The 55,616-nt window shown below is 71.7% G+C and carries 50 protein-coding genes, 1 other RNA gene and 3 pseudogenes (2 of these 54 only partly in view); 33 read left to right on the top strand and 21 right to left on the bottom strand.

The features are described 5' to 3' along the window. From repSA to ABZ267_RS14585, 3 genes and pseudogenes are all read left to right on the top strand, one after another. On the top strand, positions 1-109 hold the 3' portion of the coding sequence (repSA, locus tag ABZ267_RS14595) for a replication initiator protein RepSA (protein ID WP_356755172.1). It extends 1,301 nt beyond the left edge of the window; 109 of the gene's 1,410 nt are visible here — the last part of the coding sequence; the start codon falls outside the window, past its left edge; its stop codon occupies positions 107-109. Beyond that, a complete protein-coding gene (locus ABZ267_RS14590; RefSeq protein ID WP_356755170.1) occupies positions 106-300 on the top strand; it encodes a helix-turn-helix domain-containing protein in 195 nt (64 codons plus the stop codon). The genes repSA and ABZ267_RS14590 overlap by 4 nt, the downstream gene beginning before the upstream one ends. Further along, positions 300-1,551 (top strand): annotated as a pseudogene (locus ABZ267_RS14585) (site-specific integrase). The gene ABZ267_RS14590 and the pseudogene ABZ267_RS14585 overlap by 1 nt, the downstream one beginning before the upstream one ends. Positions 1,552-1,643: 92 nt before the next feature. On the opposite strand, the gene glnA reads toward ABZ267_RS14585, so the two are convergent. Next, complete coding sequence (gene glnA / locus ABZ267_RS14580) at positions 1,644-3,005, bottom strand: type I glutamate--ammonia ligase (protein WP_003969536.1); 1,362 nt, start codon at positions 3,003-3,005, stop codon at positions 1,644-1,646. Positions 3,006-3,247: 242 nt separating this feature from the next. Between glnA and ABZ267_RS14575 the strand changes: the two genes are divergently transcribed. The 6 genes from ABZ267_RS14575 to ABZ267_RS14550 all read left to right on the top strand — a co-directional run bounded on the left by ABZ267_RS14575 (position 3,248) and on the right by ABZ267_RS14550 (position 9,216). Next, complete coding sequence (locus tag ABZ267_RS14575) at positions 3,248-3,952, top strand: DUF3105 domain-containing protein (RefSeq protein WP_356755168.1); 705 nt, start codon at positions 3,248-3,250, stop codon at positions 3,950-3,952. After that, on the top strand, positions 3,949-4,638 hold the full coding sequence (locus tag ABZ267_RS14570; RefSeq protein WP_356363623.1) for a DUF305 domain-containing protein: 690 nt from the start codon (positions 3,949-3,951) through the stop codon (positions 4,636-4,638). The genes ABZ267_RS14575 and ABZ267_RS14570 overlap by 4 nt, the downstream gene beginning before the upstream one ends. 151 nt (positions 4,639-4,789) lie before the next feature. Then, positions 4,790-5,215 carry a CBS domain-containing protein gene (locus tag ABZ267_RS14565; RefSeq protein ID WP_018511825.1) on the top strand — a complete coding sequence of 142 codons (426 nt, stop codon included), beginning with the start codon at positions 4,790-4,792 and terminating at the stop codon, positions 5,213-5,215. A gap of 89 nt (positions 5,216-5,304) precedes the next feature. Continuing rightward, entirely contained in the window at positions 5,305-5,724 is a 420-nt protein-coding gene (locus tag ABZ267_RS14560; protein ID WP_356755165.1) for a hypothetical protein, read from the top strand. A 61-nt stretch (positions 5,725-5,785) separates the two neighbouring features. After that, on the top strand, positions 5,786-7,381 hold the full coding sequence (locus ABZ267_RS14555; protein ID WP_356755163.1) for a multicopper oxidase family protein: 1,596 nt from the start codon (positions 5,786-5,788) through the stop codon (positions 7,379-7,381). Positions 7,382-7,461: 80 nt separating this feature from the next. Continuing rightward, positions 7,462-9,216 (top strand): NAD+ synthase, encoded by a 1,755-nt coding sequence (locus ABZ267_RS14550; RefSeq protein WP_356755161.1) that lies wholly within the window; start codon positions 7,462-7,464, stop codon positions 9,214-9,216. Between the two features lie 87 nt (positions 9,217-9,303). On the opposite strand, the gene ABZ267_RS14545 is transcribed toward ABZ267_RS14550, so the two are convergent. The 4 genes from ABZ267_RS14545 to ABZ267_RS14530 all read right to left on the bottom strand — a co-directional run bounded on the left by ABZ267_RS14545 (position 9,304) and on the right by ABZ267_RS14530 (position 14,405). Then, complete coding sequence (locus tag ABZ267_RS14545) at positions 9,304-10,557, bottom strand: MFS transporter (protein WP_356755159.1); 1,254 nt, start codon at positions 10,555-10,557, stop codon at positions 9,304-9,306. Between the two features lie 183 nt (positions 10,558-10,740). Then, positions 10,741-11,766 carry an endonuclease/exonuclease/phosphatase family protein gene (locus ABZ267_RS14540; protein ID WP_356755157.1) on the bottom strand — a complete coding sequence of 342 codons (1,026 nt, stop codon included), beginning with the start codon at positions 11,764-11,766 and terminating at the stop codon, positions 10,741-10,743. A 181-nt stretch (positions 11,767-11,947) separates the two neighbouring features. Beyond that, positions 11,948-12,652, bottom strand: a complete 705-nt coding sequence (locus ABZ267_RS14535) for a TetR/AcrR family transcriptional regulator (RefSeq protein WP_356755155.1) — start codon at positions 12,650-12,652, stop codon at positions 11,948-11,950. Between the two features lie 112 nt (positions 12,653-12,764). Next, positions 12,765-14,405, bottom strand: a complete 1,641-nt coding sequence (locus ABZ267_RS14530) for an MFS transporter (RefSeq protein WP_356755153.1) — start codon at positions 14,403-14,405, stop codon at positions 12,765-12,767. Positions 14,406-14,586: 181 nt separating this feature from the next. Between ABZ267_RS14530 and panB the strand changes: the two genes are divergently transcribed. The 3 genes from panB (at position 14,587) to ABZ267_RS14515 (ending at position 17,531) form a co-directional block, all read left to right on the top strand. After that, entirely contained in the window at positions 14,587-15,483 is an 897-nt protein-coding gene (gene panB, locus ABZ267_RS14525; RefSeq protein ID WP_356755151.1) for a 3-methyl-2-oxobutanoate hydroxymethyltransferase, read from the top strand. A 162-nt stretch (positions 15,484-15,645) separates the two neighbouring features. Then, positions 15,646-16,668 carry an ATP-binding cassette domain-containing protein gene (locus ABZ267_RS14520; protein WP_356755149.1) on the top strand — a complete coding sequence of 341 codons (1,023 nt, stop codon included), beginning with the start codon at positions 15,646-15,648 and terminating at the stop codon, positions 16,666-16,668. Further along, on the top strand, positions 16,665-17,531 hold the full coding sequence (locus ABZ267_RS14515; protein WP_356755147.1) for an ABC transporter permease: 867 nt from the start codon (positions 16,665-16,667) through the stop codon (positions 17,529-17,531). The genes ABZ267_RS14520 and ABZ267_RS14515 overlap by 4 nt, the downstream gene beginning before the upstream one ends. A gap of 21 nt (positions 17,532-17,552) precedes the next feature. Here the strand turns inward: ABZ267_RS14515 and ABZ267_RS14510 are convergent, their stop codons facing one another. After that, entirely contained in the window at positions 17,553-20,930 is a 3,378-nt protein-coding gene (locus tag ABZ267_RS14510) for a BTAD domain-containing putative transcriptional regulator (RefSeq protein ID WP_356755145.1), read from the bottom strand. A 178-nt stretch (positions 20,931-21,108) separates the two neighbouring features. On the opposite strand from ABZ267_RS14510, the gene ABZ267_RS14505 reads away from it, so the two are divergent. Continuing rightward, positions 21,109-21,918: a site-2 protease family protein gene (locus ABZ267_RS14505; protein ID WP_356755144.1), complete on the top strand. Its 810-nt coding sequence runs from the start codon at positions 21,109-21,111 to the stop codon at positions 21,916-21,918. A gap of 12 nt (positions 21,919-21,930) precedes the next feature. On the opposite strand, the gene ABZ267_RS14500 is transcribed toward ABZ267_RS14505, so the two are convergent. From ABZ267_RS14500 to npdG, 3 genes are all read right to left on the bottom strand, one after another. Further along, the gene (locus tag ABZ267_RS14500; protein ID WP_356755142.1) at positions 21,931-23,031 is read right to left on the bottom strand and encodes an ABC transporter permease; all 1,101 of its coding nucleotides are present in this window, start codon (positions 23,029-23,031) and stop codon (positions 21,931-21,933) included. A 145-nt stretch (positions 23,032-23,176) separates the two neighbouring features. Then, complete coding sequence (locus tag ABZ267_RS14495; RefSeq protein ID WP_015608174.1) at positions 23,177-23,359, bottom strand: hypothetical protein; 183 nt, start codon at positions 23,357-23,359, stop codon at positions 23,177-23,179. A gap of 113 nt (positions 23,360-23,472) precedes the next feature. Further along, positions 23,473-24,183: an NADPH-dependent F420 reductase gene (npdG, locus tag ABZ267_RS14490; protein ID WP_356755140.1), complete on the bottom strand. Its 711-nt coding sequence runs from the start codon at positions 24,181-24,183 to the stop codon at positions 23,473-23,475. A 123-nt stretch (positions 24,184-24,306) separates the two neighbouring features. Between npdG and ABZ267_RS14485 the strand changes: the two genes are divergently transcribed. Further along, a complete protein-coding gene (locus ABZ267_RS14485) occupies positions 24,307-25,605 on the top strand; it encodes an MFS transporter (protein WP_356755138.1) in 1,299 nt (432 codons plus the stop codon). Positions 25,606-25,691: 86 nt separating this feature from the next. Here ABZ267_RS14485 and ABZ267_RS14480 read toward each other — a convergent pair whose 3' ends face one another. Next, the gene (locus ABZ267_RS14480) at positions 25,692-25,928 is read right to left on the bottom strand and encodes a hypothetical protein (protein WP_093688982.1); all 237 of its coding nucleotides are present in this window, start codon (positions 25,926-25,928) and stop codon (positions 25,692-25,694) included. Positions 25,929-25,987: 59 nt separating this feature from the next. Here ABZ267_RS14480 and map point away from each other — a divergent pair, with 59 nt between their 5' ends. Then, positions 25,988-26,845: a type I methionyl aminopeptidase gene (gene map, locus ABZ267_RS14475; protein WP_356755136.1), complete on the top strand. Its 858-nt coding sequence runs from the start codon at positions 25,988-25,990 to the stop codon at positions 26,843-26,845. 206 nt (positions 26,846-27,051) lie between these two features. Beyond that, positions 27,052-27,717, top strand: coding sequence for a biliverdin-producing heme oxygenase (locus ABZ267_RS14470; RefSeq protein WP_356755134.1), 666 nt, complete (start codon positions 27,052-27,054; stop codon positions 27,715-27,717). 32 nt (positions 27,718-27,749) lie between these two features. Here the strand turns inward: ABZ267_RS14470 and ABZ267_RS14465 are convergent, their stop codons facing one another. From ABZ267_RS14465 to ABZ267_RS14455, 3 genes are all read right to left on the bottom strand, one after another. Continuing rightward, on the bottom strand, positions 27,750-28,421 hold the full coding sequence (locus tag ABZ267_RS14465) for a PhzF family phenazine biosynthesis protein (protein WP_356755132.1): 672 nt from the start codon (positions 28,419-28,421) through the stop codon (positions 27,750-27,752). Positions 28,422-28,500: 79 nt separating this feature from the next. After that, positions 28,501-30,219 (bottom strand): HtaA domain-containing protein, encoded by a 1,719-nt coding sequence (locus tag ABZ267_RS14460; protein ID WP_356755130.1) that lies wholly within the window; start codon positions 30,217-30,219, stop codon positions 28,501-28,503. An 84-nt stretch (positions 30,220-30,303) separates the two neighbouring features. Next, positions 30,304-31,767: an HtaA domain-containing protein gene (locus tag ABZ267_RS14455; RefSeq protein WP_356755128.1), complete on the bottom strand. Its 1,464-nt coding sequence runs from the start codon at positions 31,765-31,767 to the stop codon at positions 30,304-30,306. Positions 31,768-31,919: 152 nt separating this feature from the next. Between ABZ267_RS14455 and ABZ267_RS14450 the strand changes: the two genes are divergently transcribed. The 4 genes from ABZ267_RS14450 to ABZ267_RS14435 all read left to right on the top strand — a co-directional run bounded on the left by ABZ267_RS14450 (position 31,920) and on the right by ABZ267_RS14435 (position 36,078). Beyond that, on the top strand, positions 31,920-32,996 hold the full coding sequence (locus ABZ267_RS14450) for an ABC transporter substrate-binding protein (RefSeq protein ID WP_356755126.1): 1,077 nt from the start codon (positions 31,920-31,922) through the stop codon (positions 32,994-32,996). Beyond that, positions 32,993-34,111 carry an iron ABC transporter permease gene (locus ABZ267_RS14445; protein ID WP_356755124.1) on the top strand — a complete coding sequence of 373 codons (1,119 nt, stop codon included), beginning with the start codon at positions 32,993-32,995 and terminating at the stop codon, positions 34,109-34,111. The genes ABZ267_RS14450 and ABZ267_RS14445 overlap by 4 nt, the downstream gene beginning before the upstream one ends. After that, on the top strand, positions 34,108-34,950 hold the full coding sequence (locus ABZ267_RS14440; RefSeq protein ID WP_356755122.1) for a heme ABC transporter ATP-binding protein: 843 nt from the start codon (positions 34,108-34,110) through the stop codon (positions 34,948-34,950). Before ABZ267_RS14445 ends, ABZ267_RS14440 begins: the two co-directional genes overlap by 4 nt. A gap of 129 nt (positions 34,951-35,079) precedes the next feature. Then, the gene (locus tag ABZ267_RS14435) at positions 35,080-36,078 is read left to right on the top strand and encodes a hypothetical protein (RefSeq protein ID WP_356755120.1); all 999 of its coding nucleotides are present in this window, start codon (positions 35,080-35,082) and stop codon (positions 36,076-36,078) included. A gap of 83 nt (positions 36,079-36,161) precedes the next feature. Here ABZ267_RS14435 and ABZ267_RS14430 read toward each other — a convergent pair whose 3' ends face one another. Both ABZ267_RS14430 and ABZ267_RS14425 read right to left on the bottom strand, forming a co-directional pair. Beyond that, entirely contained in the window at positions 36,162-36,908 is a 747-nt protein-coding gene (locus ABZ267_RS14430; RefSeq protein WP_356755118.1) for a bifunctional DNA primase/polymerase, read from the bottom strand. 152 nt (positions 36,909-37,060) lie between these two features. Next, positions 37,061-37,690, bottom strand: a complete 630-nt coding sequence (locus tag ABZ267_RS14425; protein ID WP_356755116.1) for a TetR/AcrR family transcriptional regulator — start codon at positions 37,688-37,690, stop codon at positions 37,061-37,063. A gap of 140 nt (positions 37,691-37,830) precedes the next feature. Here ABZ267_RS14425 and ddaH point away from each other — a divergent pair, with 140 nt between their 5' ends. Together ddaH and ABZ267_RS14415 are read left to right on the top strand one after the other, a co-directional pair. Continuing rightward, a complete protein-coding gene (gene ddaH, locus ABZ267_RS14420) occupies positions 37,831-38,718 on the top strand; it encodes a dimethylargininase (RefSeq protein ID WP_356755115.1) in 888 nt (295 codons plus the stop codon). A gap of 162 nt (positions 38,719-38,880) precedes the next feature. Next, complete coding sequence (locus tag ABZ267_RS14415) at positions 38,881-39,465, top strand: hypothetical protein (protein WP_356755113.1); 585 nt, start codon at positions 38,881-38,883, stop codon at positions 39,463-39,465. Between the two features lie 71 nt (positions 39,466-39,536). On the opposite strand, the gene ABZ267_RS14410 is transcribed toward ABZ267_RS14415, so the two are convergent. Beyond that, complete coding sequence (locus ABZ267_RS14410) at positions 39,537-40,532, bottom strand: small ribosomal subunit Rsm22 family protein (protein WP_356755111.1); 996 nt, start codon at positions 40,530-40,532, stop codon at positions 39,537-39,539. A 239-nt stretch (positions 40,533-40,771) separates the two neighbouring features. Here ABZ267_RS14410 and ABZ267_RS14405 point away from each other — a divergent pair, with 239 nt between their 5' ends. After that, complete coding sequence (locus ABZ267_RS14405) at positions 40,772-42,085, top strand: hypothetical protein (protein WP_356755109.1); 1,314 nt, start codon at positions 40,772-40,774, stop codon at positions 42,083-42,085. A 16-nt stretch (positions 42,086-42,101) separates the two neighbouring features. Here ABZ267_RS14405 and ABZ267_RS14400 read toward each other — a convergent pair whose 3' ends face one another. Next, positions 42,102-43,517: a Bcr/CflA family efflux MFS transporter gene (locus ABZ267_RS14400; RefSeq protein ID WP_356755107.1), complete on the bottom strand. Its 1,416-nt coding sequence runs from the start codon at positions 43,515-43,517 to the stop codon at positions 42,102-42,104. 88 nt (positions 43,518-43,605) lie between these two features. Between ABZ267_RS14400 and ABZ267_RS14395 the strand changes: the two genes are divergently transcribed. Continuing rightward, on the top strand, positions 43,606-44,601 hold the full coding sequence (locus ABZ267_RS14395; protein ID WP_356755105.1) for a Gfo/Idh/MocA family oxidoreductase: 996 nt from the start codon (positions 43,606-43,608) through the stop codon (positions 44,599-44,601). Between the two features lie 7 nt (positions 44,602-44,608). On the opposite strand, the gene ABZ267_RS14390 is transcribed toward ABZ267_RS14395, so the two are convergent. Beyond that, positions 44,609-46,285, bottom strand: coding sequence for an alkaline phosphatase D family protein (locus tag ABZ267_RS14390; RefSeq protein WP_356755103.1), 1,677 nt, complete (start codon positions 46,283-46,285; stop codon positions 44,609-44,611). A gap of 153 nt (positions 46,286-46,438) precedes the next feature. Between ABZ267_RS14390 and ABZ267_RS14385 the strand changes: the two genes are divergently transcribed. The 3 genes from ABZ267_RS14385 to ABZ267_RS14375 all read left to right on the top strand — a co-directional run bounded on the left by ABZ267_RS14385 (position 46,439) and on the right by ABZ267_RS14375 (position 48,797). Continuing rightward, entirely contained in the window at positions 46,439-47,194 is a 756-nt protein-coding gene (locus ABZ267_RS14385; RefSeq protein ID WP_356755101.1) for an SDR family oxidoreductase, read from the top strand. Positions 47,195-47,356: 162 nt separating this feature from the next. Further along, positions 47,357-47,836 carry a lamin tail domain-containing protein gene (locus ABZ267_RS14380; RefSeq protein WP_356755099.1) on the top strand — a complete coding sequence of 160 codons (480 nt, stop codon included), beginning with the start codon at positions 47,357-47,359 and terminating at the stop codon, positions 47,834-47,836. 106 nt (positions 47,837-47,942) lie between these two features. Further along, positions 47,943-48,797, top strand: coding sequence for a PhzF family phenazine biosynthesis isomerase (locus ABZ267_RS14375; protein WP_356755097.1), 855 nt, complete (start codon positions 47,943-47,945; stop codon positions 48,795-48,797). Positions 48,798-48,818: 21 nt separating this feature from the next. Here ABZ267_RS14375 and ABZ267_RS14370 read toward each other — a convergent pair whose 3' ends face one another. After that, positions 48,819-50,018, bottom strand: coding sequence for a hypothetical protein (locus ABZ267_RS14370; protein ID WP_356755095.1), 1,200 nt, complete (start codon positions 50,016-50,018; stop codon positions 48,819-48,821). Positions 50,019-50,115: 97 nt separating this feature from the next. On the opposite strand from ABZ267_RS14370, the gene ABZ267_RS14365 reads away from it, so the two are divergent. The 3 genes and pseudogenes from ABZ267_RS14365 to ABZ267_RS14355 form a co-directional block, all read left to right on the top strand. Further along, positions 50,116-50,817 (top strand): GNAT family protein, encoded by a 702-nt coding sequence (locus ABZ267_RS14365; RefSeq protein WP_356755093.1) that lies wholly within the window; start codon positions 50,116-50,118, stop codon positions 50,815-50,817. Positions 50,818-50,893: 76 nt separating this feature from the next. After that, positions 50,894-51,796: a glycosyltransferase gene (locus ABZ267_RS14360; RefSeq protein ID WP_356755091.1), complete on the top strand. Its 903-nt coding sequence runs from the start codon at positions 50,894-50,896 to the stop codon at positions 51,794-51,796. A 57-nt stretch (positions 51,797-51,853) separates the two neighbouring features. Beyond that, a pseudogene (locus ABZ267_RS14355) lies at positions 51,854-52,090 on the top strand (hypothetical protein); the annotation flags it as partial. A gap of 33 nt (positions 52,091-52,123) precedes the next feature. On the opposite strand, the gene rnpB reads toward ABZ267_RS14355, so the two are convergent. Further along, positions 52,124-52,531, bottom strand: an RNA gene (rnpB, locus tag ABZ267_RS14350) — RNase P RNA component class A. Between the two features lie 39 nt (positions 52,532-52,570). Beyond that, positions 52,571-52,942, bottom strand: a pseudogene (locus ABZ267_RS14345) (Uma2 family endonuclease); the annotation flags it as partial. Positions 52,943-53,125: 183 nt separating this feature from the next. Here ABZ267_RS14345 and ABZ267_RS14340 point away from each other — a divergent pair. From ABZ267_RS14340 to yaaA, 3 genes are all read left to right on the top strand, one after another. Further along, positions 53,126-53,881 (top strand): MerR family transcriptional regulator, encoded by a 756-nt coding sequence (locus tag ABZ267_RS14340; protein WP_356755089.1) that lies wholly within the window; start codon positions 53,126-53,128, stop codon positions 53,879-53,881. Beyond that, on the top strand, positions 53,878-54,759 hold the full coding sequence (locus tag ABZ267_RS14335; RefSeq protein WP_356755087.1) for a hypothetical protein: 882 nt from the start codon (positions 53,878-53,880) through the stop codon (positions 54,757-54,759). Before ABZ267_RS14340 ends, ABZ267_RS14335 begins: the two co-directional genes overlap by 4 nt. A gap of 450 nt (positions 54,760-55,209) precedes the next feature. Further along, on the top strand, positions 55,210-55,616 hold the 5' portion of the coding sequence (gene yaaA / locus ABZ267_RS14330; RefSeq protein WP_356755085.1) for a peroxide stress protein YaaA. The gene runs 394 nt beyond the window's last position; 407 of the gene's 801 nt are visible here — the first part of the coding sequence; the start codon lies at positions 55,210-55,212; its stop codon lies off the right edge, out of view.

Raw genomic sequence — 55,616 nt, 5'->3', positions numbered from 1 at the left:
ATCCTGGCTCGCCGCCAACATCCACCGCGACATCCAACACAACCGCGACCACTCCCGCGAACACCGCGCCGAACTCGAAGCCCTCGACGGACCGGAGGTGTGGGCATGAAGCTGCCTCTCCCCGACCGCTACCTGACCCCGGTCGATCTGGCCGACCTCCTCGGCGTCCCGGTCGAAACGGTCTACCAGTGGCGCCGCAAGGACACCGGCCCCCGCGGCTTCCGCGTCGGCCGACACCTCCGCTACGACCCCGAAGACGTACGCGCCTGGGTCGCCTCCCTGATGGAAGGGGCCGCCTGATGGCCGAACACATCCAAGACCGCTGGTACAAGACCGAACCCGGACCCACCGGCAAGCCCATACGCGTCAAGACCGACCGCTACGGAATTCGGCCTGCGCTACCGCGCCCGCTACATCGGCCCGGACGGCACGGAGAAGTCCAAGAGCTTCCCCGACAAGCAGAAGCGCAAGGCCGAAGCCTGGCTGATCAAGACCGCCGCGGACATGGACAGCGGGCAGTACGTTGACCCGACGTTGGCGCAGACCACCTTCCGGGAGTACGCCGAGCGCTGGCTCAAGGCGCAGACCTCGGACCCGGCATCTCGGGAGTCGGTGAACTCGCAGATCCGATTGCACGCACTTCCCTACCTCGGGTCACGACCTCTCGGCTCCTTCAAGCCCGAGCACATCCGCGATTGGCTGGCCGAGCTGGAGCGGGCTATCCCGGCAACCTCGTATCGGCGCGTCATCTTTTCCAGCGTCTCAGCGATCCTCAACGCTGCCGTGGACGACGAGTACATGCGCAAGAACCCTTGCAGCGCCAGCACCGTGCGAGCCCCGGCACGGAACCCCCACCAGGTCGTGCCGTGGGCTGCGGACCGGGTCTTTGCGGTACAGGCCGCGCTGCCTGAGCAGTACCGCGCCATGGTCGATCTCGGTGCGGGTTGCGGCCTTCGTCAAGGTGAGATTTTCGGCCTGGCGGAGGAGGAGGTCCGATTCGGTGCAGGCTGGGTGCACGTCAGATGCCAAGTCAAGCTTGTGCAGGGCGAGTTGATGTTCGCCCTCCCCAAGCGTCAGAAGGTGCGGGACGTTCCTCTGTCGCCTCATGTGGCCGACGCTTTGAAGAAGCATCTGGCCGACTTCTCTCCCGTGGCCGTGACTCTGCCGTGGGCACGCCCGGACGGGAAGCCGGTCACGAAGCGCCTTCTCTTCATCCGGCCGGACGGGAAGGGCGCGGTACGGCGTACCGACTTCAACACTCGGCTGTGGAAGTCCGCTCTCGTCGCGGCCGACGTCATCCCGCCGGCCGAACCGGGCAAGCGCCATACGGCCGCGAGAGAGCACGGGATGCACGCACTGCGGCACTTCTACGCCTCCGTGCTCCTGGACGCCGGAGAGAACATCAAGGCGCTCAGTACGTACCTCGGGCACACCGATCCCGGGTTCACCCTGCGGACCTACACCCACCTGCTTCCGAGCAGCGAGGGACGGGCCCGCATCGCCATGGACAAGGTGTACTTGAACCGCTCGTCCGGGCCTCACGGCCCCTAGACGGCCCAGAGCTGATCATGACTGCGGGCGGGTCGCTTCGGTTGAACCGGGCGACCCGCCCGCTTTATGCTCTGCGGGCTGCTGACCTGCGACTACAGCACCGGCAGCAGGTTCTTCAGCTCAAAAGCCGTCACCTCGCTGCGGTACTCCTCCCACTCCTGCTTCTTGTTGCGCAGGAAGAAGTCGAAGACGTGCTCGCCCAGGGTTTCGGCGACCAACTCGCTCTTCTCCATCAAAGAGATCGCCTCGCCCAGGTTCTGCGGGAGCGGTTCGATGCCCATCGCTCGGCGTTCCGCGTCGGAGAGGGCCCAGACGTCGTCGTCGGCGCCGGCCGGGAGTTCGTAGCCCTCCTCGATGCCCTTGAGGCCGGCGGCGAGGAGGACCGCGTACGTCAGGTACGGGTTGGCCCCGGAGTCGATGGAACGGACCTCCACGCGGGCCGAGCCGGTCTTGCCGGGCTTGTACATCGGGACGCGGATCAGCGCGGAGCGGTTGTTGTGGCCCCAGCAGATGTACGAGGGGGCCTCGCCGCCCGCGCCCGCCGCGCGGGACGAGCCGCCCCAGATGCGCTTGTAGGAGTTGACCCACTGGTTGGTGACGGCCGAGATCTCCGCCGCGTGCGTCAGCAGGCCCGCGATGAAGGAGCGGCCCACCTTGGAGAGCTGGTACTCCGCGCCCGACTCGTAGAACGCGTTGCGGTCGCCCTCGAAGAGCGAGAGGTGGGTGTGCATGCCCGAACCCGGGTACTCCGAGAAGGGCTTCGGCATGAACGTCGCCTGCACGCCCTGCTCCAGCGCCACCTGCTTCATCACCAGACGGAACGTCATGATGTTGTCCGCCGTGGACAGCGCGTCCGCGTACCGCAGGTCGATCTCCTGCTGGCCCGGCGCACCCTCGTGGTGGCTGAACTCCACCGAGATGCCCATCGATTCCAGCATCGTGATCGCCTGGCGGCGGAAGTCCATGCCGACGTTCTGCGGCGTGTGGTCGAAGTAGCCCGAGCTGTCCGCCGGCGTCGGGCGCGTGCCGTCGACCGGCTTGTTCTTCAGGAGGAAGAACTCGATCTCCGGGTGTGTGTAGAAGGTGAAGCCGAGGTCGGACGTCTTGGCGAGGATGCGCTTGAGGACATAGCGCGGGTCCGCGAAGGACGGTGAGCCGTCCGGCATCAGGATGTCGCAGAACATCCGCGCGGTGCCGGGAGCCTCCGCGCGCCACGGCAGGATCTGGAAGGTGCCCGGGTCCGGCTTGGCGATCATGTCCGATTCGTACACCCGGGCGAAGCCCTCGATCGCCGAGCCGTCGAACCCGATGCCCTCGTCGAAGGCCTGCTCCAGCTCGGCCGGGGCCACGGCGACGGACTTGAGGAACCCGAGGACGTCGGTGAACCACAGCCGCACGAAGCGGATGTCGCGCTCCTCAAGGGTCCTGAGGACGAATTCCTGCTGCTTGTCCATTGCCACATCCTTGCAGTTCAGACGGTCCGTGCACCACCGCCCGGGGTAGGGGGACACTTCAGTATCGCGACCCGGGATTTCCCCCAGATTACGCACACGGTGTGAGAGAGAGCACTCGGCCACCCACTACGATCGGCGACCGTGGCGCGCAAGGGCCGCGACGGCTTGCCCGCCCGCCCGCGCCCATCGCTCGTCGGACCGGCCACCGCCCCTCCCGCCCCTCCGCAGAAGGACTCGTCGCCATGAGTTTCGGCCCCAACGATCCCCGGTACGCCACCCTGCCCCCGCAGCCCTCGGGCGGTGCCCGCTCCACCCGTAACCGGGCCATCGCCATAGGGCTGAGCGCCGCCGTCGTGGCAGGTCTGACCGTCTTCGGTACGTACATGGTGCTGGAGACGTCCGGGGCCACGGAGAACCGGGCCGATCGCTCCTCCGGCCAGGACGACAAGCCGTCCGGCGGAGACAGCGGCGATACCGGTGGAGCCATCGCGGGGCTCAAGTCCTGGGACTCCGCCGCGCTCGGACGCAGCCATGCGCCTGGGGACGTGGACTATCCGATGACGCCTCCCGTCGGCGGCGACCACAACGCGTCCTGGCTCAACTGCGACGGCGACGTATACGAAAAGGCCGTCCCGGACGTCAACGCGGTGCACTCCCTGGAGCACGGCGCGGTCTGGGTCACCCACAACGCCCAGGCCTCCGACGCCGACGTCACCAAGCTGGCCGAGCGCGTCCGGAGCACCCCGTTCACCCTCATGAGCCCGTACGCCGGCCAGGAAGGCGCCATCACGCTCACCGCCTGGGGCAAGCAGGTCACGGTCGACAGCGCCGACGACCGGCGCGTGGACCAGTTCCTCGCGCAGTACGTCCAGGGGCCGCAGACCCCCGAGCCCGGCGCCCCCTGCACCGGCGGGCTGGCCAAGGGGCCGGCCGCGGGGCAGTCGTGACGCCCGTAGCTGTACGGAAGGCCGGGAGCGAGGAGCGGGGCCGGACGCTTCCTGTGCGGTGGGTGGTGGCCGGTGGGGTTGTCGTCCTTGCGCTGCTTCTCGCCGGGGTCGTCGCCGTCGCCTCCGCGCGTGGGGAGGAGGAGCCGCGTGTGCCCGGCGTCGATTCCGCCGATGCCGGGTTCGCCCGGGACATGGCCGTCCACCACCAGCAGGCCGTGGAGATGTCCTTCATCGTCCGCGACCGTACGGACGACAAGGACGTACGCCGGCTCGCGTACGACATCGCCAACACCCAGGCCAACCAGCGCGGCATGCTCCTGGGCTGGCTCGATCTGTGGCAGCTGCCCAAGGTCGCCCCGGACGGGGCCGGGCCCATGGCGTGGATGGAGAACGAGGGAGGCCATGGTGATCATGAGGCAGGAAGTGCGGCGGCCATGCCCGGGATGGCGTCCGAGGAGGAGCTCGTACGGCTCGGGAGTCTGCGTGGTGAGGAGGCCGAGGTCTTCTACCTCCAGTTGATGACCGACCACCACCAGGGCGGCGTGCCCATGGCCGAAGCGTGCGCGTCCCTGTGTGCCGTTCCGGCGGAGAAGCGGCTCGCCGCCGGCATGGTGGAGGGCCAGCAGTCCGAACTGCGGCTCATGCGCGACATGCTCGCCGACCGTGGAGCGAAGCCCCGGACGTGACGCGGAACCGCTGCGCCCCGCGCGTAAAGCGGAGTCCGTACCGGCGCACCCGAACGGGTGGTTGCGGTCGCGCCCGCCGGGCGGGCCGATGACGATGGGTTGCGCTCGGGGCCGTACGGCAGTGCCATCGGCACGCAGGAGGAAATCCCCCATGACGACCGCCAAAGACATCATGCACAGCGGGGCCCGCTGGATCCCCGCGCACGAGACGCTCGACCGTGCCGCGCAGCTGATGCGGGAGCACAACGTGGGCGCGCTGCCCGTCTCCGCCAACGGTGACTCGGACCGGATGGTCGGCATCATCACCGACCGCGACATCGTCGTCGGCTGTGTGGCCAAGGGCCACGACCCGTCGAAGGTGACCGCCGGCGACCTGGCCCAGGGCACGCCGCGCTGGATCGACGCGGAGGCGGACGTGAACGCGGTCCTGGAGGAGATGCAGAACCACCGCATCCGCCGGCTCCCCGTCGTCGAGAACAAGAAGCTCGTCGGCATGATCAGTGAGGCCGACCTCGCCCAGCACCTCACCGAGGAGCAGATCGCGGCCTGGGCCGAGAAGGTGTACTCGCGCAGCTGAGCGCTCTCGTCCCTCCGGCAGCGGCCCGGCACCCGTGGAGGTGCCGGGCCGCTGTCCGTCCGTATACCCACCGGGGGTAAGGTGGCGCCATGGCGAGCATGGTCGGCGGGGCCCGGAGCGGGAGCGCGGTGTACGGGCAGCTCCTGCTGCTCGCCGCTCTGCTCTTCGGCATCGTCACCATGCACACGGTCGGACATCCCGCCGAGCATGCCTCCTCGCCTTCGGCACCCACGGCTCCCGTGGCCGTGACCGATCCCGCCTACGACGCCGTGAATCCCTCGCACCACTCCCCCGACCACACCCCCGTGAGCGGCATGGACCCGCTCTCCGTCTGCCTCGCCGTCCTCGGTGTCTGGGGCCTGGCCCTCGTCGGTGCCCGGCTGCTCGGGCCGCGCGTGGACGGACGGAGTCTCGGTACGCCGGTGGGTGCGGGGCTCCTGCGGGTGCTGCGGGCGAATCCGCCTCCTCGGATATCGGTGCTCGCCAGTGTTTCGGTGCTGCGTATTTAGGAGTGGGCGTCTCACCTCCGCCCCTTCACCCGAACCACAGCACTCCAGAGGTGTCTTCAGCATGCCCATGCACCGACCCACCCGACGCGCCGTGCTCGGCGCCGCTCTCGCCGTCGCCGGTACGGGAGCCCTCGCCGCCTGCTCCGACGGCGGCGGCGACCACGGCGGCGCCCACGCTCCCGGCGGTGTCCAGGACTCCGGTACGTACGTCTACCCCGGCGGCAAGGAGGTCGCGGCGGCCGAGGCGGCGCGCGGCTCCGGTCCCGTACGCAAGGTCTCCCTCACCGCCACCCGGACCCGGCTCGATCTCGGCGGCGGCACCACCGTCGCCTCCTGGGCGTACGGGGACCGGCTGCCCGGCCGTGAGGTGCGGTTGACCGCCGGTGACACGCTCGACCTCACCCTGGCCAACCACCTCCCGCAGCCCACCTCGATGCACTGGCACGGCCTCGCCCTGCGCAACGACATGGACGGCGTTCCGGGCCTCACTCAGCGGGAGATCGCGCCGGGCGCCGACTTCCGGTACCGGTTCGCGGTGCCGCATCCGGGCACGTACTGGTTCCACCCGCACTCCGGCGTCCAGCAGGACCGCGGGCTGTACGCGCCGCTCATCGTGGAGGACCCGAAGGAGCCGTTGGCGTACGACGAGGAGTGGGTCGTCGTCCTGGACGACTGGGTGGACGGGGTGGAGGGGTCGACGCCCGATGCCGTGCTCAAGGAGCTGTCCGGGGGCATGGGCGGGCACGGCGGGATGGATCATGGCGCGCACGCCATGTCCGGTTCCGGTTCCGGTGGCGACGATCCTGACGGCGGTGGGCCCTCGCGGATGATGATGGGCGCCCGGAGTGAGCTGCTCGGTGGCGATGCCGGTGATGTCGCCTATCCGTACCACCTCGTCAACGGGCGGGTCGCGGACGATCCGGAGACCTTCCGCGCGCGGCCCGGTGACCGGATCCGGCTGCGGATCATCAACGCCGGTGGCGACACCGCCTTCCGCGTCGCGCTCGGCGGGCACCGGCTGACCGTGACGCACACCGACGGCTTCCCGGTCCGGCACGTGGAAGCGGACGCGTTGCTGCTCGGGATGGGTGAGCGGTACGACGTGCTCGTCACCGCCGGGGACGGGGTCTTCCCGCTGGTCGCGGTAGCGGAAGGCAAGAAGGCGGCCGCGCTCGCCGTGCTGCGGACCGGGACCGGCGGCGGTGCGGCGCCCTCCGCCTCCGTACGGCCCAAGGAGCTGGACGGGAAGCTTGTGGAGGCGGGGCGGCTGGTGCCGGATCCGTCGGTGGCACTGGCCCGTCGTGCGCCGGACCGGACCATCCGGATGCGGCTCACCGGTGGGATGGCCGATTACGACTGGGCCTTCGACGGGCAGCCGTACAGCGCGAAACAACGGCGGCCGGTGGAGGCGGGCGAGCGGGTGCGGGTCGTCTTCGACAACGGGACCGCCATGTGGCATCCGCTGCATCTGCACGGGCACACGTTCGCGCTCGGCGGGAACGCCGCCGGAGCCCGTAAGGACACCGCCATCGTGCTGCCGCATCGGTCGCTGACGGTGGAGTTCGACGCCGACAACCCGGGGCTGTGGATGGTCCACTGCCACAATGTGTACCACGCGGAGGCCGGGATGATGACAGTCCTGGGCTACCGGGTCTGACCTGGTGTTCCGGTGGGCCGTGGCAGATTTTGCCCGGCTCACCGGGGCATCGCGTCAGAAAGACGATTACACTGGGCCGCGTGCCTCAACTACGCCTCGCACTGAATCAGATCGACTCGACCGTCGGCGACCTCGCCGGCAACTCCGAGGCGATCGTCCACTGGACCCGGCACGCCGCCGAGCAGGGCGCCCACCTGGTGGCGTTCCCCGAGATGGTGCTGACCGGATATCCCGTCGAGGACCTGGCCCTGCGGTCGTCCTTCGTCGAGGCCTCACGGCAGGCGCTGCGCGCGCTGGCCGTCCGGCTCGACGCGGAGGGCTTCGGCGAGCTGCCGGTCGTCGTCGGCTACCTGGACCGCTCCGAGCACGCCGCCGCGCGGTACGGGCAGCCCGCCGGGTCTCCGCGTAACGCGGCGGCCGTGCTCCACCGCGGCGGGATCGCGCTCAACTTCGCCAAGCACCACCTGCCGAACTACGGCGTCTTCGACGAGTTCCGGTACTTCGTGCCGGGCGACTCGATGCCCGTCGTACGGGTCCACGGCATCGACGTGGCCCTCGCCATCTGCGAGGACCTCTGGCAGGACGGTGGGCGCGTGCCGGCCGCCCGGTCCGCCGGTGCCGGGCTGCTGCTGTCGATCAACGCCTCGCCGTACGAGCGGGACAAGGACGACACGCGGCTCGACCTGGTCCGCAAGCGGGCCCAGGAGGCCGGCTGCACGACCGCCTATCTGGCGATGATCGGCGGGCAGGACGAGCTGGTCTTCGACGGTGACTCGATCGTCGTCGACAAGGAGGGCGAGGTCATCGCCCGTGCGCCGCAGTTCTCCGAAGGCAGCGTGATCCTGGATCTGGAGCTGCCGGCCGCCGAGGCCGTGGCGCCGTCCGGTGTCGTGGACGACGGGCTGCGGATCGACCATGTGGTGCTGTCGGACCGGCCTGTGGACGCGTACGAGCCGGAGCTGGCGGGCGGATACGCGGAGCGGCTGGACGACGACGAGGAGATGTACTCCGCGCTGGTCGTCGGGCTCCGCGCGTACGCCGCGAAGAACGGTTTCAGCAGTGTGCTGCTCGGGCTCTCCGGTGGCATCGACTCGGCGCTCTGCGCGGCCATCGCGTGCGATGCGCTCGGCGCGGAGAACGTGTACGGCGTGTCCATGCCGTCCAAGTACTCCTCGGACCACTCCAAGGGCGACGCGGCCGAGCTGGCGCGGCGGACCGGGCTCAACTTCCGTACGGTGTCGATCGCGCCGATGTTCGACGCGTACATGGAGTCGCTCGGGCTCACCGGGCTGGCGGAGGAGAACCTCCAGGCGCGGCTGCGCGGTACGACGCTGATGGGCATCTCCAACCAGGAGGGGCAGATCGTGCTGGCGCCCGGCAACAAGTCGGAGCTGGCGGTCGGTTACTCCACGCTGTACGGGGACGCGGTCGGCGCGTACGGGCCGATCAAGGACGTGTACAAGTCGGCGGTGTTCCGGCTGGCGAAGTGGCGGAACCGGGCCGCCGAGGAGCGCGGGCAGACGCCGCCGATTCCCGAGGCCTCGATCACCAAGCCGCCGAGCGCGGAGTTGCGGCCGGGGCAGGTGGACACGGACTCGCTGCCGGACTACGACGTGCTCGACGCGATCCTGGAGCTGTACGTGGACCGGGATCAGGGGCTCGATTCCATCGTGGCGGCCGGGTTCGATGCGGGGCTGGTGGCAAAGACGTTGCGGATGGTGGATACGGCGGAGTACAAGCGGCGGCAGTATCCGCCGGGGACGAAGATTTCGCCGAAGGGGTTCGGGAAGGATCGACGGTTGCCGATCACCAATCGGTGGCGCGAGTCGGCTTAGCGGGGATGGCGGTCACCGGGGGCGTCCGGTGGCCGCCTCTGTCCTCGAGCGCCGGACGGGCTGGAGAGGGCAGACCGGTCTCGGGCCCTACGGGAGTGACCGGCCACTCCGCTCAACGGTTCCGTCCTCAAACGCCGGACGGGCCGGACGGGGTGCCGGACGGGCTTGGTTGGCTGCCACCACCCTGGACTCCCGCCCCGGCCTCCGGTCCAAGAACCCCGCCGTCGCCGCGATCGCCAGGCCGATCACCGCCAGCACCGCGCCCACGAACGCCGGAGACGTCCAGCCCCAGCCCGCCGCTATCGCCACGCCGCCCAGCCACGCGCCGCCCGCGTTGGCCAGGTTGAAGGCTGAGTGGTTGGAGGCGGAGGCCAGGGTCGGGGCGTCCTTCGCCTTGTTCATGACCAGCATCTGGAGCGGCGTCGTCGTCATGAAGCCGACGCCGCCCAGCAGCACCACCATCACCAGCGCCGCCCACTGCACGTGGACCGTGAACGGGAACGCCACCAGCACCACCGCCAGCGCGCCGAGCGAGCCGTACAGGGTCGGGCGCAGCGCCCGGTCCGTGAGCGGGCCCGCGACCAGGGCGCCCAGGGTCATGCCGATGCCGAAGAGGGCCAGGACGATGGTGACCGAGGACTCGCCGAAGCCCATCGCCTGGGTGGTCATGGCCGAGAGGTACGAGTACACCGCGAAGACCCCGGCGAAGCCGAAGACCGCCGTGAGCAGGCCGAGGAGCACCTGGCGGTTGCCGAGAGCGCGGAGTTCGCGGCGTACGTCCTGGTGGGCCTCGACCGGGATGCGCGGTACCAGGCGGGCCAGGGCCGCCATCGCCGCCAGGCCGATCGCCGCGACCACCAGGAAGGTGGCGCGCCAGCCGAGGTGCTGGCCGAGCAGCGTGGCGGCGGGTACGCCGACGATGTTGGCGACCGTCAGGCCGAGGAACATCGTCGCCACCGCCCGCGCCTGCCGGCCCTCGGAGACCAGCCGGGCGGCGACCACCGCGCCGACGCCGAAGAACGCGCCGTGCGGGAGTCCGGCGAGGACCCGGCCGGCCAGCAGCCAGCCGAAGTCGGGCGCGAGCGCCGAGGCCAGGTTGCCTACGGTGAACAGCGCCATCAGGAGCAGCAGCATCTTCTTGCGCGGGACGCGGGAGCCGAGGCCGGTGAGCAGCGGTGCGCCGAGGACGACGCCGATCGCGTACGCCGATACGAGGTAGCCGGCGGTCGGCACGGACGTGTCCAGGTCGTCCGCCACGTTGGGCAGCAGGCCCATCATGACGAACTCCGTCGTGCCTATGCCGAAGGCGCTCACGGCCAGGGCGAGCAGGGCCAGGGGCATGGGAAACCTTCGCAATCTCGGGGCGGGGCAGAACGAAGAGCCGTCGCCCGGTATCCGCACCGGGGCGACGGCTCAGTCTTCGCTTATGTATGCGACTGGAACAAATTGTCGCAGACGATTTATGCCGCGAGGTGAACGGCCGGTTGCGTGGCCGTGCTCACAGCGCCTGCGGAAGGCTTCTGGTCACAGCTGTACGCGTGCCGCTATCGGCAGATGGTCGCTGTCCGTGGCCGCGAGCGTCCACGACGACTTCGGCTCGACGCCCTTGACCATGATCTGGTCGATCCGGGCCATCGGGAACGAGGCGGGCCAGCTGAAGCCGAAGCCGTCGCCCGCCGCGCCCTGCGTGGAGCGCATCTGGGAGGTGACCGCGTTCAGCGAACGGTCGTTCATCGTGCCGTTGAGGTCGCCGAGCAGGACGACCCGCTTGACCGGTTCGTCGGCGATGGCCTCGCCGAGGGCGTCGGCGCTGTTGTCGCGCTGGTTGGCGGTGAAGCCCGCGTGCAGCTTGACGCGGACCGACGGCAGGTGGGCCACGTACACCGCGACCTCGCCTTGCGGTGCCTGGACCGTGGAGCGCATGGCCCGGGTCCAGCCCATCTTGATGTCGACCGGCCTGGTGTTGCTGAGCGGGTACTTGCTCCACAGCCCGACGGTGCCCTGGACCGAGTGGTACGGGTAGCGGGCGGCCAGCGACTTCTCGTACGTGGAGACCTGCCCGCCCGGCAGTTCCTGGAGGGCCACCACGTCGGCGCCGGAGCCGGCGACCTGCTGGGCGGTGCCGGTGGGGTCGGGGTTGTCGGCGTTGACGTTGTGCGTGGCGACGGTGAGGTCGCCGCCGGTGCCGGACTTGTCGGTGATCAGGCCGCCGAAGGTGTTGCCCCAGACGACGGCCGGAAGCAGCAGCGCGATCAGCGCGGTGGCGGAGCGCCGCAGCAGGGCCAGGAGCAGCAGGAGCGGGATGAAGAGCGCGATCCACGGCAGGAACGTCTCGACGAGGCTGCCGAGGTTGCCGACCCGGTTCGGGATCTGCGCGTGGACGACCATGACGAGCGTCAGCACCAGCGAGCAGAGGGCCAGCAGGATCCCGCGCCGCCAGATCCCCCGGTCCCGGCCCGCTCTGTTCAGCAGGCTCCGGAAGCGGGATTCTTCGGGCTGCGGCCGCTTCGCGCTGCCGTTGCCCGTGTCCGCCCCGTACGCCTGCACCATCGCGTCGTCCTCACTGCCTTGCCGTACACATCGCCGCGCCCCTCGACCCTAGGTGATGGGTGGCGTCTTTCCCGCCGTCGACGTCGCTTCCGTCGGCGGCGGCTCTCCGTCATCAGGACGAGCCGAACGGGACGGGAGGTTCCGGTTCGGGCCCGGTCCGTCGGCGCTTGTGACAGAACGATCACACTCGCCCGGCCGCCGGCGCCAGTCCCTGGAGCAACGCCGTGATGACGCGGTCGGCGAGATCCTCGGGAAGAGGCGCGTCGGGACGGTGGACGGTACGGACGAGGACCGCGCCGAGGAAGAGGTCGTCGATCAGCTCCACATCGAGGTCGTCGCGCAGTTCTCCGGCGGCGACGGCCCGGCGTACGGCTGCCAGCATCGCGGTGCGGCGCGGTGCGATGACCCGGCCGGAGTACTCGGCCCAGAGCTTCGGGTGGCTCTTCATCTGGGCGAAGATGTTGTGCAGCAGCACCGAGGAGCGCTGGGCGAGGCCGCGGGTGCGCAGGGACTCCAGCATGATGCGCAGGTCGGCGAGGCCCTCGGTGCCGGAGACGGGCGGGTCGACGGGTTCCATGTCCCGTACGACGTCGACGAAGAGGTCCTCCTTTCCGGTCCAGCGGCGGTAGATCGTCGCCTTGCCGACGCCCGCCGTGCGTGCGATGCGTTCGATGGAGAGGCCCGCCAGAGGTTCGCCGGCCTCCAGGAGCGCGATGACGGCGTCCAGGATCGCCCGCTCGGCCGCGGCGGAGCGAGGGCGGCCGCGGCGGGGCTCCGGGTCCGGTGTCCCGTCGTCCCGCGTGGCGCGGCCGCGTTGCGGACGGTGGCGGTCCGGCTCGGCGGTCCGAGCGCCGTCCTGTTCGCCGTCGTCGTCCTGGTCCCGCACCTGGTGCCGCCTCTCGCCGTGCCGTCGTACGGTCGTCGCCGTACGGCCGTACGCCTCGATTCTCGCCGACCGGAGCGGTGCGAACGGTCGCGGCCCGGCCCTTCCGGTCACGTCAGCGGCCGACCGGCTCCTGCGTGGGCCGAGGCGACTGCTCCGCCGGCTCGTCCGGGACCGTACGGCTGCGGCCCGGCAGGTACAGGCCGACGACCAGCGCGCCGATCAGCGCGACGGCCGCCGAGCCGAGCGCGGTCACGTGCATGGCGCTGATGAAGGCGTCGTGAGCGGCGGCGACCAGCGGCTTTCCGGCCACCGGGCCGAGCCCCTCGGCGACTCCGAGCGTGGCCTCGATGGACTCACCGGCCACGTCCCTGGCTCCGGCCGGAACCGCTCCGAGGTGGCCCTCGATGTCACCCCGGTAGACGGTGGAGAGCACCGAGCCGAGGACCGCGATCCCGAGCGCGCCGCCGACCTGGCGGAAGGTGTTGTTGATGGCCGATCCGGAACCGGCCTTCTCGCGCGGCAGCGCCTGCATCACGGCCACGGTGACCGGCGGCATGATGTGCGCCATCCCGGTGCCCTGGACGAAGAAGACGACGCACAGCACCCACACCGGCGTACCGGCGTCGAACAGGGCGAAGCACGCCAGTCCCGCAGCGACCAGCAGCATGCCGACCGTGCAGACCGCGCGGGCGCCGAAGCGGTCCACGACCAGCCGGGCCCGGGGCGCGAAGATCATCTGCGCGGCGGCGAGCGGAACGATCAGCAGGCCCGACTGGAGGGCGCTGTAGCCGCGCACGCTCTGGAGGTAGAAGGCGGAGAAGAACGTCACGCCCATGAGCGCGAAGAAGACCAGCGCTATGGCGGCGACGGCGGCGGAGAACGCGGGCTTCCGGAAGTACGTGATGTCGATCGCCGGGTGGCTGCTGCGCTTCTCGTGCCACACGAATCCGGCCAGCACCAGCAGTCCGCCGACGATGGAGAGCAGCACGGTGGTGTCGGTGAAGTCGGCCAGTTCGCCGCCGCGGATGATCCCGTACACCAGCAGGACCAGGCCGACGATGGAGAGCGCGACGCCCACCGGGTCGACCTTTCCGGGCTTCGGGTCGCGGGAGTCCGGGACGAGGATCACCATGGCGATGAGCGCGAGGACGACCACGGGCACGTTCACCAGGAAGATCGAGCCCCACCAGAAGTGCTCCAGGAGCAGTCCGCCGGTGATCGGGCCGATCGCGATGCCGAGGCCGACGCTGCCGGCCCAGATGCCGATGGCCTTGGGCTGTTCGTCGCGCTCGAAGACGTTCATCAGGACGGCGAGCGTGGCCGGCATCACGAAGGCCGCGCCGAAGCCCATCAGCGCACGCCAGGTGATGAGTTCACCGGGCGAGGCGGACATGGCGGCCAGCGCCGAGCCGATGCCGAAGACCAGGATGCCGAAGAGGAGGACCTTCTTGCGGCCGATGCGGTCGCCGAGAAGGCCCGCGGTGAAGAGGAGTCCGGCGAAGACGAGCGTGTAGGAGTTGATCGCCCACTCCAGCTCGCTCTGGGTGGCGCCGATGCCGGTGGGCGCGGGGCTCGCGATGGTCTTGACCGCGACGTTCAGGATCGAGTTGTCCAGCACCACGATGAGCAGGCTGGACATGAGGACGGTGAGGATCCACCAGCGGCGTCGGTGGATCGCCTCGGGTATGCGGGGCTCGGCGGCGGGTCCGGACGCGGAGACGGCCTCGGGGGAAGACGGAGAGGGTTGGGACATGAGCCGAGCCTAACGCCGTTTCGATACGAGACCGTCTCGTATTGTTAAAGCTTTGCCCAACGGGAGCCGGCCGACCGCGTCATGCGGGCCCACTTCCCGTTTGCCCGGACGGGATGCCACCATGGAAGGGATCCGGGGACGCCGTCAGGGCGCCTCGAGATGACGAAGGAGTTCACCAGCCATGTCACTTCCGGCTGCACAGAATCCGTCCGCACAGCGCCCGTCCTCCCCCGCGGGTGCGTCCGCCGACAGCAGCAAGGCGCTGTACGGAGGCACGTCCACCCGCCGCATCACGATCCACGACATCGCCGCCGCCACCGAGCGCGGCGAGAAGTGGCCCATGCTCACCGCCTACGACGCGATGACCGCGTCCGTCTTCGACGACGCCGGCATCCCGGTCATGCTCGTCGGCGACTCGATGGGCAACGTCCACCTCGGCTACGAGACCACCGTGCCGGTCACGATGGACGAGATCGCCATCCTCTCCGCCGCCGTCGTACGGGGCACCAAGCGCGCGCTCATCGTCGCGGACCTGCCTTTCGGCTCGTACCAGGAAGGTCCCGTCCAGGCACTGCGCAACGCCACGCGGCTGATCAAGGAGTCCGGCGTCGGCGCGGTCAAGCTGGAGGGCGGCGAGCGGTCGCTCGACCAGATCCGGCTGCTCGTCGAGGCCGGCATCCCGGTCATGGCCCACATCGGCCTGACCCCGCAGTCCGTCAACGCCATGGGCTACCGGGTGCAGGGCCGCGGCGACGAAGCGGCCCACCAGCTGCTGCGCGACGCCAAGGCGGTCCAGGACGCGGGCGCGTTCGCCGTGGTGCTGGAGCTGGTGCCCGAGGAGCTGGCCACCCAGATCACACAGACGCTGCACATCCCGACCGTCGGCATCGGCGCCGGTGCCGGGACCGACGCGCAGGTGCTCGTCTACACCGACATGGTCGGGCTGACCGGTGGCAAGGTGCCGCGCTTCACCAAGCAGTACGCGAACCTGCGCCAGGTCCTCGGTGACGCGGCGAAGGAGTTCGCCGAGGAGGTCGTGGGCGGCACGTTCCCCGCGCCGGAGCACACCTTCCACTGATCCACCCGGGTCCGTCCGGACCCACCCGGTTCTCCATCGACCATTTCCCGCACCACCGACAGCCCGCCGACATCCCCCATCGGCGGGCTGTCGCGCGTCCGGAGTTCGTATCGGCGGGGCTGTCGGCCGCCTGTCGGTGAGCTGTCGACGGGCGCTGGTCCCATGGTGGACATGGAACGAATCGACAAGAACCCCATGAGCGGCCGGAACGCCGTCGAGGTGCGGGGGCTGGTCAAGCACTACGGCGCGACCAAGGCTCTGGACGGCGTCGACCTCGATGTCCGCGCGGGCACCGTGCTCGGTGTGCTCGGCCCCAACGGCGCCGGCAAGACCACCCTCGTACGCTGCCTGTCCACCCTGATCGTCCCCGACGCCGGGCACGCCCTCGTCGCGGGCTACGACGTGGTGCGCCAGCCCCGCCAGCTGCGCCGCACCATCGGTCTGACCGGGCAGTACGCCTCGGTCGACGAGAAGCTCTCCGGCTGGGAGAACCTCTACATGATCGGGCGGCTGCTCGATCTGCCGCGCAAGCAGGCGCGGGCCCGGGCCGACGAGCTCCTGGAGCGGTTCTCGCTCACCGAGGCCGGCAAGCGGGCCGCGATGGAGTACAGCGGCGGTATGCGGCGGCGGCTCGACCTGGCCGCCTCGATGATCGGCAGCCCGGCCGTCCTCTACCTGGACGAGCCGACGACCGGCCTCGACCCGCGGACCCGTAACGAGGTCTGGGACGAGGTGCGGCGGATGGTCGCCGAGGGCGCGACCGTCCTGCTGACCACGCAGTACATGGAGGAGGCCGAGCAGCTCGCCGAGGAGCTGACGGTGATCGACCGCGGGAAGATCATCGCCCGGGGCGGGGTCGACGAGCTGAAGGCGAAGGTCGGCGGCCGCACCCTGCAGATCCGGCCCTCGGACCCGGCCGAACTGGCCGCGATGGCGCAGGCGATCCGGAAGGCCGGACTCGACGGCGTCGCCGGGGCGCAGGCCGTGCCGGACGAGGGACTGCTCCACGTCCCCATCCTCAGCGATGAGCAACTGACCGCCGTCATCGGCCTGTTGGGTGTACGGGGCTTCTCCCTGGCCCATGTCGCCACCGCCCTGCCCAGCCTGGACGAGGTGTTCCTCGCGATCACCGGCGACAAGGCCACGCACCTCACCGACGCCGCTCCTCAGGAGGTCGCCGCATGAGCACCACCACCACGACACCGACCCCCGCGCCCGCCGAATCCCCGGGCCCCGTACCGACGCAGGCCGCGGTGGCCGACGAGGGCCGGATCGGGCTGCGGGCCAACCTCCGGCACATCGGAGCCCTGGCACGCCGCAACCTGCTCCAGATCAAGAAGGACCCGGAGTCGATGTTCGACGTCCTTCTGATGCCGGTCATCTTCATCCTGCTCTTCGTGTACGTCTTCGGCGGCTCGGTCGGCGCCAGCCTCGGCGGAAACCGGCAGGAGTACGTGAACTACCTGGTGCCGGGGCTGATGGCGATGATGGGGCTGAACATCGCCATGGCCGTCGGCACCGGCGTCAACGACGACTTCCGCAAGGGCGTCATGGACCGGTTCCGGACCATGCCGATCGCCAGGTCATCGGTGCTCATCGCCAAGATCGTGGTCGAGCTGGGCCGGCTGATGGTCGCCATGCTCATCCTGCTCGCCATGGGGTTCGTCGTCGGCATGGAGCTGCACGGCTCGGTGTTCGGGCTCCTCGCGGCGGTCGCGCTCTCGGCGGTGTTCGGCGCCGCCATCATGTGGATCTTCATCCTGCTCGGGCTGTCCATGAAGACGGCCCAGGCCGTTCAAGGGACGGCGATGCTCGTGCTGATGCCCCTGCAGTTCGGCTCCTCGATCTTCGTGCCGACGCAGACCATGCCGGGCTGGCTCCAGGCCTTCACCGACTACAACCCGCTCTCCAACCTCGCGGACGCGGCGCGGGCGCTCATGCAGGGCGACCCGGTCGGCGACTCGGTCTGGTGGACGCTCGCCTGGGCCGCCGGGATCACGGTGGTGATGGCGCCGCTGGCGGTGGCCAAGTTCCGCAAGAAGGCCTGAGCGCCCGGGACACCCGCGGTGTCACCGGTACGCCTCCGCCAGGGCGGTGGCCTCCTCGATCGTGAGGCCGCCGCCCTCCTCGTACGCCGCCGCGTACGCCGCGTCGTCGAGCCGGGCGCGTACGGCCTCCTCGGTCTCGGCGAGGGACCGGCGCTCCATGGCGGTCGGCATGTGCCCCGCGGGCAGGAGCGCCGTCTGGAGGCCGAGCATCCGGGCCGCGGTCTCCGGAGCCCGGGCGGCGTCGAGTCCGGCGAGCGCCCGGGCGATGGTCATCAGCTGCATGGACGCCATCTGCGGGGCCATCATCGTGGAGAGCCGGTCCTGGGAGCGGCCCAGCGCGGTCAGCGCGGTGGTGAGTGCGGACGCGTACGCGCCGACGAGGTTGTCCAGCCAGGCCAGCACCCCGAGGACGAATCCGTCGAAGACACCGACCGTACGGGAGCTGAACTCCTTGCGCAGGAGGTCCACCTGCTCCCGCGCCTCCGCCACGCGGCCCTGACGTCCGAGCAGGAATCCCAGGTGCAGACGGGCCGTCGGCATCGCCTCGTGGCCCGCGAACCGCCCGCCGTCGACGAGCTCGACCAGGATGGACTCGGCCTCGTCGAACCGGTCGAGTTCGGTGAGGGCTCCGGCGTACCGGGCCCGCAACACCGCCACCTGGGCCCGGGCGCCGAGCGCCTGCGCGTGGCGGATCGCGGCCAGGTAGTCCTCGGCGGCTTCGGTGAAACGGCCCCCGCGCTCGTTCGCCTCGCCCCGCGAGGAGAGCGCCTCGGCGGCCCCCCAGTCGTCGCCGAGCCGGGTGAAGATCTCCAGGCTCTCGTCGGCGTCGGCCAGCGCCGCGCCCGCCCAGTCGGGGCGGTTGGCCAGGATCTTGGCGCGCATCTCCAGCGCGGCGCCCAGCTCCCACTCGTAGCCGAACTCCCGGGAGCCCCGGACCGTCGCGTCCATCAGCTCGCGCAACTCGTCGATCTCGCCGGTGAGCAGGATCGCGAACATCCAGAGCGAACCGGGCGTACGGCAGGTCTGCGGCTGTCCGGGCCGGTAGGTGCGGGCGATGATCCGCATCCGCTCCTGGCCCCGCGGGGTCAGCCACTCCTCCATCGCGTGGTCCATGCTGACCAGCTGGATCAGCCCCACCCCGCGCCGCGCCTCCACCACCTGTTCCGGTTCCCACGGCGGCGGCCGGTCGGTGGTCCGCTCCAGCAGGGAGGGGGCCCGGCCGCCGGGCGGCGCGAAGGGGTCGGGGCCGAGCGCGGCCACCGCGGCGCCCCATTGGCGGGCGTCGGCGTTGAGGTCGTGCATCATCCAGTACCAGGCCAGCGACAGCACCAGGCAGAGCCCTTCCTGCTCCTCCCCGGCGGCGACGGCGTGGCGGAGCGCGGTGCGCAGGTTCTCGTACTCGCGGCGGAAGAGCCCGATGGCCTCCCGCTGGCCGGCGCCGCGCAGTTTCGGCCCGGTGGTGCGGGCGAACTCCCGGTAGTGGACCAGGTGGCGCCGCTCGACGGCGTCCCGCTCGCCCGCCTCCGCCAGCCGCTCGGCGGCGTACTCGCCGACCGTCTCCAGCAGCCGGTAGCGCATCTCCGCGTCCTCGCCGGGCGCGGCGACGACGAGCGACTTGTCGACCAGCAAGCCGAGCAGAGCGGCGACGTCGAGACTGCCGACGGCGGGGCCGCCCGGTCCGGCGGGCAGGGCGCAGACCTCCTCGGCGGCGGCGATCCCACAGCCGCCCGCGAAGACGGCCAGGCGGCGCAGGACGGCGCGTTCTCCTTCATCCAGCAGCTCCCAGGACCAGTCGACGACCGCGCGCAGCGTCTGCTGGCGGGGCAGCACGGTCCGGCTGCCGCTGGTGAGCAGCCGGAAGCGGTCGTCCAGCCGGTCCGCGATCTGGCGGGGGTTGAGCATCCGCAGCCGGGCGGCGGCCAGCTCGATGGCGAGCGGCAACCCGTCGAGCCGGCGGCAGATCTCGGCGCAGGCGGCGGCGGTGGCCTCGTCGGCGTCGGTACGGAAGCCGGGCCGGGCGGCGGCTCCGCGCTCGGCGAGGAGGCGCAGCGCCATCGGGTCGGGCAGCGGTTCGACGGGCCGGACGAACTCGCCCGGTACGCCGAGGGGTTCGCGGCTGGTGGCGAGGACGGTGAGCTGCGGGCAGCGGGCGAGGAGGTGGTCGGTGAGGACGGCGGCCGCCTCGACGACATGCTCGCAGTTGTCCAGCAGGAGGAGCATGCGGCGCCGGGAGCAGTACTCGGTGAGCCGTACGAGAGGGTCGCCCGCGCTCTGTTCGGTGAGGGCCCGCAGCTCCTCGGCGCCGGCTCCGCGCAGCACGGTCTCCCGGGCGCCGAGCGCGCTCAGGACGGCCTCGGGCACGGCGTCCGGATCGTCCACGGGGGCCAGCTCCGCCAGCCAGACGCCGTCGGGCCAGGCGTCGGCGACGGTCTCCGCCGTCTCCTGGGACAGCCGCGTCTTGCCCGCGCCGCCGGGGCCGAGGAGGGTGACGAGCCGGGTGCGGGTGAGGTCCTCGCGCAGGGCCGCGATGTCGCCGTCCCGGCCGACGAAGCTGGTGAGCCGGGCGCGGAGGTTGCCGCGGGCGGGCGGGCTCGGTGTGCGGGCGGCGGGCGGCTCCACCGGGGTGGGCGGACGGCCGGAAGCGGAGGCCGGCGGCTCCAGAGGTTCCGGTGCGGCCGGTTCCTGGCGGAGGAGCTCTCCGTACAGACCGCGCAGTTCCGGGCCCGGGTCGGTGCCGAGGCGGTCGGAGAGTACGGTGCGGACCTCCTCGTACGCCGCCAGCGCCTCGGCCGTGCGTCCCGCGTCCCGCAGGGCCCTGATGCGCAGGGCCTGGAGCGGTTCGTCGAGCGGGTGGGCGGCGCAGAGCGCGGCCAGCTCCCACAGCGCCTCGTCCGCCCGGCCGAGGACGCGCAGCGCCTCCAGCCGGGCCCGCCGGGCGGCGAGCCTGCGGGACTCCAGGCGGGAGGCCGGCGCCGTACGGTCGGGCAGGTCGTCGAGCGGCGGCCCGCTCCAGAGCGCCAGGGCGTCGTCGAGGACGGTGACGGCCCTGGCCGCGTCACCCTGTTCCAGCGCCCGGCCTCCCTCACCCGCCAGCCGCTCGAACCGGTGCAGGTCCACGGCGTCCGGCTCGGCGGCGAGCCGGTAGCCGCTCTCCACCGACGCGACGGCGCTCCGGCCCAGCGCCCGGCGGAGCCGACCGACCAGCGCCTGGAGCGCACCGGCCGCGTCGGCGGGCGGGTCGCCGTCCCACACCTCGTCCACGAGGACCCCGGCCGGGACGGTCCGCCCGGGGTGCTGGGCGAGGACGGTGAGCAGGGCACGTAGCCGCGCGCCGCCGAGGGCGACGGCCGTACCGTCGTCGCGGAATGCCCGGGTGGTGCCGAGGATGCAGTAGCGCACGGGCCCATTGTCCGCGACGGACACGGTCACGGTGTCGACCGGGTGGAACTCCCGGCCGGGTCGTCGTCGTTCCCGCCGTGTCGGCATCCGTACGGTGTCGCTGTCCCTGCCGTACCGGCGTACTCATCGGCGAACGTACGATGTCGCCGCCCCGACCAGCTCCAGGAGCCGTGTGCCGATGACCACCACCGCAGCCACCCGCGGGGACCGGAGGATCAGCCCGGTCTTCCTGGGGATCGCCGCCGTCACCGCCGTCGCGGGCTGGGCCGTGTGGACCGGCTTCGCGGGCGCGACCGCCTTCGCGGTCTTCCTCTTCGTCACCGGGGCGTGGATCGTCTCGCTCTGCCTCCACGAGTACGCGCACGCGCGCACCGCGCTGCACAGCGGGGACCTCTCGGTGGGGGCGAAGGGCTATCTGACGCTCAACCCGCTGAAGTACACGCACGCGCTGCTCAGCATCGTGCTGCCGGTCCTCTTCGTCGTCCTGGGCGGGATCGGCCTGCCGGGCGGCGCGGTCTACATCGAGCGGGCCCGGATCCACGGCCGGTGGAAACACAGCCTGATCTCGGCGGCCGGCCCGCTGACGAACGTGGCGTTCGCGGTTGTGTGCACGGCTCCGTTCTGGCTGGACGCACTCGACGGCGTCCCGCTCGCCTTCCGGTACGCGCTGGCGTTCCTGGCGATGCTCCAGGTGACGGCCGCGATCCTGAACTCCCTGCCGATCCCGGGGCTCGACGGCTACGGCGTGATCGAGCCCTGGCTGTCGTACAGGATCAGGCGCCAGGTGGAGCCGATCGCGCCGTTCGGGCTCATCGCGGTCTTCGCCATCCTGTGGATCCCCGGCGTGAACATCGCCTTCTTCAACGGGATCGACGCGCTGCTGGGCGTCCTGGGCGTCGACGACTTCCAGCGGTACTGCGGCTACGACCTCTACCGCTTCTGGCGTTCCTTCTTCGGCGAGCAGAACGCGGTGTGCGCGGTGGAGTGACCGCGCGGCGGCTCAGTGTGCGGCCGCCACCGGTTCCTCAGGACGGACCTCGTGCTGCCGCTTCCCGCGCAGCACGGCGGCGAGGATCGCCACGACGACACCGCCGAAGGCCCAGGCGCCGAGGATCCACAGCGCGCCGGTGGTGGCGTTGCCGTCGAAGTAGACGGTGTTGCGCACCACCGTCGTCCCGGCGCCCGGAGGCAGCGCCTGGCCGATCGCGCTCCAGAACGGCGGCAGCAGCGAGGACGGGTACACACCGCCGGAGCTGGGGTTGCCCAGGATCGTGAAGATCAGGATGGTGAGGCCCAGCCCGACCGTGCCCGCCACCGACTGGAGGGCGACACCCACCGCGCCGGAGGCGAACACGACCAGGGTGCCGATGCCGACCAGCTCCCAGAACGCGCCCGGCAGGCAGTGCAGCACCGGGCCCACGATGATCGCGCCGCCGATGCCCGAGACGAAGCCGTACGGAAGCATCGCCGCGAGCCGGACCAGGGTGCGGCGCAGGGTGGGCTTCTTGGAGCCGGCCGCCATGTTGAGGGCCGAGGCGGCGAGGTAGCCGCCGATGGTCCAGCTGAGGACGAGGTAGAAGGACGACAGGCCCCGCGAGTCACCGGCGGCGGGCTGCCGGATGTCCCGTACGACGATCGTGCGGTTCTGCGCCCGCGCGACCTCCTGGAGGATCTCGGCGGCCGCCGTGGTGGCCGACGGTCCGCCCGCCGAGGCGACGATCAGCGTGTCGGTGCGTCCGGCCGGGTCCATGACGAGGGCGGCGTCGGTGCTCCGGTCCAGCAGCCGGGCCCGCGCCTCGGCGCGGCTCGCGACGGCGGTGACGTGGAGCGGGTCGCCGGGGAGCGCGTCGAGCCGGGTGACCAGGTCGCTCTCGACGGCCGGCGGCGCGACGACGGTGATCGGGACCTGGTGCGGCTTCGGTGCGTGGAAGGCGCCCATGTAGGAGAGCGCGAAGCCCAGCTGGAGCAGGAGCACGCCGAGCATGACGAGCGCTGCCCGGGTGGTGACGGCGTCGCGCACCTCCCCCAGGAAGCCCCGGTCCTCGTCACCCGTCCGTGCGGTAGATCCGGATCCGTATCCGTCGTCCCTCGCGTCTGCCACGCGGTCCTCCCTCGTCGGCCTCGCCACGGCCGTGGCGAGGCCGTCACATGGTCGGCCCCGGGCGGCGCCCGGTCTCCGGGGCGCGCCCGTGAGGGAGGGCCGTCGACCCGAACGGCTCAGGGCCCGTGGAGGGGGCGGGGAGGGCTCAGTTGGCCTCGGCGGCCGCCTCCATGCGCTGCTTGCGCACGTAGAACCACACCATGTTCGACGAGAGCCCCGCGATCAGCACCCAGATGATCCCGAGCAGGCTGCCCTGGACGAAGGAGACCACGGCCGCCGCGACGGCGAGGACGCAGACGACAAGGGCGTAGAGAGCGAGGCGGGGCATGGGGAGCGGCTCCTGTCGGAAAACGGTCGGGGAACAAGCGACGTGGTCCCGTCCAGTGTCCCCCATGCCCCGTTGTGCCCCGCCTCGGGTTCCGGGCCTCGCGGCCGGGAGGTTCAGACGTCGGTGGTGCGCAGTCCGGCGTGGGCCTTGTAGCGGCGGTTGACCGAGATCAGGTTCGCGACCAGCGACTCGACCTGGTGGGCGTTGCGCAGCCGGCCCGCGAAGATGCCGCGCATGCCGGGGATGCGGCCCGCCAGCGCCTGCACGATGTCGGTGTCGGCGCGTGCCTCGCCCAGGACCAGGACGTCGGTGTCGATCTCCTCGATGGACTCGTCCTGGAGCAGCACCGCCGAGAGGTGGTGGAAGGCGGCGGTGACCCGCGAGTCCGGCAGCAGGGCGGCGGCCTGCTCGGCGGCGCTGCCCTCCTCCGGCTTGAGCGCGTAGGCACCCTTCTTGTCGAAGCCGAGCGGGTTGACGCAGTCGATGACGAGCTTGCCCGCCAGCTCCCCGCGCAGGGACTCCAGGGTCTTGGCGTGACCGTCCCACGGCACGGCGACGATCACGATGTCGCTGCGCCGGGCGCACTCCGCGTTGTCCGTGCCCTCGACGCCGTGGCCGAGCCCGGCGGCCGCCTCGGCGGCCCGTCCGGCGTCCCGGGAGCCGAGGGTGACGCGCTGTCCGGCGCGGGCGAGCCGGTAGGCGAGGCCGCGCCCCTGCGGTCCGGTCCCGCCGAGTACGCCGACGCTCAGCGCGGAGACGTCGGGAAGGTCCCAGGGGTCCTTGGCGGGCGGCTTGGGCGCGCTGCCGCTGTCCTGTGTAGTCATGGGCCGACCCTACTGCGAGGTAGGGCCTGGGATGCCGCCCCGGAGGCCCGATCTCCCCCGCCATACGGCCGGTGGGGAAATCGGTTTGCCCGGAGCACCCTCCAGTACCGATCATGGCCCTTCGTGACCGAAGCTCCCCCTGCCTCCCCTCCCCCATCGCGGCTCCGCGCTCTGCTGCCGGACCTCGCGCCGTGGCGCTCCTCGCCCGATTTCCGGCTGCTGTGGATCCAGGGGCTGATCACGTACTTCGGCAGCTTCATGGCCCTCATCGCGCTGCCGCTCCAGATCAAGCACCTCACCGGCTCGCCGCTCGCGGTCGGGGCGATGGGCGCGGTGGAGCTGGTGCCGCTGGTGGTCTTCGGGCTGTACGGCGGTGCGCTCGCCGATGCCGTGGACCGGCGCCGGGTCATCCTGCTCACCGAGGCCGGGCTCGGTGTGCTCGCCGCGATCCTGCTGGTGAACGCGCTGCTGCCGGAGCCGCTGCTGTGGCCGCTGTACGTGGTGGCCGGCGGGGTCGCCGCGCTGGCCGGGCTCCAGCGGCCGGCGCTGGACTCGCTCATGGCCCGGATCGTGCCGCACGCCCAGCAGACGGCGGCGGCCGCGCTGAACTCGCTGCGCTGGCAGATCGGCGCGATCGCGGGCCCGGCGCTGGCCGGTGTGGTGGTGGCGTACGCCGGTCACGGCACGGCGTACGCGGTGACGGTGTGCACGTTCGCCGCCTCCGTGGTGCTCTGCCTGCGGCTCTCGCCCGCACCGCCGTCCCGGGAAGCGGCCAAGCCGTCGTTGCGCGGGATCGTGGAAGGGGCGCGGTACGCCTGGAGCCGGCCGGTGCTGCTGGGGACGTACGCGATCGACCTGGCGGCGATGTTCTTCGCCTTCCCGAACACCATCTTCCCGTTCCTGGCGGACGAGCTGGACGCGGAGTGGTCGCTCGGGCTGATGTACGCGGCGGGCTCGGTCGGCTCGCTGGCGCTCGGGCTGACCAGCGGCTGGACGTCCCGGGTCCGGCGGCACGGGCTGTTCGTGGTGTTCGGCGCGGCGGTGTGGGGGCTGGCGATCGCGGCGGCCGGCTGGTTCTCCAGCGTGTGGGTGGTGCTGGTCTGCCTGGGTGTGGCCGGGGCGGGCGACATGCTGAGCGGGCTGGGGCGCTCGACCATCTGGAACCAGACCATTCCGGAGGAGCTGCGGGGCCGGCTGGCGGGCATCGAGGTGCTCTCGTACAGCGTGGGCCCGCAGCTCGGGCAGGTGCGGGCCGGAGCGATGGCGGGGTGGACCGGGACCCGGTCGGCGATCTGGACGGGTGGAGTGGCGTGTGTGGCGTCGGTGGCGCTGCTGACGGCTGCGCTGCCGAAGCTGGTGCGGTACGACTCGGAGACGGATGAGGATGCGGTGCGGAGGCGGGAGGCCCGGGCGGAGGGGTGACCCGGGGCTCCGCCCCGTACCCCGCTCCTCATACGCCGGAGGGGCTGAAAGGTGCCCTCGAACGCCGGACGGGCTGAGGTGCGGCCTCAGTCGCCGGACGGGCCGGGTTTGCCCTTGTCCTCGTCGTGCCACTTCGGGTCCGTGTCCCATTCCAGGTTGCGGTCGCGGGCCGTGTCCATCGCGTGCTGGGCCGCCTCGCGGGAGGTGTAGGGGCCGAACCGGTTCTGGGCAGGGCACTCCGGGCCCTCCTCGACCTTCTTGTGCTCCAGGCAGTAGTACCACTCGCCGGGCTTGCCGACCGTGCGCTTCTTGAACAGGGCCATCGACTGCTCCTTTCCTTATCGCCATGGTGCCCCCGGGACCCCTGGTTAGACTCGCTGGCATGTCTGGCCAGTCGCTTCTCGTACCAGGGGAGATCACTCCCGTCCGTTCCGTTCCCGGAAACATCCGGCGCCCCGAGTACGTGGGGAAGCCGGGCCCGAAGCCGTACACCGGCCCGGAGATCCAGGACTCCGACACCATCGAGCGGATGCGGATCGCGGGCCGCATCGCCGCGCAGGCGATGGAGGAGGCCGCCAAGCACATCGCTCCCGGCGTGACCACGGACGAGCTCGACCGGGTCGCGCACGAGTTCATGATCGACCACGGCGCGTACCCCTCCACCCTCGGCTACCGCGGCTTCCCGAAGTCGCTGTGCAGCTCGCTCAACGAGGTCATCTGCCACGGCATCCCCGACTCCACCGTGCTGCGCGACGGCGACATCGTGAACCTGGACGTCACCGCGTACATCAACGGCGTGCACGGCGACAACAACGCCACCTACCTCTGCGGTGACGTGGACGAGGAGTCGCGGCTGCTCGTCGAGCGCACCCGGGAGTCGCTGAACCGGGCCGTCAAGGCGGTCAGGCCGGGCCGGCAGATCAACGTCATCGGCCGGGTCATCGAGTCGTACGCCAAGCGGTTCGGCTACGGCGTCGTGCGCGACTTCACCGGGCACGGGATCAACTCCTCGTTCCACTCCGGCCTGATCATCCCGCACTACGACAGCCCGAACGCCACCACCGTGATGCAGCCCGGCATGACGTTCACGATCGAGCCGATGCTGACGCTCGGCACCCACGAGTACGACATGTGGGAGGACGGCTGGACCGTGGTGACGAAGGACCGCAAGCGGACCGCGCAGTTCGAGGAGACGCTGGTGGTCACGGAGACCGGTGCGGAGATCCTCACCCTGCCGTAATCAGCCCAGATTTTCCGTTATCGGGCCCTCCGCCGACTCGTCGCGTATTTTTTTACCGACAAGCAGTCGGTAACCAGTTGACTTAGGTAAACCTAAGTAGGAGGATCGGCGTATCGGCACGCGCCGCCGCAGCGTCGCGGCGGTCGCCTGCCGATATTTCCGTCTGTTTCTGGACTTCCCGTCCCCTTCGGCCCCGGAGGCCCGCCTTGGACGCAACCGCCACCGTCACTTCCTTCTCGACGCTCATCCGCACCGCGTCGCACGAGCAGCACACCGAGGCCGAGACCTCGACCTTCATGGGTGACCTGCTCGGCGGGCGGCTGGGCGTGGACGCGTACACGCGCTACACCGAGCAGCTGTGGTTCGTCTACCGGGCGCTGGAGGAGGGCGCGGAGGCCCTGCGGAACGACCCGGTCGCGGGCCCGTTCATACAGTCCGAGCTGATGCGCTCCACCGAGCTGGAGCGCGACCTGGCGCACCTGCGCGGCGAGAACTGGCACGAGGGCCTGGAGCCGCTGCCCGCCACCGCCGCGTACGCCGCCCGGGTCACCGAGTGCGCGCGCACCTGGCCCGCCGGATACATCGCGCACCACTACACCCGCTACCTCGGCGACCTCTCGGGCGGCCAGATCATCCGTGACAAGGCGGAGAAGACCTGGGGCTTCGAGCGCAAGGGCGACGGCGTGCGGTTCTACGTCTTCGAGGAGATCACCAACCCGGCCGCCTTCAAGCGGAGTTACCGCGAGCTGCTGGACGGCGTGAACGCGGACGACCTGGAGAAGCAGCGGATCGTCGAGGAGTGCAAGCGCGCCTTCGCGCTGAACACCGCGGTCTTCCGCGAGCTCGGCGAGGTGTTCCCGCTCAGCGCGTAGTACCGCTCATATCGCTTACGGCCGAACGGAGTTCAGTCCCGGGCGGCCATCAGGACGCGGCCCCCTACCTCCACCGTGCCGTCCGGCGCGGGTGCTGTGAGGATCTGGGAGCCGCGTCCTTGTGTGATGTTCAGGGCCCGGCCGAGGTGTGCGCTGAGCAGCATGGCCGCCGCGCCCGTCGCCTCGTCCTCCACGATGCCTCCGCCACGCCTCGGGAAGGCCCGCGCGCGGACGCGTCCGGCGGCCTCGTCCTCCCAGGCCCACGCGTAGAGCCAGCCTTCTCCGGCCGGCGGCCTCGGCAGCGCCTCCACCTCGTCGGCGCTCGCGTACTGCTGGAGCGTGCGCGGCGGGGCCCACTCGGGACGCGCGGTGATCCAGGTGAACTCGCCGTCCTGGCGGGCGAAGACGTCTCCGACGGCCAGCTCCAGGATCTCCAGGTCCAGCAGCCAGGCAGCGCCGACGAGCGGGTGCCCGGCGAACGGCAGCCGCAGCCCGGGTGTGTGGATGTCCACCCGGCCGCGCTCCGGGTCGTCGACGAACACGGTCTCGCTGAAGCCGAGTTGCCGGGCCAGCCGCTGCCGGGACGCCTCGTCGGGATGGCTGCTTCCGTCGCGTACGACACCGAGGGCGTTGCCGTGGCGGCCGTCGGGTCCGCAGAAGACCCGCAGGACGTCGATGCCCCGGGGTACGTCGTCGTGGTTCACGTGCGCATTCAAGCACCACCCCGGAACGGCCGCAGGGCCGTACCCGGTGGATACGGCCCTGCGGGTGGTGCGGGGTCGGTCAGGCGGTGGCGTTACGGCGGCGGCGCGCCAGGAGCACGATGCCGGCACCGGCCGCCACGACGACGCCGGAGGCGGCGATCAGCGCGCCGGTCGGCGTGTCGGAGCCGGTGGCGGCCAGCGCGCCGGAGCCGCCGACCGAACCGCCGGTGGTGGCACCGCCGGTGGTCGAACCGCCGACCGTGCCGCCGCCGGTGGTGGAGCCGCCCGCGGTGGATCCGCCGGTCGAGCCCGAGCCGCCGGACTCGCCGGACTCGCAGGCGACACCGTCGCCGTCACGGTCGAGGTGGGCCGCGTAGCCCGGCTCGCCCTTCTTGATGGGCGCCACGCCGGCCGCCTCGGCCGCGGCGCAGTTCTCGTACTCCGTACCGCCCGGAGGCAGCGTGGCGTCCTTGTCGAGCGAGACCGCGGCGTTCAGGACGTCGAGCACCTCACCCTTCTGGTACATGCCGCTGAACGCCTTGGAGCCGTCCTCGGTGAGCGTCGCCGGGATGTCCTTGAGGGTCACCACGCCTTCCTTGGCGGTGAGCGCACCTGCGGGCACCTTCAGGTCGGCGAAGGGCAGACCGGTGAAGGTGTCGACCTTGCCGGAGGCGCGGTCCTTGGTGGCGACGTCGGCGAGGAGCTTGCCGGTGGTGCCCTGGACGTCGACCTTCAGGTTGCTGAGGGAGAGGTCCAGCTCGAACTCACCGGCGGTCTCGTGGCCGAGGAAGCGCACCTTGCCCTTGAACTGCGCGTTGAGCGTGTTCTTCGCGGCGTCGAGGTGGCCGGTCGCCTTGGTGAAGCGGTAGCCGCCGGCGTCGGCCGTGGCGCCGTCGCCGGTCTCGATCCTGCCGTGGGCGATGGGGCCGACGACGTACGAGCGGAAGGACTGCTTGAGGCCCCAGTCCAGGGTGCCGTCGACGACCGGGCCGCTGGTCGGCCTGGCGGACTCGGCGGGGGTCGGCTTGACCGTCTCGGTCGGGGTCGGCTTCACCGGAGGCTTCACGGGAGGCTTGACCGGCGGGTCGACGGGCGGGTCCACCGGCGGGTCGACCGGGGGGTCCACCGGCGGGTCGACCGGCGGCTGGGCCGTCTTGACCGTCAGGGTGGCCGGGTCGACCGGGTCGCCCTTCGCGTAGTAGCCGGCGAAGCCCGCCGCGCCCTCCTCGGTGAGGGCGCCCGGGATGTCGGCGTACTTCATGCCGTCGGCACCGTTGGAGGGCGTGATGCCGTTGAGGTCGAGCGTGGACAGCACCACGTCCTCGGTGACCACCGCGTCCTTGCCCGGGGACTTGGCGGTGATGTCGACGACGATCGTGCCGCTCTTGCCGACCGTGAGGACCTTGACGTCGGACAGCTTGATGTCCAGCGCGCCGCCGCGCGCCACGTAGTGCACGCTGCCCTTGAACGAGGACGTCACGCCGTGGTTGCCGAGGTTGTACTCACCCTTGACCAGGGGGAACTTGTAGGTGCCGTCCTCGTTCCGGGTGACACCGTCGGCCAGGGTGGTGGTGCCCTTGGCGCCCTCGATCATCTTGCGGAAGGACTGCTTGAAGCCCCAGTCCAAGGTGCCCGATTCCAGCTGGAAGACCGGCGCGGCGGGAGCGTCGGCCACGGCCTGGGCGGGGGCCCGGTCGGCCGCGAAGGCCGGGAGGGCCGGGAGGGCGAAGGTCGCGCCCAGGGCGGCGGCCGTGGCCACGGCTGCCGCGAGGGCTATGGGGCGGCGAGTTGCTGCCATGTCGGTGGGTCTCCTAGGAAAACGGGGGGAGGAAGGGAGGCGTGGGGGGAGGGGGCGAGGAACCATAAAGCGCACATGGGGGCGTCAGGAGGTCTGGGTGGCGCCGGAGGCCTGGTCGGCCTTGCGGCGGCGCAGCGCGAAGAACGTGGCGGCCGCGGCGAGCAGCAGGACACCGCCGCCGATCGCGGCGTACGTTCCGGCGCCCGGGCCCGAGTCGGAGGCGGCGGCGACCGGTTCGGCGGAGGGCTCGGCCGAGGGCTTCGCGGTGGGCTCGGCGGCGGCCGTCGGCTCGCTGCCGAGGTCGGGCAGCGGAGGCAGCTGGGCCTTGTCGTCGACGGCGACGGCGAGCGAGACCGGGTCCATCTCGGTGCCCGCCCTGTACATGGATCCGAACGCCTTGGCCCCGTCCCCGGTGAGCGTCGCGGGCACCTCGGTGAGGACCGCGAGGCCCTCCTTCGGCGCGAAGTCCCTGGCGGCGAAGGTGATCAGCGGGACGTCCTTGCGGGTGGTGCCCGCGCTCGTGACGTCGGCCGACAGCGTGCCCTTGCCCTTGGCCACGGCGACCGTGACACCGGCGAACTTCAGGTCCAGGTCGTGGGCGCCGGTGAAGTGGATACTGCCGCCGAAGTCCGCGGCCAGCGTCTGCCTCTTCGCGTCGTACGTGCCCTTGCCCTGCCGGAAGCGGAAGAGCGCGCCGCCGTCCTGGGCGCCGTCGGCGAGCGTCCACTTGCCCTGGCCGATGGAGCCGGTGACGTACTCACGGAAGGTGCGGCGGACGCCCCAGTCGACGGCGGCGTCCTCGAACCGGCCCGCCTTCTCCTTGTCCTTGGCCTTCTCGGCGTCCTTCTCCTTCTCGTCCTCGTCCTTCTTGGCGCCCTCGTCCTTCGTCTTCGACGGGGCCGGCTTCGGCTGCTCGGCCGGCGCGCCCTGGGTGTCCACCGAGAGGCTGATCGGGTCGAGCGGCGTACCGGCGGTGTAGTAGCCGGCGAAGGCGGAGGCACCCTGCGCGGTCAGCGTCGTGGGGACGTTGCTGAGGGCGATAAGCGTGGAGCCGCCCTTCATGTTGATGCCGCCGAGGCCGAGCGTGGCGAGCGGCACCTGGGAGCGGTTGGAGACCTTGCCGGTCCCTCGCTCCTTGCTGACCATGTCGGCGAAGAGCGTGCCGCCGCCGTCGCTGATCCTGATGGTGGGACGGCTGATGACGAGGTCCAGCTCGTTGGTGCCGTTGGCCTTCTTGTGGCCGGTGAAGTGCACGCCGCCGGAGAAGCCGGAGCTGAAGGCGCCGGTCGCCGGGTCGTAGGAGCCGTTGGCGGAGTGGAAGCGGAACTGGCTGCCGCCGACCGTGGCGGCGCCGCCGGTCAGGCTCCAACTGCCTTGGGCGATGGGGCCGGTGACGTAACTCTGGAAGGAGGACTTGATGCCCCAGTCCAGCCGTCCGCCCTGCACCGTGCGGCTGGCCGCTTGCGCGGTGGTGGCCGGGAGCATCGCTCCCAGCAGCACCGCGAGGAGCGCGACGGCGAGCGCGCGGGCGGATCTGGACGGCAGCATGAGGGACCCCTCCGAGGGCTGGATGTGTAGGTAAGGCTAACCTAAGGTATTCCCAGCCTCGGCCGGAACCCCTCCGGCACCTCCACACCACCGACACATACGTCACACCTGAACCACCCATCACAGACCGCGGAACGACAGGACGGTGCCCCGTGCGCATCACGCAGGACTTCGCCCCTCAGTGCCCGGACACCGGGCGGGCCTTCGGCCGTCGGCCGGTCCGCGGCCGGGCGGGCGCCGCCCTCACCGCCGCGATGGCTCTCGTCCTGCTGCTGACGGGCTGCGGCGGAGGCAACGATTCCGCATCGACGCCGGCCAAGAGCTCCGCCGACGCCGACCGGGTCGAGCCGCTGGCCGCCGCGCCCGCGCCGAAGCTGCCGGTGACGGTGGACTCGGCGGACGGCAAGAAGGTCACGGTCGACTCCACCGAACGGATCGTGCCGCTGACCGGTTCGCTGAGCGAGATCGTCTTCACCCTCGGCTTCGGAAAGCAGGTCGTCGCCCGGGACATCACCGCCACCTTCGAACAGGCTACGAGGCTCCCGGTGGTGACCCGCGCCCACGACGTCTCGGCGGAGAGCGTGCTCTCGCTCAAGCCGACCGTCGTCCTCGCGGACACCACGACCGGACCGGCCGAGGCGATCGGCCAGATCCGCGACGCCGGCATCCCGGTGGTCGTCGTGGACCCCGCCAAGGAACTCGCCGACGTCGGCCGCCGGATCGACACGGTCGCCGAGGTGCTCGGCGTACCGGCGGCCGGCACCGAGCTGAAGAAGCGGACCGAGTCGCGGATCGCCGCCGTGCAGAAGACCATCCCGGACCACGCGGACGGCAAGAAGCCCCGGGTCGCCTTCCTCTATCTGCGCGGCTCGGCCTCCGTCTATCTGCTGGGCGGCGCGGAGTCGGGAGCGAGTTCGCTGCTGGAGGCGGCGGGCGCGGTCGACGCGGGCAAGACGTCCGGGCTGAACAAGGACTTCACCGCCATCACCAGCGAGGCACTCGCCAAGGCCGCGCCGGACGCGATCCTGCTGATGAGCAAGGGGCTCGACTCGGTCGGCGGCATGGACGGTCTGGTGAAGATCCCCGGCATCGCGGAGACGCCCGCCGGGATGGACCGCCGGGTCGTCTCGATCGACGACGGCGTGCTGCTGAACTACGGCCCGCGCACCGACCGGGTGCTCGCCGAGATCGTCGAGCAGCTGTACGCGAAGGGCGGCACGGGCCGGTGACGACGTCGTACGAGGAACGCACCGGGAAGCCGCTCGCCAAGGAGGACCCCGGCGCGGCGGCCGGCCCGGAGGCCACCCCCAAGTCCCCGCGCAGCAAAGCCTTCATCCTCACCGTCGGCCTCTCCCTCGCCCTGCTCGCCGGCTGTCTGCTCTCCGCCGCGATCGGCGCGTACTCCATCCCCATCGGTGACGTCCTCGCCTCGCTCCAGCACCGGATCGGCCTCGGCGGTCAGCCGCTGGACCGGGTCGGCGAGAGCGTCCTGTGGAACGTCCGCCTCCCGCGCGTCGTCCTCGCGCTGCTCGTCGGCGCCTCGCTCGGCTGCGCGGGCGCCTTGATGCAGGGCGTGTTCGGCAATCCGCTCGCCGAACCCGGTGTCATCGGGATCTCGGCGGGCGCGGCGGTCGGCGCGGTCGCCTCCATCGCGCTCGGGCTGACCTTCTTCGGCAACTGGACGATCACGGTCTTCGCGTTCATCGCCGGTCTCGCCACCGTGCTGCTCGTCTACACGCTCTCGCGCTCCGGCGGCCGGACCGAGGTGGTGACGCTGATCCTCACCGGTATCGCCGTCAACGCTTTCGCAGGCGCGCTGATCGGGCTGTTCATCTTCTTCGCGGACAACGCGCAGATCACGCAGATCACCTTCTGGCAGCTCGGTTCGCTCTCGCAGGCGACCTGGCCCAAGGTGCTGGCCGTGCTGCCGTGCGCGCTGGCCGGACTCCTCATCGCACCTTTCTACGCCCGCAAGCTGGACCTGCTGGCCCTCGGTGAGCGGCCGGCCCGCCACCTCGGCGTGGACGTCGAGCGGCTGCGGATCACGCTCGTCCTGGTCGTGGCGCTGCTGACCGCCGCCGCCGTGGCCGTCGCCGGGATCATCTCGTTCGTCGGGCTGCTCGTCCCGCACCTGCTGCGGATGGCGAACGGGCCCGGCCACCGCTTCCTCGTCCCCGGCAGCGCGCTCGGCGGTGCGCTGGTGCTGGTGGCGGGCGACCTCGCGGCCCGGACCGTGGCCGCTCCCGCCGAGCTGCCGCTCGGTGTGCTGACCGCGCTCTTCGGCAGCCCGTTCTTCTTCTGGCTGCTGCGCAGGACCCGTCGTAAGCAAGGTGGTTGGGCATGAGGACGCTGAGAGACCTGTTCGCGGTACGGAGCCGGGAGCTGCCCTCGCCCGTCGCACCCGGCTCCGCCGCCGTCGAGGCCACCGGGCTCTCGGTCCGGCTGGGCGGGCGGCAGGTGCTGGACTCCGTCGACATCGCCGCGCACGCCGGTGAGGTGGTGGCGCTGGTAGGTCCGAACGGGGCCGGCAAGTCCACGCTCCTGGCCGCGCTCGCCGCCGACCTGGCCCCGGGGAGCGGCGAGGTGCTGATCGGCGGCCGCTCCACCGCCGAGTGGACCGCTCCCGAACTGGCCCTGCGCCGCTCGGTGCTGCCGCAGTCCGCCGTGCTCTCCTTCCCGTTCCCGGTGGAGGACGTCGTACGGATGGGACGCGCGCCCTGGGCCGGTACGGAGCTGGAGGACGAGGACGACACGGCGGTGGCGGCGGCGATGGCGGCCACCGAGGTGACCCGGTTCGCCGCCAGGCCGTTCTCCGCGTTGTCCGGCGGCGAGCGGGCCCGGGTGGCGCTGGCCCGGGTGCTGGCGCAGCGGGCCCCGCTGATGCTGCTGGACGAGCCGACGGCCGCGCTGGACCTGCGCCACCAGGAGCTGGTGCTGCGGATCTGCCGGGAACGGGCCGCCGCCGGCGACGCGGTGGTGGTGGTCCTGCACGATCTAAGTCTTGCGGCGGCGTACGCGGACCGGGTCGCCGTGCTGCACGAGGGGCGGATCGCGGTGGTGGGGCCGCCTGGGGAGATCTTCGACGGCGAGCTGCTCGGCGAGGTGTACCGGCAGCCGGTGGAGGTGTTCCCGCATCCGCGTACGGGAACCCCGCTGGTCGTCCCCGTACGCCGTCCGGCCTGAACTCAGCCTTCCTGGGCGCCAGGTCACGGTGTGGACGCTGTATCCGGTCCGCGCCCGCACGCCGTACGCGGCCCGGTAGGGTTTCGACGGTCAGTGCGGGCGACGGATGCAGAAGGCGCAGAGCAACGGATGACAAGGCTGGGTCGACTGACGGCGGGGCTCGCGACGGCCACGGTGCTGTGCGTGACGGCGAGCGGCTGTGTGACGGTCCACGGTGAGCTGGAAGTGCTGCCGGGGGCGACGGAGTCCGAGGCCGCCCAGGCGCTGACGGACTTCGTCACCGCCTACAACGCGGCGGACAAGGCGTACGATCCGGCGTTGGACGCGGACCGGGTGACGGGATCGCTCGGCGCGATCAACCAGGCCGGGCTGAAGGCACGGCAGACGTACAGCCCGGACGGCAACGAGGCGCACCGGCCGCTGGAGCTGGCGGACGCCACCTACATCATCCCGAAGAAGGCGGGCTGGCCGCGCTGGTTCCTGGCGGACACCGACTCCAACCGGGACCAGGACGGCGGGAAGCTGGACACCCGCTGGCTGGTGGTGTTCGTACGGAGCGGTCCCGACGCGCTGTGGAAGGCGTCGTACCTCGGGGTCGTCCCGCCGTCCCAGGTGCCGGAGTTCACCCGGGACAAGGACGGGTTCGCCACGCCGGTGGAGCCGCAGAGCACGGAACTGACCCTCGCTCCGGCCGACTTGAGCATCGCGTACACGGAGTACCTGCAGAAGGGCACGCCGGACGTGTTCGCGCCGAGCACGGCGACCTCGCAGTGGCGCGAGGCGCGCCGGACGACCCGGCGGGCCGGGTTCTCGTACCAGTACGCCGACCAGCCGCTGACCGGTGGCACGTTCGGGGCGCTCGGGCTGCGCACCGAGGACGGCGGAGCGCTGGTCTTCTTCAGCAGCAAGCACTTCGAGCGGCAGGTGACGGCTGAGGGGCTGAAGCCGGAGGTCAACGCGGATGTGAAGGCGCTGATGACCGGCGAGGTCACCAACAGCCTCACCAAGGAGCGGATCTCCAGCCAGCTGGTCCATGTGCCGGCGCGCGGCGAGGCCGCCGGCGCGGCCGGCGGCCGGGTACAGCTGCTGAACCGGCTGCCGGGGCTGGTCGCGGCGAAGGGTGAGTGAGGGGCGCTGCAGAACGCCCCTGCCCCACCACCGAAACGACGTGAACCGGCCGCACCGGCTCACCGTCCCAGCGGCTCACCGTCTCAGCGACTCAGCGGCCAGGCGATCGAGTCGTGGTCCAGCTCGCTCTGCGCGGCGCTGCCCGCATAGCGCGCACAGGCTTCGGTGAGCGTCTCCAGCAGGGTCAGCGGGTCGGGCAGCTCGTGCTCGGGTCCGCGCACCCAGTGGACGTCGAGCTCACCGGGGAGCCGGGCGGGCGGCAGGAGGACGTAGCTGCCGCGGCAGTGCCAGCGCAGGCCCGGATGGGCGTCCATGGTCTCGGGATGGCAGTCCAGCTCGCAGGGCCACCACTCGTCCTCGTCCTCCGGCGTGCCGCGGGTGGCGGTGAAGAAGAGCATCCGGTCCTCGCCGGACTGCGCGACCGGGCCGACGTCGATGCCCGCGGCGAGAAGGCGCTCCAGGGCGGAGCGGCCGGCGGTGAGCGGGACGTCCAGCACGTCGTGGATCATGCCGGTCGCGGTGATGAAGTTGGCCAGCGGCTGGCTGCGGGCCCAGCGCTCGATCTGGGCGCGGTCGGTGGTCGACTGCGTCTGCCAGGCGAAGGAAATGGGGTGCCGTGCGGGGGTGGGACAGCCGATGCGCTCGCACGAACATCGGTAGCCGAGAGGATGGGCGGCGGGAGCGATGGGCATGCCCGCGTCGGCGACCGCCAGGAGCAGCTCCACCCGGGCCGTCCCGTCGGCTTCGGCCGCTGGTGCTTTGGGACGTCGCCGCAGCCACTGGGAGATCTTGCTCTCTGTGCCGCGGAAACGGCCGGAATCGGCGCCCATCTATCCCCTCACCTCAGCATTTCACCTCAGCGTTGCCTGTCCATCGTCGCACCATCCGGCGGCCGGGGTGGCCAGAGTTCACCAGTGGGGCCGTCTACCACTGCACCGAGTGAGCACCATCACGCCCGATGTCACCACATAACGGATAAGGATCAAGGTCGCGGAGAGAGTCCGCCGAGGGCGTGGTCGACGATCGTGTCGGCGTACGCATGGGTGAGCGGGAGGGTCCGCAAGAGCCAGCGGTGGGTCAGTGGCGCGATCAGGAGCTCCAGCGCGATGCGCGGATCGGCGTCGGGACGGAGCTGTCCGGCCTCCTTCGCGGCCTCCAGCCGTGTGACATACAACGCGAGCTGCGGGTCGAGCAGCTTCTCGACGAATTCGGCGCCGAGTTTCGCGTCGACGATGCCTTCGGCGGTGAGCGCCCGGGTGGGCGCCTCCATCAGCGGGTCGTTCAGCTCGTCGACGGTGGCGCGCAGGACGACCTTCAGGTCGGCGGCCAGGTCACCGGTGTCCGGGATGCCGTACTCGGCGACGCCGGCCTGCGGGCTCGCCTCCTCGGCGGCCCGGGCGGCTAGGTCCAGGAAGGCCTCCATCAGGACGGCCGCCTTGGAGGGCCACCAGCGGTAGATCGTCTGCTTGCCGACCCCGGCGCGGGCGGCGATACCCTCGATCGTCGTACGCCGGTAGCCGCTCTCGCCGACGAGGGCCAGGGCCGCGTCGTAGATGGCCCGGCGGGAGCGGTCGCTGCGGCGGTTGGAGTCGGGTGCCTTGTGGGGTGCCATGCGCCCAATCTAGCGCCGGACAAGCCGATACGTATCGTCTTGTCGACATCCACCGGAAACGGGCCACCGTGCGGCCTCCGTAGGACGATCTGCCGAACCACCCGATCGGTCCACTGCGGATCCGGCCCCGACGGCGCACCATGGGGCTCACGCACAGACCGTGCGCATCCCACCGTTCCGCGGCTCCGGCCGCCGATCGCGAGGAGCCCCAGTTGAACCGTGACGCCACCCCTCGTCGCTACCTGATGTGCGCGCCGACGCACTTCCGGGTCACCTACTCCATCAACCCGTGGATGGACCCGTCCAAACCCGTCGACCTGCCGCTGGCCCAGACCCAGTGGGAGGACCTGCGCGACCGCTACCGCTCGCTCGGCCACACCGTCGAGCTGCTCACCCCGCGCCCGGACCTGCCGGACATGGTCTTCGCGGCCAACGGCGCCACGGTGATCGACGGGCGGGTGCTCGGCGCCCTGTTCGCCTACCGGGAGCGGTACGAGGAGGCCGAGGCGCACCGCGAGTGGTTCCGGGCACACGGCTTCACCGACATCCGGGAGCCGGACCACGTCAACGAGGGCGAGGGCGACTTCGCGGTCACCGCCTCCTACCTCCTGGCCGGACGCGGCTTCCGCTCCAGCCCGCTCTCGCACGACGAGGCCCAGGAGTTCTTCGGCCTGCCGGTCATCGGCCTCGACCTGGTCGACCCGCGCTACTACCACCTGGACACCGCGCTCTGCGTACTGGACGCGGCGGCCGACGAGATCATGTACTACCCGGACGCCTTCTCCCCCGGCAGCCGGTCCGTCCTGCGCCGCCTCTTCCCGGACGCGCTGCTCGCGCGGGAGGCGGACGCGGCGGCGTTCGGCCTCAACTCGGTCAGCGACGGCCGCCACGTCCTCCTGCCCCAGGCGGCGACGGGCCTGCTGGAACCGCTCCGGGACCGGGGCTTCGAGCCGGTCCCGATGGACCTGGGCGAACTGCTCAAAGGCGGCGGCAGCGTGAAGTGCTGCACTCAGGAGCTACGGGCCTAGCGAGCGCCCGGACCGCTCCGCGGCCGCGCGTGGACGCCGTAATTCCTTGGGGAAACGGCGTCCACGCGACGAGTATGCGAGGAAACACCGGCATGAGTCCGGTGGTGTCCTATGAGGGGGAATTGAGGATGTTCGCACCGCCGAGCTGTCGAGGCGCCGGCCATGGCTGACGGGTTCATCCAGTGGTACCGGGAAGGCGCGAGCGCCGCGGTCTTCGCCGAACAGGTGCAGATCTTCTCGGAGTTCGGGATCGAGCTCATCCACCCGAACAGGAACGCGGCTTTGATGATCGATGTCGAGGGTGACGACTCGCCCATGAGCCAGGAGGAGTTGGGCGACCTGATCGGGCGTCGCGTCGCCACGCTCACGTTCAGTTGGTGGTTGACGGCGGACATCGATGTGGTCGATACGTACGATGCCGTACCGGTCGACCGTGAGACGCAGACGCTGTGGCTGGACGGCCTCCACCCCGACCAGGCCCAGCGCGTCGAGTCGGCCGTCATGGCAGCCGCGACGCGGCTGCCCGTGCCGACCCGGGCCGTCATCGTCGACCGGCGCGGCATCTCCGACCCCGATGCCTGGGATTCGATCGCGCTGTACGACGGGACCGGCGTCCCGCTGCTTCCCGACACGGTGCTCGCGCTGGAGCCGATCGCCGAACGGATCCGGCGCGCCGCTCCGGGGCTGCGGAAGGAGGACGCGGGAGCCGGCCTGAGCCGGCTGGTTCCGCGTCACCACCCGGCCTAGGGCCTCTCGTTTGGATCATGCCGGGCTCGCGGGCCCCGCTCCCTGATCCGGCCTGATCCGAACGGAAGACCCTAGCCGGTCTCCTCCGGCGGCCAGGGCTCGCCCCAGGCGATGTTCCTGGCCGCCCGGTACAGCTCGCCGTGGCGTTTGGTGACCGTCGAGCGGTCCAGGCCCTCGTCGCGGGTGCAGAGCTCCAGCAGGACCTGGCCCTTGCGGATCTGCGGCCTGCGGGTGACGCGGGCGGGCGCCGGGGTGGCGGGGAAGCGGGTGGCGGCGACGTAACTGAACTTCTCGTCCTCGTGGCTGAGCGAGCCGCCCTTGACCTGGCGGTGCAGTGAGGAGCGGCTGACCCGGGCCGAGAAGTGGCACCAGTCCGTGCCGGGCTCGATCGGGCAGGCGGCGCTGTGCGGGCACGGCGCGGCGATGCGCAGGCCGGCGGCGATCAGTCGGTCCCGGGCCTCGACGATCCGCGCGTAGCCGTCCGGCGTGCCCGGCTCCACGATCACCACGGCCTGCCCGGCCTCGGCGGCCGCGTCGACCAGCTCGGTCCTGGCCTGCGCGGTCAGCTCCTTGAGTACGTAGCTGACGGTGACCAGGTCCGCCGGTGCCAGCTCCAGCGCCGCGCCGATCCGGGCCCGCTCCCAGCGCGCCTCCCGCAGCCCCGCCACCCCGGACGCCTCGGCCAGTTCGCGGCCGAGCGCCAGAGCGGGCTCGGCCCAGTCCAGGACGGTCGTCGCCGCGCCTTCCCAGGCCCCGGCCACCGCCCAGCTCGCCGCGCCGGTGCCGCCGCCGACGTCGGTGTGGGTGGCGGGCGACCAGTCGGGCGCGGCCTCGGCCAGGGCGTCGAGAGCGGAGCGTACGGCCTCGAAGGTGGCGGGCATCCGGTACGCGGCGTACGCGACGACGTCGGAGCGGTCCCGCAGGATCGGCGCGTCCGTCGGGGTCTTCCCGCGGTAGCTGGCGATCAGCCGGTCGACGGCCTGCGCGGCCTGCTTCGGCGGCAGCCCGTCGAGCAGCCCGGCCAGGGCCGCGCGCAGGGACTGGGCGGTGGGGAGGGTGGCGTTCACCGCCGAATTGTAGGCGGAGGCGACCCGGCCGGCGGATTCCGCTTCGCCCGGGCGGAAGAGGGTACGGGGTCCCTGCGGCGAAGCCGCGCAGCCGGTTTTCCGCGAACTCCACGCCGCCGAAAGCCGGTTGCTACGCTGGCCCGCGCGAGATCGGCACGCGGGGCGCGGCGGCCCTGCGCCGCGAGGCACGAGACGCACAGCACCAGGCACCAGATCAGGTCCGGTCCATCGGGAGAGCCATGAGGCAGAAGGTCGTGCGGCTGGCCCTGGTCGGCGGGGTCGTCCTCCTCGCGCTGCTCCTCCTCCTGGCGACCTGCGGCGGCGACCCGGACAGCGAGGGGAGCAAAGGCGCCGTCCCGGCGAAGCGGGTGATGCCGAGCGCGGGAACGGTCACCCGGCTCACCGTCCCGCCGCAGTACACGACCGCTCGGGGCTGGGAGATCATCGGCTCCTCGCCCGAGGTCGCCGTCTCCCACGCGACGGGCCGCCTCGCCTACCTGGAGCGGACGGACGGCAACCGCTACCGGCTGCGCACCGTCGACACCGCCACCGGCAAGCTCGGCTGGCAGGGCCAGGCCTGGCGGCCGCCGGACCCGCCGCACTACCCGAGGCTCGCGACCGTCACCGCGGGCGACCGGCAGTACTTCGTGACCTGGTCGTACGGGAAGGTCGGCGACGGGCTGACCCCGGTGTCCACCTTCGTCTCGCTCGACGTGTACGACGTGACGGACGGCGCCCGGCAGCGCGTCGAGGTGCCGTGGTCCGGCGCGCCGAGCGTCAGCACGAACGGCCCGGAGATCGTGATCAGCGACGGCAAGGCCAACAGCACACTGGTCGACCCGGTCACGGGCACGGTCTCCGAACTGAGCGCGGACGAGCTGAAGTACCCCAAGGGCTGCCCGGCCTGTAAGCAGCTCACCGAGGTGTACGGGCAGACCGAGGCAGGGCTGCTGGTCGGCGGGGCCCGGGAGTTCTGGGTGCGCGGCGGCTGGTTCAGCCGGAACGTGGCGCCGAAGGGTGTCGACCGGGGCAGCGGCGTGGTGACGTCGGTGGCCGCGGACCGGGTGCTGGCGAAGTGGGATCTGGCGAAGAAGGCGAAGCGGGCCGCCACGCATGAGCTGTGGACGGTGCACGACGCGGCGACCGGCAAGCCGCTGGTCTCGGTGGAGTGCCACCGGCCCGCCATAAAGCCGGGCCGCTACCCGCAGGCCGTCCTCTCTCCGTCGGGCGACCACCTGATCGCCGGGAACCTGGCCTTCGACCTGGCGGCGGGACAGGGCCACTGCTTCGAGGCGGCGGACGGCTCCAGCCATCTGACACTGGCCACGGTGACGGACGACGGCATCGCGTACGGCGCCGAGAACGCGCGCGACGCCGCCGAGGCGCTCTCCGGCGGCGGGCTGCCGGTCGCGGTGGACCTCGCCGACCGGACGGTCGAGCAGTTGTCGCGCAACGCCCGGCTGCCGGGGCTGGAGACGACGGGCGTGGGCGTGTTCCGCTGGACGGACCGCCAGGAGCGGACGCGGCTGCTCGGCTATCCGCGTACCGACTGACCTGCCGGAAAAGGGGCTAGAGAGTGCCCTGTCCCGCCCGCTGCCACGGCCGGCACAGCCCCAGGAAGCAGCCCACCGCCGCCACCGCGCACACCAGCTGTACGACGGCCATCGGCACGGCCGTGTCCTCTCCCGCGATCCCGACCAGCGGCGAGGCGATCGCGCCGATCAGGAACGAGGACGTGCCGAGCAGCGCGGAGGCCGAGCCGGCCGCGTGCTTGGTCCGCATGAGGGCCTGGGCGTTGGTGTTGGGCATCGCCACACCCATCGCCGACATCAGCACGAAGAGCCCGGCGGCCACGGGCACGAGGCCCACCTCGCCGAACACGCCCGTCGTCATGAGCAGCAGCGCCACGGCCGCCACCACGATGACGGTGAGGCCGAAGCCGAGCACCTTGTCCAGGCTGATCCGGCCGACCAGCAGCTTGCCGTTGATCTGCCCGACGGCGATCAGGCCGATCGAGTTGAGGCCGAACAGCAGGCTGAAGGTCTGCGGAGAGGCTCCGTAGATCTCCTGGACGACGAAGGGTGAGGCGGAGATGTAGGCGAAGAGGACGGCGAAGGCGAGCCCGCCGGTGACCATGTAGCCGGTGAAGACCCGGTCGGCCAGCAGCCCGCGCATCGTGCGCAGGGCCTCGCCGACCCCGCCGGTGTGGCGGCTGCCCGGCGGCAGGGTCTCGTGCAGCCACTTCCAGACGACGAGCGTGAGCACGATGCCGACGCCGGTCAGGACGACGAAGATGCCGCGCCAGTCGGTGAACCGCATCACCTGGCCGCCGATCAGCGGCGCGATGATCGGCGCGACGCCGGAGATCAGCATCAAGGTGGAGAAGAACCGGGCCATCTCCACGCCGTCGTAGAGGTCGCGCACCACCGCGCGCGCGATCACGATGCCCGCCGCTCCCGCGAGCCCCTGGAGGAGGCGGAAGCCGATGAGGAGTTCGGCGGAGGGCGCGAACGCGCAGATCGCGGTGGCGATGACGTAGACGACCATGCCGAGGAGCAGCGGCCTGCGGCGGCCCCAGCGGTCGCTCATCGGTCCGACGACGAGCTGGCCGAGCGCCATACCGGCCAGGCAGGCGGTCAGCGTGAGCTGGATGGTGGCGGCGGGAGCGGCGAGGGAGTCGGTGACGGCCGGGAGCGCCGGGAGGTACATGTCCATGGAGAGCGGCGGCAGTGCGGTGAGGCCGCCGAGGACCATGGTGACGAGGAATCCGGTGCGCCGGGCGGCCTTGACCGCGGGTGCGGTGGGCCCGTCCGCCTCCGGGGCCGCCGGAAGGCCGGCCGGGGCGGTGACCTGCGGTGCTCCTGGGTCGACGGAGAGAGCGCCGGCGTCACCGTGCGGGGTGAGCGGCGCGCTGTCGGGTCCGGGACCGGTCCCGGAGGTGGGTATGTGCTCTCGCTGGGCCCGGCTGCCGCCGCTGTCCGGCATTCTCGTCTCCACATCGTTGAATCCGCATCTATGCTCTCAGCTCGGCCGGAGTGGTCGATACCTCTTTCGTTACGGCGGTGGCACGGGCATGGGTGAGACGGTGCGCTGGGGTGTTCTGGCGACGGGCGGCATTGCCGCGACCTTCACGGCGGACGTACAGGCGCTGCCCGGCGCCGAGGTGGTGGCCGTCGCCTCGCGTACGGAGACCTCGGCGCGGGCCTTCGCCGACCGCCACTCCATCGCGCGCGCCTACGGGAGCTGGGCCGACCTGGTCGCCGATGACACGGTGGACGTGGTCTACGTCGCCACGCCGCACTCCGCGCACCACGCGGCGGCCTCGCTCGCGCTGCGGGCCGGAAAGCATGTGCTGTGCGAGAAGGCGTTCACGCTCAACAGCCGGGAGGCACAGGAGCTGGTGGCGCTCGCCCGGGACCACAACCTCTTCCTGATGGAGGCCATGTGGACCTACCTCAACCCGGTGGTCCGCCGGCTGACCGAGCTGGTGCGGGACGGAGCGATCGGCGAGATCCGTACCGTACAGGCGGACTTCGGCTTCGCCGGCGACTTCGCTCCGGGCCACCGGCTGCGCGACCCGGACCTCGGCGGCGGCGCGCTGCTGGACCTCGGCGTCTACCCGGTCTCGTTCGCGCACCTGCTCCTCGGCGAGCCGGACCGGATCCAGGCCGACGCGCTCCTCTCGCCGGAAGGCGTCGACCTGAACACGGGCATGCTGCTGAGCTGGGAGTCGGGCGCCACCGCGCTGCTCTCCTGCTCGATCGTCGGCTACCACCCGACGGCGGCGACCGTCATCGGCACCGAAGGCCGCATCGACCTGCCACGCGACTTCTTCCACCCGGACCACTTCGTGCTGCACCGGCCCGGCAAGGAGCCGGAGACGGTCACCTCGGGTCCGGGACCGCAGGGCCTGTCCGGGATGCAGTACGAGGCGGCCGAGGTGGCACGCGCGGTCCTGGCCGGCGAGACCGAGTCGCCTCTCGTACCGCTGGAGGGCACGCTCGCGGTGATGCGGACGCTCGACGCGGTACGGGACCGCGTCGGCGTCCGCTATCCGGCGGACCGCTGACCTGGCGTTACGCCGGTTCGAGCCCCGGATTCCCCGCCTCGGTCACGAAGGAGGCGGCGGTGGTGACCGGTGCTCCGGGCGTGGTGACGGCCGACACCGTACGGAAGTCGGCGCGGGCCTGCTTCTCCGTCAGCGTGACGAGCGCGTAGCCGCGCCGCCCGTTGTAGTGCTTCAGGTGCGGGTTGGCGCGGGTCTGGTTCTCCCAGTTGGCGGGCCGCTCCGCGCCGTCCTTGCCGCTGGAGATGGACGTGGTGACGATCTCCGTGCCGACGGTCCGGGAGGCCGGGTCGTCGAAGTCCTTCTTGAGGTCGAAGGCGTACGAGACATGGACGTCGCCGGTCAGCACCATCAGGTTCTCCACGCCGGCCGACTCGGCACCGGCCAGCACCCGCTGCCGGGAGGCCGGATAGCCGTCCCAGGCGTCCATGGACAGCTTGTAGGCGGCGGTGGGCACGTCACGTCGCTGAGCGAAGGTGACCTGCTGCGGCACGACGTTCCAGGTGGCGGCGGAGGCGCGCCAGCCATCGAGCAGCCAGCGCTCCTGGGCGGCACCGGTCATCGTGCGCGCCGGGTCCTCGGACTCCGGGCCGGGTGTGCGCCAGCCGTCGCCGTACGCCTGGTCGCTGCGGTACTGGCGGGTGTCCAGGATGTCGAACTGCGCGAGCCGGCCGAAGGTGAGGCGGCGGTAGAGCCGCATGTCCGGGCCGGTGGGACGCTGCGGGGTGCGCAGCGGCTGGTTCTCCCAGTACGCGCGGTACGCGGAGGCCCGGCGCAGCAGGAACTCCTCGGGCGGTACGTCGTTCTCCGGGATCCCGCCGGCGTAGTTGTTCTCGGTCTCGTGGTCGTCCCAGGTGACGACGAACGGGTGGGCGGCGTGGGCGGCGCGCAGGTCCGGGTCGGACTTGTAGAGGCCGTAACGCAGCCGGTAGTCCTCCAGGGTCATGGTCTCGCGGTTGAAGTGCGCGGGGAGGCGGCGGTCGGTGTAGTCGCGGGCGCCGCCGGTGGCGGTGACGGCGTACTCGTAGAGGTAGTCGCCGAGGTGGAAGACCACGTCGACGTCCTCGGCGGCGAGGTGGCGGTGGGCGGTGAAGTAGCCGTCGTGGTACGCCTGGCAGGAGACGGCGGCCAGGGTGAGGGAGCTGTTACGGGTCCCGGCGGCGGGCGCGGTGCGGGTGCGGCCGGTCGGGCTGGTCCAGCTTCCGGTGCGGAAGCGGTAGAAGTAGCCGCGGCCGGAGTCGAGGCCCTGCACATCGGCGCGGACGCTGTGGCCGAACTCGGCGTGTGCGGTGACCGATCCGCGCCGCGCGATGCGGCGGAAGGCCTCGTCGTGGGCCAGCTCCCAGGTCACCTGGACGCGGCCCGCCGGGAGGCCGCCGCCGGGCTCGTACGGGCGCGGCGCGAGGCGGGTCCAGATGAGGACGGAGGCGGGCAGCGGGTCGCCGGAGGCGACGCCGAGGGTGAAGGGGTCCTCGGCGATCCGGCGCGCGTCCAGCTCGGCGGCGGCGGCCGTGCCGGCGGCGGGCAGGTTCATCGAGAAGGCGAGCGCGGCGACGGCTCCCGCACCGGTGAGCAGACGGCGGCGGTCCAGGCCGCCGGGACGGGATAACCGGGCGGCGGTGGGTTCGGTGGATCGGACGGTTCGGACACCCTGGCCGGGCGCCATGAACTTCTGTGCGGCTGTCATATGCCCCTCGCTTGCCGGATGCTGCCGGATGCTGTCGGAATCCAGCGCACCGCCGGTGCGCGACGCGCCGTTGTCGCGTGCACAACATCCGCATGGCGGGTCGATGAGCACCGCGTGCCCTGTGCACCGGCCTCTCCCGTACGCTCCCGGGCCATGAACACTGATCAACGAGTCGCTGTCGTCACGGGTGCTGGTTCAGGGATCGGCCGGGCCGTCGCGCTCGCTCTCGCGGGTGCGGGGTGGTCGCTCGCGCTGGCGGGGCGGCGGGCGGAGCCGCTGGCGGAGACGGCCGCCGCGGCCGGAGCCACGGACGCGCTGTGCGTCACCACGGACGTGACCGACGAGGACGAGGTGGCCGCGCTCTTCACCGCCGTACGGGAGCGGTTCGGCCGGCTGGACCTGCTGTTCAACAACGCGGGCACGTTCGGGCCGGGTGGCGTGCCGGTGGAGGAGCTCGCGGCGGCGGACTGGCGGGCGGTGGTGGACGTGAACCTGACGGGAGCGTTCCTCTGCGCGCAGGCGGCGTACCGGCTGATGAAGGAGCAGGACCCGCAGGGCGGCCGGATCATCAACAACGGCTCGATCTCCGCACACGCGCCGCGCCCGCACTCGGTGGCGTACACCGCGACCAAGCACGCGATCACCGGACTGACGAAGTCGCTGTCGCTGGACGGCCGGCCGTACCGGATCGCCTGCGGCCAGATCGACATCGGCAACGCGGCGACCGAGATGACCGAGCGGATGCAGACCGGCATCCTCCAGGCCAACGGTGAGCCGGCGGTGGAGCCGGTGATGGCGGCGGCCGATGTGGCGCGGACGGTGGTGCACATGGCGGAGCTGCCGCTGGAGGCGAACATCCCGTTCCTGACGGTGATGGCGACGAACATGCCGTACGTGGGACGGGGCTGAGGGGCGCCGCGCATCTCGTTTCGCATGCGACTGTTTCTGTCCGAACTTGCCGCCGGGCGACCGACTTTGCGGATTTCCGCACTCCTGGGAGAGCAAGCGCGTACTCACCGTATGATCACATCTCGTTACACCTTCACCAGAACGACACAGAAGGAACACCGCATGCGCATACGCACCACTGCGCCGATCGCCTTGGCCGCCGCCACCGCACTGGCCGGCTCGCTCCTCGCCACGGCAGCACCGGCCATGGCGGCCGCCCACCAGGGCGGGCTGCACTTCGGCACCATCCAGTACGACGGCCCCGGCAAGGACGACCGGTCGAAGAAGTCCCTGAACGCCGAGTGGGTGAACATCCACAACAACGGCAAGAAGAAGGTCCAGCTCAAGGGCTACACGGTGAAGGACAACACCGGCTTCGCCTACACCTTCGGCAGTTACACCATCGGCGCGGGCAAGACCGTCAAGCTCCGCACCGGCAAGGGCACGAACGTTTCGGGCACCGTGCACTGGAACCGGGGCTCGTACGTCTGGAACAACACCGGTGACAAGGCCCGGCTGATCAAGCCGAACGGCAAGCTCCAGGACTCCTGCTCCTGGCCGAAGTCGACGCCGAAGAACAAGGGCGTCAAGAACTGCCACTGACCGGTCACCGTGCCGGTGGGGCTGCCGCGGTCCGGGGGGACTGCGGCAGCCGTACGGCGAGGAGCCGGGCGGGAATGCCGTGAGCGGCGGCAGGGTTGGACCGCTCATGACACATGATCGCGGTCCCGAGGTCCTGCGCTACACCGCCTTCTCCGCCGACCCGGAAGGCGGGAATCCGGCGGGCGTCGTCCTGGACGCGTCAGGTCTGGACGAGGAGCGGATGCTCGCCGTCGCGGCGGAGCTGGGCTACAGCGAGACGGCGTTCCTCACGGAGCGGACCGGCGAAGGCGCGTACACCATCCGGTACTTCAGCCCGAAGGCCGAGGTTCCGTTCTGCGGCCACGCCACGGTCGCCACGGCCGTCGCGCTGGCGGAACGGGACGGTCCGGGCGCGCTGGAGTTCGCGACGGCGGCCGGTACGGTGCCGGTCACCGTGGTCCAGGAGGCCGGCGAGTTGCGCGCCACCTTGACCAGCGTGGCCCCGCACGTCGAGGAGGTCTCCCCGGCCGACCTCACGGAGGCACTGGCGGCCCTGGACTGGCCGGCCACCGATCTCGACCCGGCCCTGCCACCCAGGATCGCCTACGCGGGCGCCCGCCACCTGGTGCTGGCCGCCGCCACGCGTGAACGGCTCGCGGACCTCGCGTACGACTTCTTCCGGCTGGAGGCGCTGATGCGCCGGCTGGACCTGACGACGCTGCAGCTGGTGTGGCGCGAGGCGCCGGAGGTCTTCCACGTGAGGGACCCGTTCCCGGTGGGCGGGGTGGTGGAGGACCCGGCGACGGGAGCGGCGGCCGCCGCGTTCGGCGCGTACGTACGGGAGTTGGGCCTCGTCCCGGAGGCGGCCACGCTCACGCTCCACCAGGGCGCGGACCTGGGCCGGCCCGGCACGCTCACGGTGGAGCTGCGCGCCGGGGACGACCGGGTACGGGTCAGCGGTACGGGGACGAGGATCGGCTGAAGCGTACGGAACGGGCCGGGGTCAGCCGGTGAGCTCCTTGGCCGGGGAGACGTGGGAGAACCAGCGCTCCGTCTCCTCCGGTTCGAGAGCGCGCTCCAGGATGACGTCACCGCGCATGCCCGGGAAGAAACGGCCCGCGGGCCAGGACCGCCGGTAGGCCGGCTCGTCCAGCACCAGCAGGCGGACGCCGTCGACGAGAGGGATGCCGGCCGGGTTCCCCTCGTTCCAGAGCCGCGCACCGTCCGGGGCCACCAGCTCGAAGGAGCCGACGGTGTCCACCTGCCCCGGAGTCTCCCGGCAGACGGCGACCTCGTGCGGCGAAGGAGCGTAACCCTGCACATGGCCGCCGCCTATGAGGGCGTCGGCGAGGAGCGTGTGCAGCTGGAAGTTGTCGCCGATGCCGAAGAACCGCAGGGCGTAGCCGGTGCCGCTCGGACGGTGGAGCGCGACGAGGGGCTCGTCGTCCAGCACCTGGAGGGCGTAGCTGAGGGACCGGAACTGCTGGTCGGAGGCTTGCTCCACGGCGGCAAGGAGGCTCAGGAGCGCGTGGCGGTTGCCGGGGGCTGCGGCGGGTGCGGCCTGGTGGGTGGGCTCGCCGGGTACGGCTTGGCGGTCCGGCTCGGCGCGTACGGACTGGTGGGTGGACTCGGCGCGTACGGACTGGTCGTCCGGCTCGGCACGTACGGACTGGTCGTCCGGCTCGGCGCGTACGGCCTGGCGGTCCGAGCCGGCGCGGGCTTCGGCGCGTACGGCCCGGTGGTTCAGCAGCGCGACGGCTGCCATCTCCCACTGGCGCAGCGTCCACCAGCTCACCGCCGCCTCGAACCCCACCCGCTCGACGGTCTCCGCGCCCGGCTCACCGGCATCCGGCACCGGGAACGCCCCGCCGCCGGTCGCCGCCCACGCCTCCGCGAACGCCGCGGCCCCTTCGACCGCCGCCCGCAGCCCGGCCAGTACGCCAGGGGCGCAGCGCTCGGCATCCGCGCCACGCTCGACGCAGGCCCCGACGAGGACCGCGACGACGGCACGCGGCCCGGGCGGAACCTGCTCCAGTACGGCGGCCAGGCGCGGTCCGCCGGTCAGCAGCTCCGCCTCCTTGGCCTGCCCGAAGGTCTCCTGCAACCGGACGAACGCCTTGCCGGACCGTTTCGCGTCCTGGGCCACCACGGCGGCCTCGAAGTCCGCGACCGCTCCCCCGAACCCGGCCTTGCTGAATATCATTCCAGCACTTTATCGACGTGCCGTCGGGTGCTGTAAGGCCGGTCGCGGTCCGGCGGGCCGAGGGGCGGAACCGCGCCGATCGCGGGAGGATACGGGCATGGCTGACCGCAGGCCTGACACCACGTCCAAGCCCGCCACCGACACGACCACCGGGTCCGACACCGCACCCGGCACCGAGGCGGACGCGGACACGGAGACAGGCGCCGACCCCCCGCCCGGCCCCGAACCGCTGACCGTCCCGAGCATGTCCGCGGGCCCGGACTTCGTGCTGCGCCCGTGGGAGATGAGTGATCTGCCGCTGGTCCGCGAGGCCGCGCAGGACCCGTACATCCCGCTCATCTCGACGATCCCGCCCCGCTACTCGGACCGGGCCGCCGAGGCCTTCGTCCGCAGGCAGTGGGAGCGGGCGGCGACGGGCGCCGGGTATCCGTTCGCCATCGTCCGCTCGCGGGACCGGCGGCCGGTGGGCGCCATCGGGCTCTGGCTGCGGGACCTGCCGGAGGGCCGGGCGTCGATCGGGTTCTGGATGGTCGCCTCCGGCCGTGGCCAGGGCGTCACCCGCGCCGCGCTGCGTACGGTGACGGGCTGGGCCTTGCGCGACCTCCGCGTCCCGCGCCTCCAGCTCTTCATCGAACCGTGGAACACCGCGTCCGCCAGGATCGCGGTGGACGTCGGGTACCGGCACGAGGGGCTGCTGCGCGGCTGGCAGCAGGTGGGCGGCGAGCGCCGGGACATGGCCGTGTACGGGCTCCTGAACAGCGACGGGCCCGTGGATGGCCGGGCGGTAACCTCGGACTGAACACCGAGGCGTTACGATCGCGGGCACCGCCGCCGACCAGCAGCCGCACGGCAGCCGAGCTCCAGGAGTACCGAACTTGTCCGCACCACGCATCGGCGTATCCATCGTGACCATGGGGGATCGCCCGCAGGCGGTCGAGGCGCTGCTGGCGTCGGTCGCCATGCAGGACGTCCGGCCCACCCGGCTCGTGATCATCGGCAACGGGACGGAGCTCCCGGACTACACCGCCACCCCCGGCCTGGCGGACCTCGACGGCGGCGTGACCACCATCGAGCTGCCGGAGAACCTGGGCTGCCCGGGCGGCCGGAACGAGGGACTGCGAAGGCTCGCCGAGATCGGTGACGTGGACGTGGTGATCGAGCTGGACGACGACGGGCTCCTGGTCGACAAGGACGTCTTCCGCCGGGTCCGGGACCACTTCACCGCCGACGACCGGCTGGGCATCGTCGGCTTCCGGATCGCGGACGAGACCGGCGAGACGCAGCGCCGCCACGTGCCGCGGCTGCGGGCGGGCGACCCGATGCGAGGCGGCCAGGTGACGGCGTTCCTCGGCGGCGGCCACGCGTTCTCGATGAAGATGCTGGAGCAGACGGGCCTGTGGCCGGCGGAGTTCTTCTTCACCCACGAGGAGACGGACCTCGCCTGGCGCGCGCTGGACGCCGGCTGGAAGGTCGTCTACGAGCCGGAGCTGCTGCTCCAGCACCCGAGGACGAGCCCGGCCCGGCACGCGGTGTACTACCGGATGACGGCCCGCAACCGCGTCTGGCTGGCCCGCCGCAACCTCCCCCTCCCCCTGGTCCCGGCCTACCTCACCACCTGGACCCTGCTCACCCTGGCCCGCACCCGCGACCCGAAGGGCCTGCGCGCCTGGGCGGGCGGCTTCGCCGAGGGCGTCCGCACCCCGTGCGGCGAGCGGCGCCCGATGCGCTGGTCGACGGTATGGCGGATGACCCGCCTGGGCCGCCCGCCGGTCATCTGACCTGCTGCCGCGCCGGGCTCACGGACTCCGGCGGTGTCCTCACCGCTGTGGACCCGGGTCTGCGGCTGCACCCACCACCTCGCCAAGCACGACAGGCGGGGCCGATTTCATGAGCAGGTCGCGGTGCCGACGGCGTGGGACGAGAACAAGAAGCCGCTGCGCTACGGGGCCGGGCAGTGCACCTGCCAGCAGTACGTGGGCCCGCAGCCGCTCTCGCAGGTGTACGCGGAGGAACTGACGGACCGCTGGCCGACGCCCCCGCCGGTCGAGGAGAAAGGGCCCCCGCCCAAGTGAAGAACCTGGTCGGGGGCCCTTGTCGCTCACCGGCAGACGAGCCGTGCTGTACGCCGGGTTCTGTCTCCCGGTCGCCTCGCGGCGGCCGGGGAGACGGCCATCCATCTAGGGCCGGCATTGCTACCGGCCTCGTGCGGTCTACCCGTGAACTCGGGCGAGCAGCCCTCGAACGTTCACGCAGGGCCGTCCCGTTCCTGGAACAACCCCTCTTGACCTTGCTCCGGGTGGGGTTTACCTAGCCGCCTGAGTCACCTCAGGCGCTGGTGGTCTCTTACACCACCGTTTCACCCTTACCCGGGACCGAAGTCCCGGGCGGTCTGTTTTCTGTGGCACTGTCCCGCGGGTCACCCCGGGTGGCCGTTAGCCACCACCCTGCTCTGTGGAGCCCGGACGTTCCTCGGGAGGATCCGGGGATCCTCACGCGGCCGTCCGCACGACTCGTCTGCCGTACCGGCCATCCTACCGGGCCGTACGGACAGCTCAGCCGAAGTCCCCGGTCTCCAGGTCGAAGGCGAAGGGCTCGGGGAGCGGGAGCGGCTTGCCGTACGGGATGGTGAGGTGCTGGCGGTAGTGGGCGTCCTCCGGGTCGCCGAAGAGCGTCACCGAGCCGGCGTCGCGGTCGATGAGCAGGTGGAGCGGGATGCCGCCGCGGGCGTAGCAGCGGCGCTTGGCCTCGCGGTCCGCCTGCGGCTTGGTGGAGGTCACCTCGACGACGAGGGCAATGCCTTCACAGGGCATCCAGGGGTCGGCGCCGCGGAACAGTCTCAGGTCGAGAGGGGCGAAGGTGCCGTCGGGGATGGCGTGGTTCTTCGGGCAGCCGCCACCGCTGCGGAGCTTCAGCCCCTTGTTTCCGTGAGCGGCTCGTGCGCCATGGCAGTCATGTCACGCCCCTTCCTCGGTCGCTCGCCGGACTGGGACATCGGGGGATCAGCCGTCCGTGAGATGGGAGTTCTTCTCCCGATCGTGGCACAAGTCCACGGGAAGCGGCGGACCGGTGCTTGACCTTGTCGCAACGGCAAGGTTTCTACTGGCCGCATGCGTATCGGAGAGATCGCCGCGCTCGTCGGAGTCACCTCCCGGGCCGTGCGGCACTACCACCACATCGGGCTGTTGCCCGAGCCCGCTCGGCGGGCCAATGGGTACCGGGCCTACACCGTCCGGGATGCCGTGCTGTTGGCGCGGATCCGGCGGCTGACCGAGATCGGGCTCTCGCTGGACGAGGTGCGGGACGTGCTGGCGGATGACGCGGGGCGGGAGCTGGTCGAGGTGCTCGGGGAGCTGGACGCGGATCTGGCACGGCAGGAGCGGGAGATCCGGGAGCGGCGGGAGGTGCTGGCGGCGTTGTTGGAGGCGCCGCTGACCTCGGACGGGCCGCTCTCGCCCGCCCTGGCCGCGCTCCTGGAGAGTGCGCCCGCCACCGGGTCGCCGGCCGCGGCGAAGGACCGGGAGCATCTGGCGTTGCTGGACACCGCGGGCGGTGGGGCCGGGGCCGAGCTGTACGCGGCGCTGCGGCCGTTGGCCGAGGACCCCGGTGTCGCCGCGCTGTACGAGCGGCTGGACGAGCTGGCCGGCGCCGGGGTGGACGATCCGCGGATCGCGCCCTTGGCGGCCGAGCTGGTGGCGGCCGTACCGGACGAGGTGCTGGCGGTGTTCCCGGACGGGGAGCCGTCGCCGTCGGGGGTCGGGCGGGTGCTGCTGGAGGACTATCCGCCCGCGCAGCGCGAGGTGGTGCGCCGGGTGATGGAAGCGCTGGCCGTCCGGGTCCGCGCGACGCGTGGGAGGACATCGTGAGGACGACGGCTCTGCGAGCGGCCCGGGCCGCGCTGTGGGTGGCGCTGCCCGCTGAACTGGCGCTGGCGGTCTGCCTGGTGGGCGGGGTACGGACATCCGGTGCGGTCCTGCTGGCGGCCGAGGCGCTCGTCGTGGGCGTGCTCGCGCTGGAGGCCGCCGTGATGTGGCCGCTGTACACGGCCCGGCGGCGGGCCGGTGACGGGCGGCGGGCGGCCGCGCTGTCGGCGGTGCGCACCGTGGTGCCGGTGGCGGTGCGGCGGCTGATGGTGCACGAACTCCGGGCGCTGCACAGCCTCGGACTGTGGACCGTACGCCGTCGACACCGGATCCCCGAGGGCGCGCTGCCCTTCTCGTACACCGAACCGCAGACCGGGACGGTGTGGGCCTTCTTCTTCGCCTCCGTCCTGGAGACCGTGGTGCTGGCCCTGGTGATCCCGTGGCCGCTGGTCCACCTGATCCTGCTCGTGCTCGGCGTGTACGGGACGGTCCTCATCGTCGCCCTGCACGCGGCCTGCGTGACCCGGCCGCATGTGGTGGGAGCCGACGGTTCGCTGCGGCTGCGCTACGGCGCCCTGTTCGACCTGCCGGTGCCCGCTTCGCTCATCACCGCCGCCCGGGTGGAGCGGCGCTACGACGGCGGCGGGCTCGTGCGGGTCGATGAGGACGGGGTCCTCAACCTGGCGGTCGGGAGCCGGACGACGGTGACCGTGGAGCTGGCGGAGCCGGTGGAGTTCGTCCGGCCGCTCGGGCGGCGCGGGAGTGCGCGGACGCTCCGGTTCCACGCGGACGATCCTCGCGCGGCCGTCGCCGCGCTCGCGCCGAGGCCGGTCACGCCGGAGCGAACAGCACCGTCTTCGACGCCGGGCCCGCCCGCGTGAGCCGGACCCGCAACCGCTCCCCGAGCGAGCAGTCGGCCGCTTTCGGTCATACGCAGATGGCGGCGGGGCATGGACCGAGCGTAGGCGGGGATGGAGCGGGCGGCATCCGGGGATCGTCGCGGTGCGGTGCGGGCGGGCCCGGCACTGTACGGCGCGGGCGCGGACCCGGCCCCGTGCGGATAGTGCGGACCCGACACGGTACGGAGGCGGCGGACCCGTCCCCGTACAGCGCACGCAGACCCGTCCGTCCCCGCACCGCGAGCCCAGACCCGTCCCCGCACGGCGAACGCACGCCGTCCCCGTACCGCGAGTCCAGGCCCGTCCCCGTACCGCGAGCGCAGCCCGTCTCCGTACCGGAAGCCCCGCCCCGCCCCCGTACCCTTGCCGAGGACCCCGGAGTGCCCGCACGCGCGCCGGGACCGCTCGTCGTGCGTACGAAGGAGAACCGCCGTGCTCGTGCTGTTGCCGCCCTCCGAAGGAAAGGCCGCTTCGGGGCGCGGGGCTCCGCTGAAGCCGGAGTCCTTGTCGTTGCCGGGGCTCTCCGAGGCGCGGGCGGCGGTGCTGGAGGAGCTGGTGGAGCTCTGCCAGGCCGACGAGGAGAAGGCCCGCGAGGTGCTCGGGCTGAGCGTGGGACTGCGCGGCGAGGTCGGGAAGAACGCCGGGCTGCGGACCGCCGGAACCCGGCCGGCCGGGGAGCTGTACACCGGTGTGCTGTACGACGCCCTCGACCTGGCCTCCCTCGACGCGGACGCCCGACGGCACGCCACGAAGTCGCTGCTGGTCTTCTCCGGACTCTGGGGCGCGGTCCGGATCGGCGACCGGATTCCGCCGTACCGCTGCTCGATGGGCGTCAAGCT

Origin of the sequence: Streptomyces sp. NPDC006174 (assembly GCF_040614075.1) — a bacterium.
Taxonomy (GTDB): Bacteria; Actinomycetota; Actinomycetes; order Streptomycetales; family Streptomycetaceae; genus Streptomyces.
Note: the sequence above shows the minus strand (reverse complement) of the source record. Positions and strands in the feature narration are given on the sequence as shown.

Bases quoted from the DNA above. Each gene is read 5' to 3' on its own strand.
- ABZ267_RS14590 (WP_356755170.1), top strand. From the start codon at position 106: ATGAAGCTGCCTCTCCCCGACCGCTACCTGACCCCGGTCGATCTGGCC.
- glnA (WP_003969536.1), bottom strand. From the start codon at position 3,005: ATGGACAAGCAGCAGGAATTCGTCCTCAGGACCCTTGAGGAGCGCGAC.
- ABZ267_RS14575 (WP_356755168.1), top strand. From the start codon at position 3,248: ATGAGTTTCGGCCCCAACGATCCCCGGTACGCCACCCTGCCCCCGCAG.
- ABZ267_RS14565 (WP_018511825.1), top strand. From the start codon at position 4,790: ATGACGACCGCCAAAGACATCATGCACAGCGGGGCCCGCTGGATCCCC.
- ABZ267_RS14560 (WP_356755165.1), top strand. From the start codon at position 5,305: ATGGCGAGCATGGTCGGCGGGGCCCGGAGCGGGAGCGCGGTGTACGGG.
- ABZ267_RS14555 (WP_356755163.1), top strand. From the start codon at position 5,786: ATGCCCATGCACCGACCCACCCGACGCGCCGTGCTCGGCGCCGCTCTC.
- ABZ267_RS14545 (WP_356755159.1), bottom strand. From the start codon at position 10,557: ATGCCCCTGGCCCTGCTCGCCCTGGCCGTGAGCGCCTTCGGCATAGGC.
- ABZ267_RS14540 (WP_356755157.1), bottom strand. From the start codon at position 11,766: ATGGTGCAGGCGTACGGGGCGGACACGGGCAACGGCAGCGCGAAGCGG.
- ABZ267_RS14530 (WP_356755153.1), bottom strand. From the start codon at position 14,405: ATGTCCCAACCCTCTCCGTCTTCCCCCGAGGCCGTCTCCGCGTCCGGA.
- panB (WP_356755151.1), top strand. From the start codon at position 14,587: ATGTCACTTCCGGCTGCACAGAATCCGTCCGCACAGCGCCCGTCCTCC.
- ABZ267_RS14520 (WP_356755149.1), top strand. From the start codon at position 15,646: ATGGTGGACATGGAACGAATCGACAAGAACCCCATGAGCGGCCGGAAC.
- ABZ267_RS14515 (WP_356755147.1), top strand. From the start codon at position 16,665: ATGAGCACCACCACCACGACACCGACCCCCGCGCCCGCCGAATCCCCG.
- ABZ267_RS14505 (WP_356755144.1), top strand. From the start codon at position 21,109: ATGACCACCACCGCAGCCACCCGCGGGGACCGGAGGATCAGCCCGGTC.
- ABZ267_RS14495 (WP_015608174.1), bottom strand. From the start codon at position 23,359: ATGCCCCGCCTCGCTCTCTACGCCCTTGTCGTCTGCGTCCTCGCCGTC.
- npdG (WP_356755140.1), bottom strand. From the start codon at position 24,183: ATGACTACACAGGACAGCGGCAGCGCGCCCAAGCCGCCCGCCAAGGAC.
- ABZ267_RS14480 (WP_093688982.1), bottom strand. From the start codon at position 25,928: ATGGCCCTGTTCAAGAAGCGCACGGTCGGCAAGCCCGGCGAGTGGTAC.
- map (WP_356755136.1), top strand. From the start codon at position 25,988: ATGTCTGGCCAGTCGCTTCTCGTACCAGGGGAGATCACTCCCGTCCGT.
- ABZ267_RS14460 (WP_356755130.1), bottom strand. From the start codon at position 30,219: ATGGCAGCAACTCGCCGCCCCATAGCCCTCGCGGCAGCCGTGGCCACG.
- ABZ267_RS14455 (WP_356755128.1), bottom strand. From the start codon at position 31,767: ATGCTGCCGTCCAGATCCGCCCGCGCGCTCGCCGTCGCGCTCCTCGCG.
- ABZ267_RS14440 (WP_356755122.1), top strand. From the start codon at position 34,108: ATGAGGACGCTGAGAGACCTGTTCGCGGTACGGAGCCGGGAGCTGCCC.
- ABZ267_RS14435 (WP_356755120.1), top strand. From the start codon at position 35,080: ATGACAAGGCTGGGTCGACTGACGGCGGGGCTCGCGACGGCCACGGTG.
- ABZ267_RS14430 (WP_356755118.1), bottom strand. From the start codon at position 36,908: ATGGGCGCCGATTCCGGCCGTTTCCGCGGCACAGAGAGCAAGATCTCC.
- ABZ267_RS14425 (WP_356755116.1), bottom strand. From the start codon at position 37,690: ATGGCACCCCACAAGGCACCCGACTCCAACCGCCGCAGCGACCGCTCC.
- ddaH (WP_356755115.1), top strand. From the start codon at position 37,831: ATGGGGCTCACGCACAGACCGTGCGCATCCCACCGTTCCGCGGCTCCG.
- ABZ267_RS14415 (WP_356755113.1), top strand. From the start codon at position 38,881: ATGGCTGACGGGTTCATCCAGTGGTACCGGGAAGGCGCGAGCGCCGCG.
- ABZ267_RS14405 (WP_356755109.1), top strand. From the start codon at position 40,772: ATGAGGCAGAAGGTCGTGCGGCTGGCCCTGGTCGGCGGGGTCGTCCTC.
- ABZ267_RS14400 (WP_356755107.1), bottom strand. From the start codon at position 43,517: ATGCCGGACAGCGGCGGCAGCCGGGCCCAGCGAGAGCACATACCCACC.
- ABZ267_RS14395 (WP_356755105.1), top strand. From the start codon at position 43,606: ATGGGTGAGACGGTGCGCTGGGGTGTTCTGGCGACGGGCGGCATTGCC.
- ABZ267_RS14390 (WP_356755103.1), bottom strand. From the start codon at position 46,285: ATGACAGCCGCACAGAAGTTCATGGCGCCCGGCCAGGGTGTCCGAACC.
- ABZ267_RS14385 (WP_356755101.1), top strand. From the start codon at position 46,439: ATGAACACTGATCAACGAGTCGCTGTCGTCACGGGTGCTGGTTCAGGG.
- ABZ267_RS14380 (WP_356755099.1), top strand. From the start codon at position 47,357: ATGCGCATACGCACCACTGCGCCGATCGCCTTGGCCGCCGCCACCGCA.
- ABZ267_RS14375 (WP_356755097.1), top strand. From the start codon at position 47,943: ATGACACATGATCGCGGTCCCGAGGTCCTGCGCTACACCGCCTTCTCC.
- ABZ267_RS14370 (WP_356755095.1), bottom strand. From the start codon at position 50,018: ATGATATTCAGCAAGGCCGGGTTCGGGGGAGCGGTCGCGGACTTCGAG.
- ABZ267_RS14365 (WP_356755093.1), top strand. From the start codon at position 50,116: ATGGCTGACCGCAGGCCTGACACCACGTCCAAGCCCGCCACCGACACG.
- ABZ267_RS14340 (WP_356755089.1), top strand. From the start codon at position 53,126: ATGCGTATCGGAGAGATCGCCGCGCTCGTCGGAGTCACCTCCCGGGCC.